This window comes from Streptomyces microflavus, assembly GCF_014650075.1.
GTDB classification, from domain to species: Bacteria; Actinomycetota; Actinomycetes; order Streptomycetales; family Streptomycetaceae; genus Streptomyces; species Streptomyces microflavus.
Genome location: NZ_BMUG01000008.1, coordinates 455,513 through 505,606 on the forward strand (window position 1 = coordinate 455,513; position 50,094 = coordinate 505,606).

At 68.9% G+C, this 50,094-nt stretch carries 47 protein-coding genes and 2 pseudogenes; 19 read left to right on the top strand and 30 right to left on the bottom strand.

All coding sequences use genetic code 11. The annotated features are described in order from the left end of the window. Nucleotides 1-188: 188 nt before the first annotated feature. The 7 genes from IE264_RS24945 (at nt 189) to IE264_RS24975 (ending at nt 9,396) form a co-directional block, all read left to right on the top strand. The gene (locus tag IE264_RS24945; protein WP_078657379.1) at nt 189-944 is read left to right on the top strand and encodes a glycosyltransferase family 2 protein; all 756 of its coding nucleotides are present in this window, start codon (nt 189-191) and stop codon (nt 942-944) included. 150 nt (nt 945-1,094) lie between these two features. Beyond that, nucleotides 1,095-1,799 (top strand): TnsA-like heteromeric transposase endonuclease subunit, encoded by a 705-nt coding sequence (locus tag IE264_RS24950; RefSeq protein WP_106973080.1) that lies wholly within the window; start codon nt 1,095-1,097, stop codon nt 1,797-1,799. Continuing rightward, nucleotides 1,796-3,976 (top strand): DDE-type integrase/transposase/recombinase, encoded by a 2,181-nt coding sequence (locus IE264_RS24955; protein ID WP_032755078.1) that lies wholly within the window; start codon nt 1,796-1,798, stop codon nt 3,974-3,976. The genes IE264_RS24950 and IE264_RS24955 overlap by 4 nt, the downstream gene beginning before the upstream one ends. Further along, nucleotides 3,973-5,118: an AAA family ATPase gene (locus tag IE264_RS24960; RefSeq protein ID WP_032755076.1), complete on the top strand. Its 1,146-nt coding sequence runs from the start codon at nt 3,973-3,975 to the stop codon at nt 5,116-5,118. The genes IE264_RS24955 and IE264_RS24960 overlap by 4 nt, the downstream gene beginning before the upstream one ends. Then, a complete protein-coding gene (locus tag IE264_RS24965; protein WP_032755074.1) occupies nt 5,115-7,700 on the top strand; it encodes a TniQ family protein in 2,586 nt (861 codons plus the stop codon). Before IE264_RS24960 ends, IE264_RS24965 begins: the two co-directional genes overlap by 4 nt. Before the next feature lie 437 nt (nt 7,701-8,137). Further along, nucleotides 8,138-8,500 carry a BlaI/MecI/CopY family transcriptional regulator gene (locus IE264_RS24970; RefSeq protein WP_032755071.1) on the top strand — a complete coding sequence of 121 codons (363 nt, stop codon included), beginning with the start codon at nt 8,138-8,140 and terminating at the stop codon, nt 8,498-8,500. Next, entirely contained in the window at nt 8,497-9,396 is a 900-nt protein-coding gene (locus IE264_RS24975) for a M56 family metallopeptidase (protein WP_032755069.1), read from the top strand. Before IE264_RS24970 ends, IE264_RS24975 begins: the two co-directional genes overlap by 4 nt. Nucleotides 9,397-9,556: 160 nt before the next feature. Here the strand turns inward: IE264_RS24975 and IE264_RS24980 are convergent, their stop codons facing one another. The 6 genes from IE264_RS24980 to IE264_RS25005 form a co-directional block, all read right to left on the bottom strand. Beyond that, complete coding sequence (locus IE264_RS24980; protein WP_032755067.1) at nt 9,557-10,594, bottom strand: C40 family peptidase; 1,038 nt, start codon at nt 10,592-10,594, stop codon at nt 9,557-9,559. A gap of 325 nt (nt 10,595-10,919) precedes the next feature. Beyond that, nucleotides 10,920-13,181 carry a heavy metal translocating P-type ATPase gene (locus IE264_RS24985; RefSeq protein WP_078657378.1) on the bottom strand — a complete coding sequence of 754 codons (2,262 nt, stop codon included), beginning with the start codon at nt 13,179-13,181 and terminating at the stop codon, nt 10,920-10,922. Continuing rightward, nucleotides 13,174-13,587: an ArsR/SmtB family transcription factor gene (locus tag IE264_RS24990; RefSeq protein ID WP_051821737.1), complete on the bottom strand. Its 414-nt coding sequence runs from the start codon at nt 13,585-13,587 to the stop codon at nt 13,174-13,176. Before IE264_RS24990 ends, IE264_RS24985 begins: the two co-directional genes overlap by 8 nt. A gap of 81 nt (nt 13,588-13,668) precedes the next feature. Then, on the bottom strand, nt 13,669-14,928 hold the full coding sequence (locus tag IE264_RS24995; RefSeq protein ID WP_032755065.1) for an MFS transporter: 1,260 nt from the start codon (nt 14,926-14,928) through the stop codon (nt 13,669-13,671). Then, nucleotides 14,925-16,061 (bottom strand): PLP-dependent cysteine synthase family protein, encoded by a 1,137-nt coding sequence (locus tag IE264_RS25000; RefSeq protein WP_032755064.1) that lies wholly within the window; start codon nt 16,059-16,061, stop codon nt 14,925-14,927. The genes IE264_RS24995 and IE264_RS25000 overlap by 4 nt, the downstream gene beginning before the upstream one ends. Before the next feature lie 119 nt (nt 16,062-16,180). Continuing rightward, nucleotides 16,181-16,618 carry a hypothetical protein gene (locus IE264_RS25005; RefSeq protein WP_158706506.1) on the bottom strand — a complete coding sequence of 146 codons (438 nt, stop codon included), beginning with the start codon at nt 16,616-16,618 and terminating at the stop codon, nt 16,181-16,183. A 780-nt stretch (nt 16,619-17,398) separates the two neighbouring features. On the opposite strand from IE264_RS25005, the gene IE264_RS25010 reads away from it, so the two are divergent. From IE264_RS25010 to IE264_RS25025, 4 genes are all read left to right on the top strand, one after another. Further along, nucleotides 17,399-17,806: a DUF6153 family protein gene (locus IE264_RS25010; protein WP_032755061.1), complete on the top strand. Its 408-nt coding sequence runs from the start codon at nt 17,399-17,401 to the stop codon at nt 17,804-17,806. A 123-nt stretch (nt 17,807-17,929) separates the two neighbouring features. Beyond that, nucleotides 17,930-18,541, top strand: coding sequence for a DUF305 domain-containing protein (locus IE264_RS25015; protein ID WP_032755060.1), 612 nt, complete (start codon nt 17,930-17,932; stop codon nt 18,539-18,541). A gap of 154 nt (nt 18,542-18,695) precedes the next feature. Continuing rightward, entirely contained in the window at nt 18,696-19,217 is a 522-nt protein-coding gene (locus tag IE264_RS25020) for a DUF4396 domain-containing protein (protein WP_032755665.1), read from the top strand. Between the two features lie 143 nt (nt 19,218-19,360). Next, nucleotides 19,361-19,771: a four-helix bundle copper-binding protein gene (locus IE264_RS25025; RefSeq protein WP_032755058.1), complete on the top strand. Its 411-nt coding sequence runs from the start codon at nt 19,361-19,363 to the stop codon at nt 19,769-19,771. A 53-nt stretch (nt 19,772-19,824) separates the two neighbouring features. Here the strand turns inward: IE264_RS25025 and IE264_RS25030 are convergent, their stop codons facing one another. The 19 genes from IE264_RS25030 to IE264_RS25120 all read right to left on the bottom strand — a co-directional run bounded on the left by IE264_RS25030 (nt 19,825) and on the right by IE264_RS25120 (nt 39,316). Continuing rightward, nucleotides 19,825-19,968 (bottom strand): hypothetical protein, encoded by a 144-nt coding sequence (locus tag IE264_RS25030; RefSeq protein ID WP_158706505.1) that lies wholly within the window; start codon nt 19,966-19,968, stop codon nt 19,825-19,827. A gap of 103 nt (nt 19,969-20,071) precedes the next feature. Beyond that, on the bottom strand, nt 20,072-20,863 hold the full coding sequence (locus IE264_RS25035; RefSeq protein ID WP_229887738.1) for a DUF1775 domain-containing protein: 792 nt from the start codon (nt 20,861-20,863) through the stop codon (nt 20,072-20,074). A gap of 172 nt (nt 20,864-21,035) precedes the next feature. Then, a complete protein-coding gene (locus IE264_RS25040) occupies nt 21,036-21,512 on the bottom strand; it encodes a DUF3093 domain-containing protein (RefSeq protein WP_032755055.1) in 477 nt (158 codons plus the stop codon). 41 nt (nt 21,513-21,553) lie between these two features. After that, nucleotides 21,554-22,078, bottom strand: a complete 525-nt coding sequence (locus IE264_RS25045; protein WP_032755661.1) for a carbonic anhydrase — start codon at nt 22,076-22,078, stop codon at nt 21,554-21,556. Between the two features lie 13 nt (nt 22,079-22,091). After that, complete coding sequence (locus IE264_RS25050; protein WP_032755053.1) at nt 22,092-22,760, bottom strand: DsbA family protein; 669 nt, start codon at nt 22,758-22,760, stop codon at nt 22,092-22,094. Continuing rightward, nucleotides 22,757-24,802, bottom strand: a complete 2,046-nt coding sequence (locus IE264_RS25055; RefSeq protein ID WP_051821735.1) for a bifunctional copper resistance protein CopD/cytochrome c oxidase assembly protein — start codon at nt 24,800-24,802, stop codon at nt 22,757-22,759. Before IE264_RS25055 ends, IE264_RS25050 begins: the two co-directional genes overlap by 4 nt. Then, entirely contained in the window at nt 24,792-25,394 is a 603-nt protein-coding gene (locus IE264_RS25060; RefSeq protein ID WP_051821734.1) for a copper resistance CopC family protein, read from the bottom strand. Before IE264_RS25060 ends, IE264_RS25055 begins: the two co-directional genes overlap by 11 nt. Before the next feature lie 94 nt (nt 25,395-25,488). Then, the gene (locus IE264_RS25065; protein WP_229887740.1) at nt 25,489-26,223 is read right to left on the bottom strand and encodes a hypothetical protein; all 735 of its coding nucleotides are present in this window, start codon (nt 26,221-26,223) and stop codon (nt 25,489-25,491) included. Nucleotides 26,224-26,776: 553 nt separating this feature from the next. Next, on the bottom strand, nt 26,777-28,000 hold the full coding sequence (locus IE264_RS25070; protein ID WP_051821733.1) for a nitric oxide synthase oxygenase: 1,224 nt from the start codon (nt 27,998-28,000) through the stop codon (nt 26,777-26,779). 192 nt (nt 28,001-28,192) lie between these two features. Continuing rightward, nucleotides 28,193-28,867, bottom strand: coding sequence for a sterol desaturase family protein (locus tag IE264_RS25075; RefSeq protein ID WP_051821732.1), 675 nt, complete (start codon nt 28,865-28,867; stop codon nt 28,193-28,195). Next, entirely contained in the window at nt 28,864-29,706 is an 843-nt protein-coding gene (locus IE264_RS25080) for an SDR family oxidoreductase (RefSeq protein ID WP_032755051.1), read from the bottom strand. The genes IE264_RS25075 and IE264_RS25080 overlap by 4 nt, the downstream gene beginning before the upstream one ends. 42 nt (nt 29,707-29,748) lie before the next feature. Next, a complete protein-coding gene (locus IE264_RS25085; RefSeq protein ID WP_032755652.1) occupies nt 29,749-30,225 on the bottom strand; it encodes a flavin reductase family protein in 477 nt (158 codons plus the stop codon). Nucleotides 30,226-30,278: 53 nt separating this feature from the next. Continuing rightward, complete coding sequence (locus IE264_RS25090; protein ID WP_051821731.1) at nt 30,279-30,761, bottom strand: type II toxin-antitoxin system RatA family toxin; 483 nt, start codon at nt 30,759-30,761, stop codon at nt 30,279-30,281. Nucleotide 30,762: 1 nt separating this feature from the next. After that, complete coding sequence (locus tag IE264_RS25095) at nt 30,763-32,049, bottom strand: aspartate aminotransferase family protein (RefSeq protein ID WP_051821730.1); 1,287 nt, start codon at nt 32,047-32,049, stop codon at nt 30,763-30,765. Continuing rightward, entirely contained in the window at nt 32,046-33,119 is a 1,074-nt protein-coding gene (locus tag IE264_RS25100; RefSeq protein WP_051821729.1) for an SDR family oxidoreductase, read from the bottom strand. Before IE264_RS25100 ends, IE264_RS25095 begins: the two co-directional genes overlap by 4 nt. Before the next feature lie 170 nt (nt 33,120-33,289). Next, nucleotides 33,290-34,420, bottom strand: coding sequence for an acyl-CoA dehydrogenase family protein (locus IE264_RS25105; protein WP_032755049.1), 1,131 nt, complete (start codon nt 34,418-34,420; stop codon nt 33,290-33,292). Between the two features lie 305 nt (nt 34,421-34,725). Then, nucleotides 34,726-36,909: an MMPL family transporter gene (locus tag IE264_RS25110; protein WP_051821728.1), complete on the bottom strand. Its 2,184-nt coding sequence runs from the start codon at nt 36,907-36,909 to the stop codon at nt 34,726-34,728. Between the two features lie 267 nt (nt 36,910-37,176). Further along, nucleotides 37,177-38,628 carry a sensor histidine kinase gene (locus IE264_RS25115; protein WP_078657377.1) on the bottom strand — a complete coding sequence of 484 codons (1,452 nt, stop codon included), beginning with the start codon at nt 38,626-38,628 and terminating at the stop codon, nt 37,177-37,179. A 19-nt stretch (nt 38,629-38,647) separates the two neighbouring features. After that, nucleotides 38,648-39,316: a response regulator transcription factor gene (locus IE264_RS25120; protein ID WP_308428526.1), complete on the bottom strand. Its 669-nt coding sequence runs from the start codon at nt 39,314-39,316 to the stop codon at nt 38,648-38,650. A gap of 256 nt (nt 39,317-39,572) precedes the next feature. Here IE264_RS25120 and IE264_RS25125 point away from each other — a divergent pair, with 256 nt between their 5' ends. Genes IE264_RS25125 through IE264_RS25135 form a run of 3 tightly spaced genes read left to right on the top strand, consistent with a single transcriptional unit; the run spans nt 39,573 to nt 41,157 of the window. Beyond that, complete coding sequence (locus IE264_RS25125; RefSeq protein ID WP_032755047.1) at nt 39,573-39,950, top strand: ArsR/SmtB family transcription factor; 378 nt, start codon at nt 39,573-39,575, stop codon at nt 39,948-39,950. Beyond that, nucleotides 39,947-40,639: a cation diffusion facilitator family transporter gene (locus IE264_RS25130; RefSeq protein ID WP_032755045.1), complete on the top strand. Its 693-nt coding sequence runs from the start codon at nt 39,947-39,949 to the stop codon at nt 40,637-40,639. Before IE264_RS25125 ends, IE264_RS25130 begins: the two co-directional genes overlap by 4 nt. Beyond that, entirely contained in the window at nt 40,636-41,157 is a 522-nt protein-coding gene (locus IE264_RS25135; protein WP_051821726.1) for a signal peptidase II, read from the top strand. The genes IE264_RS25130 and IE264_RS25135 overlap by 4 nt, the downstream gene beginning before the upstream one ends. Nucleotides 41,158-41,327: 170 nt before the next feature. On the opposite strand, the pseudogene IE264_RS38565 reads toward IE264_RS25135, so the two are convergent. Continuing rightward, nucleotides 41,328-41,423, bottom strand: a pseudogene (locus tag IE264_RS38565) (rhodanese-like domain-containing protein); the annotation flags it as partial. Nucleotides 41,424-41,565: 142 nt separating this feature from the next. Then, nucleotides 41,566-41,946, bottom strand: coding sequence for an SRPBCC family protein (locus IE264_RS38730; RefSeq protein WP_352396404.1), 381 nt, complete (start codon nt 41,944-41,946; stop codon nt 41,566-41,568). 1,187 nt (nt 41,947-43,133) lie between these two features. Here IE264_RS38730 and IE264_RS25145 point away from each other — a divergent pair. Then, a complete protein-coding gene (locus IE264_RS25145; protein WP_032755043.1) occupies nt 43,134-44,408 on the top strand; it encodes an APC family permease in 1,275 nt (424 codons plus the stop codon). A 105-nt stretch (nt 44,409-44,513) separates the two neighbouring features. Next, entirely contained in the window at nt 44,514-45,023 is a 510-nt protein-coding gene (locus IE264_RS25150; protein ID WP_051821725.1) for a DoxX family protein, read from the top strand. 10 nt (nt 45,024-45,033) lie between these two features. Here the strand turns inward: IE264_RS25150 and IE264_RS25155 are convergent, their stop codons facing one another. After that, a complete protein-coding gene (locus IE264_RS25155) occupies nt 45,034-45,339 on the bottom strand; it encodes an Rv3488 family transcriptional regulator (RefSeq protein WP_032755634.1) in 306 nt (101 codons plus the stop codon). 122 nt (nt 45,340-45,461) lie between these two features. Between IE264_RS25155 and IE264_RS25160 the strand changes: the two genes are divergently transcribed. Beyond that, a complete protein-coding gene (locus tag IE264_RS25160; RefSeq protein ID WP_190167701.1) occupies nt 45,462-46,265 on the top strand; it encodes a phosphatase PAP2 family protein in 804 nt (267 codons plus the stop codon). 168 nt (nt 46,266-46,433) lie between these two features. Here the strand turns inward: IE264_RS25160 and IE264_RS25165 are convergent, their stop codons facing one another. Beyond that, nucleotides 46,434-47,084: a sortase domain-containing protein gene (locus tag IE264_RS25165; RefSeq protein WP_051821723.1), complete on the bottom strand. Its 651-nt coding sequence runs from the start codon at nt 47,082-47,084 to the stop codon at nt 46,434-46,436. A gap of 9 nt (nt 47,085-47,093) precedes the next feature. Further along, the gene (locus IE264_RS25170) at nt 47,094-47,858 is read right to left on the bottom strand and encodes a hypothetical protein (RefSeq protein ID WP_032755040.1); all 765 of its coding nucleotides are present in this window, start codon (nt 47,856-47,858) and stop codon (nt 47,094-47,096) included. Between the two features lie 1,293 nt (nt 47,859-49,151). Between IE264_RS25170 and IE264_RS25175 the strand changes: the two are divergent. Then, nucleotides 49,152-49,637, top strand: a pseudogene (locus IE264_RS25175) (glycosyltransferase); the annotation flags it as partial. Next, the coding region (locus IE264_RS25180; protein ID WP_051821722.1) for a hypothetical protein at nt 49,634-50,094 on the top strand (461 nt) is incomplete at its 3' end. The pseudogene IE264_RS25175 and the gene IE264_RS25180, both read left to right, overlap by 4 nt.

Genomic DNA, 50,094 nt, shown 5'->3' on the forward strand with positions numbered 1-50,094 from the left:
ATTCTTCCGGGCGGACCGGATCAGGACCGTTCGGACCGCTTGATGCTGAATTCCCCCGCCAGGTGTCCGGATTCGTTGGCACCCTGGAAACCGGCCCAGGCACCCATAGCAGGGAATCCCCGGTTTCCGAAACCGGGGACCCTCCGGACTATTGACGCTATCCCCGACCAACAAGGAAGTCGCCACCCGTGACCGTCTCTGACCACGCCGAAGTCGCCGTCATAACCCCGACCCGGCTGCGCACGGACCGCATCCCGTACCTGCTGGAGCTGCACGCCAGCCTGCACCAGCAGGACGTGGAATGGCAGTGGATTCTCGCGCTCGACGGCGTGCCGATCTCGCAGTTGCCCGCCCGCCTGCGCAACGATGCCCGCGTCCAGACGGTCCTTCTGCCCCGAGCCGTCGGAGCAGGCGCAGCCCGGAACTTCGCCATGAATGAGGTCTCGGCGGACTGGTGCACCACAGCCGATGACGACGACCTCCTGCCAGAAGGATCCTTGTCCGCGCGACTCCGCCACGCCCGCGAGCACGGTCTCGGCTGGTGCGCCGGTTGGTCCGCAGACCTTCACGAGGACGGCGCCGTATCGACATGGCGCTGTCCGACACCTCCCGGATTCCATGAGGCCGGAGACGTGTGGGGCTACTGGCCAAACCCCGAGGCAACCATCCCGATCGGGCCCACCACCCTCCTGGCCCGCACCGACCTTATCCGCGCAAGCGGCGGATACGCGGCCCTGCCGCAGGGTGAGGATTACGCCTACCTGGTCGGCATTACGGGCACAGCTTCCGGGGCTCTTCTGCCCACCGTTGTCTACCACTACAGAAAGCATCCGGAACAGATGACCGCCCAGCCCTCATATCCGGCGATGGAATCCCGCGCCCGCCAATTCGCGTGGCGCCATGGCAAACACCTGGCGTCCCTCCGCGCAGAAATTACGCTGTAGGTTCCGCGAACCGGTGCGCACTGTACCCGTGAGATGCGCACAGGATGCGCAATTCCGAGGATCTGTGCGCACTGACTCCGGACGGTAACTAGTTTCCGGTCTATGGTCATCCGGAGTCCAGCACGGGTTCGCACGAAGTACGAACAGCCGATGGCGTCAGTGCGCTACGACGACGCCTCGGTCCGCAAGGTTCTGTTCAAGGCCCTGCGGTTGGCGGATTTCACGTGGTCGGTTCCATGGCGGAAGTTTCGCTCCGTTCACGGCCAGGCTCACTACTCAGGGCGGTACTCGTCGGCAACGATGGCCGGGCCCGTGGTCTATGAGAGCCGCTTGGAGCTGGCTCGGCTTCTCCTGGCTGACATGGATCCTGCTGTGCGTGGGATCTATGCCCAGCCGTGCCACATGACCGCCCGGGTAGGCGGTCGGGTACGTCGTCACGTGCCGGACTTCCTCCTGATCATGGAGTCAGGAACGGTGCGGGTGGTGAACGTCAAGCCTGCGGATCGGCTCACGGATCCGAAGATCGCGGAGGCGTTGGCCTGGCCGGGTGAACTAATCGAACGGCACGGTTGGGAGTATGAGATCTGGTCTGGGGCGGACCGGGTAGTCCTGGAGAACGTCCGGTTCCTCGCGGCCTACCGCCGCCCGGGCGTGGTCCCAGAGGCCGAGATCGAACGCGCTTGGGAAAGCGTGCAGGACGGTGACCGACTCGGTGTCGCCGAGCGACGGCTGGCAGCTGGGCGCCCCGACCACGAGGCGCGGCCACCGCTTTTGGCGCTGGTGTGGTCTGGCCGGCTGACCACTGATCTATCCCGCCCGCTGAGTAGCAACTGGGTTCTGCGGAGGTCAGTGTGAACGCCTGGACAACGACTCTTCGGACAGGACTGCCACTCACCTATGACGGTGAGCAGTTCACGATCGCGGAGATCGAGGGCCGCCGCATCCTCCTTCAACAGATGTCGGCACAGGGCCGCCCCACGTGGCGGCAGGTCGACCTGTCAGTGCTGCTGGCCCACCCCTCCACCAAGTTCCTGGTGGATACCCTGGCCGCGGAGCCCGCGGCCGCGACGTTGTTGGGCGATATCAGTAGTGCGGAGGACGACGCGCTCACCCTTCGGTTCCGGCATGTGCAGGAGGTTCGCTCCGGCTTTCAACTGGGTTCTTCCGAGTTGGCTCTGGAGGGTGAGCCGCGGCCGGACTATGCGCCAGGGATGCCTTTGATGCACCGGTATCGAGCAAAGGCCGCCGAGCTCGGAGTCGATCCAGCGACGGTGCGCCGATGGGTCTCCAAGGTTGAGCGGGACGGGCCGGCCGGGCTGGTGAGCAAGCGCCAGGCGACGAGTGTGCTGGATCGGGCGGATCCGCGCTGGTTGGAGATGGCACGCACGGTGATCGGGAGCCTGGAGAAGTCCAGCCGCCCGGTTCGTGGCCTGGTGCTCGCGGAGATCGAAGAACGGGTGGCCAAGAAGTACGGCCGTGGTGTGGTGAGCATTCCGAAGCAGACCACAGGCTATGCACTGCTGAAGGAACTCGGCCGGGGGACCAACGCGTTCGACGGCAGTACGAAGGGGAAGCGGTCCATCGCGAACCGCCCGCAGGGTGTCTTCGGCAAGCTGCGGGCGACGCGGCCGGGTGAGTACATCGTGCTGGACACCAACAGCCTGGATGTTTTCGCGATGGAGCCGGTGACCTGCCAGTGGGTGCAGTGCGAACTCACCGTGGCCATGGACCTCTACAGCAAGGTGATCACCGGGTTGCGTCTGACGCCGGTGTCGACGAAGTCGACCGATGTGGCCGGCGTGCTGTTCGAGACGATCCGACCGCGGGAGGTGTCGCCTGCCGGAACGGGCGAGCCGCTTCCGTACTGCGGGGTTCCTTCCACAGTGGTGTTCGATGCGGAGAAGCTGGTGGACGCGCACGGGCATCCGCTGCTGCCGACGGTTGCGGCGGAGACGATCGTCTACGACCACGGCAAGATCTACGTCTCGAACCACATCGCGAGCGTCAGCGCGAAGCTCGACATCTCCCTGCAGCCGGCTCGGCCCTACACGCCGACCGACAAGCCGGTGGAACGGTGGTTCAAGACGTTGAACCAGGGGCTTCTGGCGGCACTTCCCGGCTACAAGGGGCCAGACGTGCACAGCCGGGGCGAGAAGGTGGAGGACGAGGCGTACTTCTTCCTGGACGAGCTTGAGATGATCATCCGCGAGTGGATCACTTTGGTCTATCACCGGCGGCACCACCGAGGACTGACGGTCCCGGAGGTCCCGGGTCTGAAGCTGAGCCCGCTGGAGATGTTCGAGCACGGCGTGAACCGGGCAGGGCCCTTGCGCATCCCGTCGCGGCCGGGCCTCGCGTTCGAGTTCCTGGAAGAGGAGTGGCGCCCTATCCACCACTACGGGGTGGAGATCAACGGCCTCCGCTACAACGGTGACGGGCTCAACGACTACCGCAATCGGATCAGCCCGCACCGCGGTGAGCACGCCGGAAAGTGGCCCGTCGCTGTGGATCGCGCCGACGTCAGGAGAATCTACTTCCAGGATCCGAAACAGCTTCACCTGTGGCACACGCTGGACTGGGAGCACGCCCCGGCCCTGAACGGGCCGGCCAGCCTTGAAGCGTTGAAGTACGCACGCCGGATCGCGGCCAAGACGCACCGCTTCCCGGACACCAAGCGCGCCCTGATCGAGTTGCTGGAACGCTGGGGGGCCGGGTTGACCATGGACCGGACCGAGCGGCGCATGGCGGTGCGTTTGTCGCAGGACCGTCGGCACCTGATCGGCGAAGGCGACCCCGAAGTTGACGCAATCGCCGAACTCCCCTCCGTGCGCCGTCTGGCAGCGCTCAGCTCACCGGACAGGGCAACAGGCCAAGGGCCGGTACCGGAGTTGCAGGCAATCGCACCTGCGGATGAGGACTTGGGCGGGGACGACGACGAGGACGAGGAATGCGAGGCGGCCCCGGCGGACGAGGAGACCGCAGGGCTGGTCGATGAGGATGAGTACTACGCAGACGTCTGGGAGAGCCGTTGAGTACGGCGGGCGGTGCCGCGGACGCCGGGCCGTTCGAGGGCGATGACCGCCAGTACAGCCCGACCCGACTGCCCGGATGGCTGCAGGAGGTCTACGGCCCCGACCGCAGCCGACCCAAGCAACTGAGCCGGGCCCAGCTCGCCGACCTTCCACCGCGGGCGCTCTCGGTGCACAACGACAACCGGGAGGTCTGGCACGCCAACATCGGCCCCATCGACACTCCGCAGCTGCTCGCGCTCCATGCGGACTTGCGCGAGATCGTCGAGGCGAACCGGCAGGACGGCAACAAGACCAAACCGGCGGCCCTGGTGGACGCCCACCCAGGACTCGGCAAGAGCACGGCGGTGCGCGCGTACGGCTGCGACCTGTTCAAACGGCAGGTCAACCTGCGCGGAGACACCACACCGGATGGAGCCCGGCGAGTGCCGGTCATCTACATCGCGCTCAGCGGCAACACACAGATCCGCGGCCTGAACGCGGCGATCTGCCGGTTCTACGGCCTGCCAGTCAAGGGAGATGCGGACACGCTGGCCGAGCGGGCCGTGGACGCGGTCCTGTCGATGAAGACCGTCGCCATGGTCATCGACGACATCCACTTCCTGGCCGGCTCGACGTCGAACTCGGTCCGCATGGCCAACCAGCTCAAGTACCTCTCCAACGTCTTCCCCGTCACCCTCATCTACGTGGGCGTCGGCGTCCAGGAACGCGGCATCCTCCATGAGGGCTTCTCGCCGAGGGAGAGCCCGCTCGCGCAGTTCGGGCGCCGCACCACCGCACTGACGTTGCTACCCTTCCAGGTCGATGACGACGAGGGCCGCCTGCAGTGGCGCCAGCTACTCAAGACGATCGAGCAGAAGCTCGTCCTGGCCGAGAAGTACCCCGGCATGCTCGCCGAGGACCTCTCGGACTACCTCTTCGCCCGCTCCACCGGGCACTTCGCCTCCCTTATGTCGCTGATCAACCGCGGCTGCCTGCGCGCAATCCGAGGTGGGAACGAGCGCCTGGACATGGAGCTGATGAACCAGGTGAAGAACGACGCCGCGGCCGAGGAGGCCCGCAAGGAACTGGAGGCAGAGATCAAGGCCGGCCTCAAGACCACGCGGCCGACCCAGGACCCACGACGCCGCAGGAAGTCGGCATGACGGGCTGGACCGACGAGCGCATCCCCATCGGGGTACTGCCCTCCCCGGGGGAGGCCCTGGACAGCTGGTGCGAGCGCTACGCACACCGCCTGCGAACGCACACCGTTGACTTCGCCGACTACCTGGGGCTGCCGCACACGTCCCTGCGCAGAATGGTCCGCCGCCTCACCGAAGGCGAGCTGGAGCTGCTGGAGCGACGCACCGGCATCGGAGCCGCACAGCTGCGGGCGATAACACTGGAGGCGTTCGACGGGTCCCTCGTGCGGATCACCGGGCAGACCCGCCGACTGACAGCACCCGCCCACTGGCGGTTCTACGGCACCACCTCGCGCTACTGCCCCGCCTGCCTGGCCGACAACGGGGGCCGGTGGCAGCTGCACTGGCGCCTGGGCTGGACCTTCGCCTGCACCCGCCACCGGCTCCTGCTCCTCGAACGGTGCCCCCGCTGCGGCAAGCACCCGCCCGTACTCAGCGGTGGCAACCACCGCATGCTGCCCCGGCCACAAGCCTGCCGTTCCTTGACCGAGCGCGATGGCCGTGGCACCCGCTGCGGCTACCCCCTGACCGAAGCCCCTGCCGTCTCCCTGCCCGAAGGCGGTGCAGTCCTGCTGTCCCAGGCCGGCGTCAACGCGCAGGTCATCGCGGAGCATCGCAGTGCTGCGGCGCGGGAACGGGCCGGCGAACTGTCGCACCTGGGGCGACGAGCGCTACGCAGCATCGGCACCCGCCCCGAAATCGTGCCGCCCATCGCACGGGACATCATCACGGCCTGCCGCGGCGAGCTCCTCGCCGGTGCCGCGGCGATGGAGATCCACGACGCGCGCAACGTTGCCATCGGGACCACCTTGGCCGCCATCGCCACCGACCCCGAGCATCCGATGCGCGAAGACGTGTTCGCGTGGATGTGCCTCGCGCCGGACCGCGAAGTGGGTGAGCTGCGCGAACACCCCACGCGGTACCTGCGCAACTGGAGCCCCGCAGGCCCCCGCGTGATCAAGCGCATCCTCGCCGCGTCCGACATCCAGCTCACGCTCAAGGCCCGTCTTCGCTACGGCACAGCGACCACCGAGCCCGCCGTGCCCTACCTGAGCGAAGCCGACATCATCCTGAGGGCGTCCAAGACGCCCGGAATGCTCTGGCCGTCCTGGACTCTGCGGCTGCTGCCGCCCACGCGCCCGCACCAGCCGCGGATCGCGGGCATGAGGCGGGCCTGCGCGAGCCTCATGCTCGTTCCCGGCGGACCGGCCGGACATCGACAAGCCGCCCGGATCATGGGCAACCCGCAGTTCCGCAGCAACCTGGAGTCCCTGCTGGCGCTCGTCGACGCCGACCACATCTGCAGCACGCTGACGCACTTCGCACGCGTCCTCGACGCGCACGAGATACCGATCGACTACGCACGCCGCCGAGCCCTGTTCGCCGACGAGGCGAGTCCGCTGCTGCTCGACGAGAACGCCCACTGGCTCCTCTGCAAGAGCCTGGGCACCCGGCAGTTCCAACAAGTCCACCTGGAGCGGCTGCGCTGGCAGCTGCGTCGGATACTCCTCGGGGCCGACCCGCAGCCCGGCAACCACGCACCCGCCTGGACACACCGCTTCGCCTACCGGACCCACCCGGAGATCCACGCCTTCCTCGACGAACAAGCGCGCCGCAACCTCGCCGCCCACCACATCACCGACGAGCCGGTGACGTGGGAGCCACCCGCACACTGGCTCGACACCATCGCTCTGCCCCAGCCGCCCGTCGACATCCCCACCGAACGCCTTCGCGCCCTGCTGACCCCCGACTCCACCGCCCGCGACGTCGCTCAGACCCTCGGTCTCACGGTTCACCAGCTGCGCCTGGTGATGGAGAGCCGCCGCCTGAGCGCGCAGACCCGCCCGCACAACAAGGGCCACTACCCCCGCCCACCGCGCCCGGGCTACTTGGTCCCCGACAAGCTGCGCGACCTCTACCAACAGCAGGGACTGCAACAGCTGCAGATCGCCGAACTCGCCGGATGCACCACCGCCGTCGTCAAGACCGCGCTGAAGCAGGCGAACATCCCGCTGCGACCGCGCCGAACACCGGGCGAACTGAAACAGTCCGTCGATCCGGCATGGCTACGCACCGAGTACCACGACAAAGGCAGAACGGTGGCCGACATCGCCCGCGAACTGGCCGCCCCGGCCACGAACGTCTCCCCCCTCCTCGACGCGTGGCGCATCCCCCACCACCCGCCCGGCCACAGAGCACCTCCGGCCTGGCAACCGAGCCCCTTCGCGAACCTCGGCATCCCCCTGTCAGCACCGATGAAACACATCAGCACCCGCCAGGGCGGAACCGAATGGCTGCGCACCGCCCTCCTGATCCCCGGACACCGCACGCGCCGCTCGGCCGCACTCACCCTGGGAATCCCTCGTACGTCACTCAACGGCCGGCTGAAGATGCTGGAGAGCGCCGCCGGATTCGAGATCTTCAACCACCGCACACGCCCCGTCGTCGCGACGCCGCGCGGCCAAGCGCTCCTCGAAGAAGCACAGCACCTATTCGACCTACTCGGCCAGCAACCGCCAGCCGACTTCGTGCCCACGCTGGCCTGACGGTGTCCGCTGCGGACAGGCGAGAACCGCTCGCGCATTCTCCTCGTGATCGTCGGCTGTAGCAGCTTCGACGGTGAGCAGTTCACCGTCGTGGAGACCGAAAGCTAGCGGGCTCTCCTGCCCCGGTCCGCAGTTGCCGGACGATGGCCGGACCGCAAAAGCTTCGGCAGGTGGATCTCTGCGGACGGCTCGTCATCCATGACCACTACCGCGGCTCCGTCCCCGGCGAAGTCGACAGATACTGTGCGGGTCGTGCTCTCGCAGACGGATCTGGCGGGACGAAAAGGGTTGATGAGGGCGACTTCGAGTCGGCCCATTCCACCGAGATGCTGAGGGGGGCGAGGTGGCGCTCTCGGGATGCGGTCTGCCTGGGGTCGCCGCGACCTGTGCGGATCTATTATTTGGTCTCGGGTGCGCGAGCGGAAAGAGGCCGGGGAATGCGACGGCTCGGGGAGCTTGAAGCCGAGATCATGGACTGCCTGTGGAAATGGGGCAGGCCCGCGACGGTTCGGGAGGTGGTTGACGACATCAACGCCCATCGTCCAGCTGCATATACGACCGTGATGACGGTGGCCACCATCCTCTACAACAAGGGGTGGCTGACCCGGGAGAAACAGGGGCAAGCATGGCTCTACACCCCGGTGCGCAGTCGTGAGGCGTATTCGGCTGCTCTCATGGAGGATGCGCTGGCGGCGAGCGAGGACCGCTCTGCCGCGCTTGTTCACTTCGTCGAGGGGATGACGGACGATGAGGTGAGTGCGTTGCGCGAGGCGCTGCGGTCCACGGGTCGTGGCTTGTGAACGCCGCCCCTGCTCTGATCGGCTACGCGGCTGTGGTGGGCACGCTCGCGCCGAAGGTGATGCTCGGCAGCCTCTGGCCGCAGCGGTCGCCCGTCCTGGCGATCGGGGTCTGGTTCGCCCTCGCGGTGACCTTCTCGCTCAGCCTTTCGCTGGCCGCACTGAACGTCGCCAATCCTGACGCGCACTTGCACGGACTTCTCTACTCGTGCCGGGCTGTACTGGGACTCGGGTCGTCCGCGGACAGTGCACTGGCCCAGGCAGGCGTTGCGTTGTGTGTAGTCCTTGTCACAGCTCACCTGGCCGGCTTCGCTTTCCATGCTGTACGGGCGCGGGTCGCCCGGGGTGGGCATCGTGATGTGCTGGAGAAGGTTGGCCGCCGCTCGGTCCATCTCGATGCGACCGTGGTGGAGCATGCCGTGCCTGCCGCCTACTGCCTTCCGGGCCGTCGGCCCCGGATCGTGGTCAGCACCGGTGCCGTAGACCTCTTGTCCGGTACGGAGCTCGGTGCCGTTATCGAGCACGAGCGGGCACATATCCTCGGCCGCCACCATCTGATCCTCTCCGGATCGCATGCCTTTGCCTGGGTCTTTCCGGGCGTGCCCTTGGCACGGCATGTGCGGGAGCAGGTTCCGCTGCTGCTCGAAATGGCCGCCGACGACCGTGCGCTGCGCCGTTTTCCGCGCGGCACGCTGGCTGCAGCGATGTTCGCCATGGCGTCGGGCGAAGCGCCGCAGGGGGCTCTGGCGGCAGGGGGGCGAACGGTACTGGTCCGCCTGAAAAGGATTCTGGGGCCGGCGCGCGGCGCGCACCCGGCGCTGCGCTGCGCTGTCGGGGCGGGCGCCGTTATCGCGCCGCTCCTGCCCGTACTGCTGGTGTGCCCTGTCGGTCTCGGATAGCCCGACCGAGCTGTGCCCGGGACCGCTCGCGCAAGATCCGGGCGGGACCGGCCACTGCGCCGTCCCGCCGTCCGGAGTCACTGATGTTCCGGGCCGGGCCCCTCGGCGTATCCGCGTTCGCCCGGCCGGAACGCTGGGCTTCCTGCACGGACCGGGTTCCTCAGATACGTACGCCCCACATGAAGGGCATGCCGCTGCGGGCGATCGACTCGTAACGCACCTGGGCTCCGGGCTTGGGTGAGTGGAGGATCTGTCCGTTTCCGGCGTAGAACCCGACGTGGCTGAGGTCGGTGCGCATGATGATGAGGTCACCGGGCTTCAGCGCGCTGAGGGAGTTGATCCGGGTGCCCGCGTTGGCCTGGGCCTGGGAGGTACGCGGCAGGGACACGCCGGCCTGGCGGAAGGCCCAGGAGGTCAGGCCGGAGCAGTCGAAGGAGCCGGGGCCGGTCGCTCCCCAGACGTACGGCATGCCGACCCTGCTCTTGGCGGCGTTGAAGGCTGCGGCTGTGATTCCGGACGCGCTGGTCTCGTTGCCCAGGTCGACCCGTTCGCTGGAGCGGTTGGCCCGCTCCTCCTTCTCTGCGATCGTGGCCCGCTCCTTCGCGGTCAGCGTGTTGAGGAGCTTCTGCGCCTGCGCCAGCTTTCCCTGGATCTCCTTCTTTTTGCTTCCCAGTTCCTTCCGTGTGTCCTGAAGGCTGTTGAGCTTCTCGCCGGCCTGAGTGCGCTGCTGTTGCAGGGCGCGCTGCTGGGAGAGGAAGCGCTGGAGGGTGTCGGACTGCCGTGCGCTGAGGCGGTCGAGGCCGGACGCCTTGTCCAGGTAGGCGTCGGGATCGGCCGAGAGGAGCAGCTGGAGTGAGGGATCGAGGCCGCCGCTGCGGTACTGGGCGGTGGCCACGGAGCCGAGCTGCTGACGGAGTTCGTTAAGCGCGCTCTGTTTGCGGGCGACTGCTTCTTGCAGGTTGTCGGCCTCTTCCTGGAGCTTGTCGGCCGACTCCTTGGCTCCGTTGTATTTCTCCGTGGCCTGGGTGGCCTCCTCGTACAGGCGGTCGATCTGGGCCTGCACGCCCTTCTTGTTCGGGTCCGGCAGCGGGTCCGCCGATGCTGACTGGGCGGACATCACGACCGTGACCGCGGCGGTCGCGGTCAGGACGGAGGTATACGCGTGATTCGGCTGCTTAGGACGACGGTGGGACGCCACTGAGGCGAGCTCCTTCTTCCTCGGCCGCTGCTCGACGGTGAAGTCATCCCGGCAAGTTCCGGAGGAAGCTCACGGGTTCAGCGACACCTCCACCGACACCCCGGGCGGGTGATCGACCGTGCGGAGACTGGATACGCATACTAATCAGCTTAGTGAGTTAAGACCAAGCCTAGGCCGGCAATGTGGACCGGCCACGCGGGAGCCGGTCTCCTGCGCCTGCGAGAGGGCCTGTCCCCCGGCCCTGTTGGGAGCAGCGCCGGGCTGTGGACGGATACTCGGGGCGGGGCGCTCCTTGCTGGCGCGCCCCGCCCCGGGCTGTGTTCGTTCAGTGCGAGCAACAGTCGCAGGAGGGGGCGGATGCCGCGTCGGTGGAGCCTGTCACGGGTTCCCGGTGTGGTGCCGTCGGGGAGGACCCGTCCTTCTGGGCGGGGGCCGTGCGCGTGGCGGGTGTGCTCGTGGCCATGGGCAGCAGCGTGGGCCGGTCCGCGGGCGCGGTAAGGCTGGTGTCCGTGGGCTCCTTGCGTGAGGGAGCCGCGAGGAGCAGGGCCTTCCTGTCGTCGGCGCGTGCGGGTGCGCCGGCTGATATGTCGCAGCATCCGTCGGCGCACCCGTCAGCGGTCGGCAGCAGCAATGGGGTGGCCGCCGCGGGGCGGGCCGGGGCGGGGTCGCGGACGGACTGGTGGTGGGGCAGGCGGGTCTTGCGTCCGGCGCGGATGCCGTTGGCGATGACGAGGACTTCGGCGAGTTCGTGGGTGGCGACCACGGCTGCCAGGCCCAGGACGCCGAGGCCGGCGAGGGGGACGAGGGTGATGAGTATGGCGCCGGAGAGGATGAGGTTCTGGGTGAAGACGGCGCGGGCGGCGCGGGTGTGGGCGATGGCGTCGGGCAGGCGGCGCAGGTCTTCGCCCATGAGGGCGATGTCGGCGGCTTCGATCGCGACGTCGCTGCCCATGGCGCCCATGGCGATGCCGGCATGGGCGGTGGCGAGGGCGGGGGCGTCGTTGATGCCGTCGCCGACCATGGCGACCGGGCCGCGTGCGGAGAGTTCGGTGACGATACGGGCCTTGTCCTCGGGGAGGAGTTCGGCGCGTACGTCGGTGATGCCCGCGTCGGCGGCGATGGCCTGGGCGGTGCGGGTGTTGTCGCCGGTGAGCATGACGACCTGAATGCCCTGCCGCTTGAGGCGGGCGACGGCTTCGGATGCTTCGGGGCGGATCTCGTCGCGTACGGCGACGGCGCCGAGGACGGCGTTGTCGTGTTCGACGACGACGACGGTGGCTCCCGCGCTCTGGAGACGGGCCACCTCTGTGCCGAGGGCGCCGGGGTCGATGAAGCCGGGCTTGCCCAAGCGTGCCGGGGCGCCTTCGACGGCGCCGGTCAGACCGTTGCCGGGGACGGCCTCGACGTCCTGAGCCCGCGGGAAGGGGAGCTCGTCGGCGGCGGTGAGGATCGCTGCCGCCAGGGGGTGTTCGCTCCGCGCTTCGAGAGCGGCGGCGATGCCCAAGACGCGGTCGCGTTCGATGCCGGGGGCGGTGACCACATCGACGACGGCGGGGTTGTTACGGGTGAGGGTGCCGGTCTTGTCGAGGGCGACGACCCGTACGGCGCCGAGCGCCTCGACGGCGGCGCCGCCCTTGATGAGCACTCCGGCCTTGGAGGCTGCGCCGACGGCGGCGACCACGGCGATGGGGACGGACAGGGCGAAGGCGCACGGTGCGGCGGCGACCAGAACAACCAGGGCGCGTTCGATCCAGATGCCGGGGTCGCCGAACAGGCTGCCCACGGCGGCGATCAGCGCGGCCAGGATCAGGACGCCGGGGACCAGGGGGCGGGCGAAGCGGGCGGCCAGGCGCTGGCTGTTGCCCTTGCGTTCCTGGGCGTCCTGGACGATGTGGACCAGACGGGCCAGGGAGTTGTCCTCGGCGGTCGCGGTGACGGTTACTTCCAGGACACCGGCGCCGTTGATGGTTCCGGCGAAGACTTCGCTGCCTGGGCCGACTTCGCTGGGGACGGACTCCCCGGTCACGACGGAGGTGTCCAGGGCGCTGCGCCCGGCGCGCACGGTGCCGTCGGTGGCGATCTTCTCGCCGGGCCGGACCACCAGGATGTCGCCGACGACGAGTTCTGCGGGCTCCACCTGTTGCTCGGCGTTGCCGCGCAGGACGACGGCGTTGGGGGGTACGAGGTCGAGGAGGGCGCGCAGTCCGTGGCGGGTGCGGGCCAAGGCGTAGCCTTCGAGTCCCTCGGCGATGGAGAACAGGAAGGCCAGTGTCGCGGCTTCCCCGTACTCTCCCAGGGCGACGGCCCCGGCGGCGGCGATGGTCATCAGCAGTCCGACGCCGAGACCGCCGCGCAGCAGGGCCCGGACGGCGCCGGGGGCGAAGGTGGCCGCGCCGACGGCGAGTGCGGCGAGCATCAGGGGCGTCGAGAAGGCGCTGGGAGCCAGGAACGATGCGCCCAGCAGCACACCGGACGCGGCGGCGGCCTGCAGTTCGCGTACCTGCCAGACGCGGGAGGGCGGCTCCGGTGCCGCCGCACCCCAGAGGGTGGAGGTGGTGGGGCCGGTGCCGCAGCATTCATCAGCCACGGCTGGCCTCCGCGTTCTTTATGTGCCCGGGGGCGGTGCCGCCTGCGCAGCAGGCGCCGTCCGGGTCGCATGCCTGGTCGGGCTGTCCCTGGTGGTCGACGAGAAGGACGAGTTCGGCCAGTTCGGCCAGGGCATGGGCGAGCTTGGGGTCCGCCAGTTCGTAGCGCACCCGGCGGCCGACGGGGACGGTCTTGACCAGTCCGCAGCCGCGCAGGCAGGACAGGTGGTTCGAGACGTTGCCGCGGGTCAGACCCAGGCGTTCGGCGAGGTCCGAGGGGTAGGCGGGGGCTTCGAGCAGGGCCAGCAGCAGCCTGCGCCGTGACTCGTCCGCCAGCGCTGTGCCCACCCGGGCGAGCGCGCCGGCGTCCACAGCCACGGCCGGGCTCCTGTCGTATCGCGTCTCCATGGATCGAGGTTACAGCCATCACTGAATTAAGCAAAGACTGAACCCTTGAGTGTCTGCTCTCTGCTCAGGCGTGCGCAGTCTTCAGCCGACGGCCTCGACGGCACGCCGGGGAGCGAGTCGTCCACTGCGGGCCAGTGCGGTGACCGATACCGCGCACGCGAAGCCTGTCGCGATGAGAGCCCCCCACGTCAGCCAGGCCATCCGGTGGCTCTGCGCGAAGTCCCACAGGGCCCCGATGGCCAGGTTGCCCAGCGTGATGCCCAGACCGGAGACGGTGTTGTACAGGCCGTAGTGGGTGGCGACCAGCCGGTTGTCGCACAGGGCGACCACGGTGTCCATCTCGAACGGATAGACGATCGCGCCGCCGACGGCGAGGAGTACCACCGCACCCACCAGCGCGATGAGGACCATGGCGGGGAAATCCCTCGGGGTGAGTGCGAGCGGGACGAAGGCCAGGCCCATGCAGGACAGGCCCACGGTCAGGGACTGGTGCGGGCTCCACCGGGCCTTCGCCCAGGCCGTCAGCCGCAGTTGCCCGGCGACCGCCACCGCGGCGGAGACGACGAACAGACCGCTGGTGACCTTCGTGGCGTGCGCCCCCAGGGCGTCTCCCGCCGCCAGCGGGAGGGCGAGATAGACCTGGAAGGTCAGTACGTAGGAGCCGATCATCGCGCCGGAGAACAGCAGGAACGGCCGGTTCGCGAGGACAGATCGCCATTGCGCGAGGACGCTCTCGGCCGGGCCGGAGGTGCCGTCGGCGCTCGTGCCGCGCCGGTCGGGAAGAGCGCGCCACTGCAGAGCCGTGAGTAGGGCGAAGATGGCGGCGGCGACCGCGCACACGGCCTGGAAGTCGGCAGCGAGCAGGGCGAGACCGACAAGGGGGCCCAGGAACATGCCCGCCTGGTAGTAGACATTGAAGGTAGCGAAGGCGTCGACCCTGCGCTCACCCGCCTCGGCGGCCAGGTAGGCGCGGACGGCGGGGTTGAACAGCGCGCCGGCGAACCCGGTGGCGGCGGAGGCGGCGATCAGCGCGGGCAGGCTGTCCACCCAGCCGAGCAGGCCGAACCCGGCGGTGCGCAGCAGGCAGCCGGCCATGATGGGCGCCTTGTAGCCGAACCGGTCGGCGATGGTCCCGCCGACGAGGAACATCCCCTGCTGGGAGAAGTTGCGCACCCCCAGGACCAGTCCGACGGCCCAGGCGGCCAGCCCGAGCGGGCCGGCGAGGTGCGCGGCGAGGTAGGGCATGAGCATGTAGAAGGCGAGGTTGATGGCGAACTGGTTGGCCATCAGCAGCCGGGTCGGGGCGGAGAAGGAGCGCGTCTGCTCCCACACGGCCTTCATCGGGCGGCCTCGGCGAGGAGCAGCGCGTCGAGCGCGAGGGGGTCGGTGACGTGGGTACAGCGGGTCCACCGGGAGACGACCCGGTCGCCGGAGTGGGCGATCTCGTCGGGCTCGTCGGCGGGCAGGTGGCCCAGCAGGTTGTGCTCCCGGCAGTAGGCGTCGTCGAAGACGGTTCCGATGTAGCGCTGCGGGCCGTCGGGGAACACGGTCAGGATCCGGTTCTCGGCCGGCAGGGTTTGGGCCAGCCAGCGGGAGACGAGGGCGACTGCGCCGACGCTCCAGCCGCCGGTGGCGTAGTGGTCGCGGGCCAGGCGCCGCGCCGCCCAGACCGCTTCGGGGGCTGCTACCCAGTGGACCTCGTCGAAGAGGTCGTAGGCGACGTTGCGGGGGTGGATGCTGCTGCCCAGGCCGCGCATCAGGCGCGTGGCGGCGGGCTGTCCGAAGATCGTCGATCCGGTGGTGTCCACGCCCACCACCCGCAGGTGCGGGAAGTAGCCGCGCAGGACGGAGGCGATGCCGGCTGAGTGCCCGCCGGTGCCGACGGAGACTACCAGGGTGTCGATCCGGCCGAGCTGGGCGACGAGTTCATGGGCGAGGGGGGCGTAGGCGGCGACGTTGTCGGGGTTGTTGTACTGGTCGGGGCACCAGGCGTCGGGCTGTGCGGCGAGGAGCGCTTCGACGCGTCGGCGGCGGGCCTCCTGCCAGCCGCCGACCGGGTGCGGCGTCTCAACGAGTTCCACTTCGGCGCCGAAAGCCGTGAGCAGGCCCGTCATGAGGGGCTCCATCCCGGGGTCCGTGACGACGGTGACCGGGTGCCCGTACACGGCTCCGGCGAGGGCCAGTCCCAGGCCCAGGGTGCCGGAGGTGGACTCGATGATCCGTGCTCCGGGCAGCAGTTCCTTCCGCTGCCGGGCGGCCAGCACCATGTGCAGGGCGGTGCGGTCCTTGATGCCCCCGGGGTTGTGGCCCTCCAGTTTGGCCCAGAAACCGCGGCCGGGTGCAGTGAAGGGGTCCCCGATCCACAGGACGGGGGTGTCGCCGACCAGCCCGGCCGGGGTGTGCAGTGGGCGCTTGGCGCCGGCCAGGAGTCCGGCGGGCGAGGCGGAAGTGAACGTGCGGGTGCTCTGGTTCATGGCGTGCTTCTCCTGCGGCCGACACCAGGGGGCGTTCGGCCGCTGTACAGGAAGGTCAGGACGGGTGGTCGTGGCGCCGAGGCGGGCGACAGCCCACATCACGACGGCTCACAGTCCGGTCACGTCCGCCATACACCCAGGCAGGCACGCTTCTGCTGGGCGGGCAGCGCTGCAGAGCAGGAAGGTGGTGGTGGCCGCTGCCACGCGCAGTCGGCGCTCATGCCGGAGGGCATACCGGGCAGTTCGTCGCACATGGCCGTGTCGGCCTGATGCGTTCCGCGCGGCGCCTGAACGCTCGGCTCGTCCCCGCCCACACACTGACGGTCCCCGCCCCCGCTGGGCTGCGGCACTTGTCCGGCGGGATACGTCAGCGGTGGCGCAGGCTGGTCGCAGGACGGGGTGGAGACTGCGGCGATACTGTCGGCCCGCTCCCCGCCGGTGAGGACGGGGCCGTGGGCGCAGGCCAGCAGGTGGACCAGGACGGCGAGCAGCACAGCGAGCACCGCCTCGGACCACATGCCGAGGCAGCTGACGCGGCGTCCAGCCCCTATCCCCATGAGCACGGAATGTAGTCGATCAGCCACATAAAGTGCGTGTAGGGAATGGGGGACACCTCGCCTATCCAGCCACCGAGAACACCCAGGGGCCCTCTCCCCAGAGTTGCGTGGCGAGAACATATCCACGGCAGCTTCCCCCGATCGAGTGAAGCAGGGGAGATGCCGCCCTTGTAATGTGCCTCGTCCCCCAGCGGGTTTTCATACGGCGGAGTAGCCCGAGGAGTTCGCGATGCGGTGGATACCACGACCTTCACCTTCGGCCCGCGCAGCTGGCGTAGCTCGGGGCGGATGACTGACGTCAACGCAGCGGCGCCGCACAGGAGCGGATGTGCGCGGTCACACCCGTGATGCGGGCAGTCCATGAGGTAGACCAACACCACCAGGACCGCGACGGGCCGCAGTCCCGCGAGGCTCCGGGCTACGCGATCACCACGCCCGCGAACATGTTGGTCACCGGGATCGCGGCAGCGGTGACGACCAGCACCACGGCTTTTCGCGGTGGTCGCGCCACCTGTGCACCAGTTCCTTGACCCGGCAGGATCGGTCTGCTGCTGGCGGTGGCGAAGACGGCGTGGGACACCTCGCACATCCACATCGAGGTCAACGACCAGAACGAAGGTCAGATCCGCGCCCGGATTACCGGCAACGCGACCTCCTGCGGCTGCCCCGCATTCTCGGCCATGGGGACCATCGGTCATCGTCGCGTGGCGTCACGCGGTTTCGGTGGGATCTCGGGTAGCCGGGGAGGCCGGGCCGCGGGACGGGTCGTACGATGACCGCATGACCAGCACGATGCAGCCGAGCCGTCGCCCTGCCGGGCGTGGCTTCGTGCTGCTGGTGCTCGCGGTGCTGGCCGGTGTGCTGGCGATGCACGGCCTGGGGCCCGGACCGGCGTCCGTGAAACCGCCGGCAGCGGTCAGTGGTCATGCGGTGGCGATGGCTTACGAAGAGGCCGGCCGACAGGTGGCCGGTGACTGCATGCGGTCCGACGGCGGAATGAGCCACGCGGACCACGCGGATGCCACCTGTGCGGCGGCCGGCGTTAGCGCCGCGTACGCGGCTCCCGCCCTGGCCGAAGCTCTCGGTGCCGGGCCGGTGCCCATGGCGTTGTCCGGCAGTGCCGCTGGCAGCCCGGAGAGCGGGCGTGCGCCGCCCGATCTCGCCGAGCTGCAACTCCTGCGGATATAGGACCGCCCGCACGGCACCTCCTCGCCCCGGCTTCGCCGACGGGGATGCCGTTGCTCCGGCATGTCTTCGTTTTCCGTATCGGCGTCTGCCCGCCCGGGCGGCGCATCAGGGAGTCGCACCACCATGAACAAGAACCTCATCCGCCGGAGCGCCCTCGTCGCTGTCGCGGGCGCCGCCTCGCTCGTGCTCGCCGCGTGCGGGTCGAGCGACGAAACGTCCACCGGCTCGTCGCCCTCGGGGGCCTCGTCCGCTTCGGCGTCGCAGAGCGGGCACAGCGCGGCCGATGTCGCATTCGCCAAGGGGATGATCCCCCACCACCGTCAGGCCGTGAAGATGGCCGATCTCGCGCCCAGCAGGGCCGGGTCCGCCGAGGTCAAGAAGCTCGCCGATGAGATCAAGAAGGCCCAGGACCCGGAGATCAAGACCCTCTCGGGCTGGCTGACTACCTGGGGCGAGCAGGTCCCCGCCGAGGGCGCCATGGACCATTCCGTGCACGGCGCCGGCAGCGGAATGATGACGCCCGAGGAGATGGACAAGCTGAAGGCGTCCTCCGGGAAGGCGTTCGACACCGCCTTCATGAAGATGATGATCAAGCACCACGAGGGGGCCGTGGCCATGGCGAAGACGGAGAAGGCCGACGGCTCCTTCCCCGAGGCCAAGACGATGGCGGACGCCATCATCACCTCGCAGACCGCCGAGATCGCCAGGATGAACGACCTGCTCGGCAAGAACTGACCTGATCCTGCGCCAGGGGGTGCCGGGCCTCAGTGGCCCGGCACCCCAGCCTTTCGCTGTGCTCAGACCTCACGAAATACCCCTGGGGGGTATATCGTTCATGGTGTGGGTTCGCGGCAGCGGGCCGCACTGGACGGGATTGGAGATCACGATCATGGACCACAGCGCACACGACACAGCTGCCGCTCACGACCACGCCGCGCACCAGACGCACGCGGGTCACGCCGGGCATCAGGGGGGCGGAGTTACCTGGGGGGCCGCCGCGAAGGCGACGCTGCACTGCCTGACCGGATGTGCCATCGGCGAAATTCTCGGCATGGTCATCGGTACCGCCCTGGTGTGGGGCAACGTCCAGACGATGGTCCTGGCGGTCACGCTGGCGTTCGTCTTCGGCTACTCCTTCACCCTGTTCGCGGTCCGAAAGGCCGGCCTGGACTGGAAGAGCGCCATCAAGGTCGCGCTGGCCGCCGACACCGTCTCGATCGCGGTGATGGAGCTCGTCGACAACGGCATCATCGCCCTGACGCCGGGGGCGATGGACGCCCACCTGTCGGACGCGCTGTTCTGGACGGCACTGCTGGGCGGCTTCGCTGTCGCCTTCGTGATCACGACGCCGGTGAACAAGTGGATGATCGGCCGGGGCAAGGGCCACGCCGTGGTCCACGCCTACCACTGACCCCGGCCGTACGGCACCGCGCCCGGTCGCACCTCGCGATGCGGCCGGGCGCCTTCGCGCGCCGAGGCGTTAACTGGAGGTACCGGGGGCTTGACGGCGGCGGCCGGATCCGCCGGCCCCGCGGGGATATGGAGGGACCGACGATGTCCAGCACCGTCAAGGACATGCTCGCCACCTACCCGGCAGACCTCGGCGACATCGACCAGGCCAAGCTCACCGCCTGCATCGAGCAGTGCATCGCCTGCGCCCAAGCGTGTACGGCATGCGCGGACGCCTGCCTGTCGGAGGGGAAGGTCGGTGACCTGGCCAAGTGCATCCGCACCGACATGGACTGCGCCGACATCTGCACCGCCACCGCCGCGGTCCTCTCCCGCCACACGGGCTACGACGCCAACATCACCACTGCGGTCCTTAAGGCGTGCGCCATGGTCTGCAAGGCGTGCGCCGACGAATGCGGACGGCACGCGGACATGCACGAGCACTGCCGCCTGTGCGCCGAAGCCTGCCGTTCCTGTGAAACGGCGTGCACCGCACTCCTCGGCGCCCTCGGCTGACGGGGCGGTGGGAGAACCTGTCTGCGAGGAGGCGGGGCCCGCAGCGGGTCACCTCAGCGGCTGAACACCGACAGCGCGGTCGCGCTCATCTTCCGGCCGCCATGACCCGCCTGGTCGCCGTCCCCCTCGGCGGCCTGCGCCCGGTTCGCTACTGGACCGATCAGCACACCGCCTTCCGCACCGTGCGGTCGGGTCATCTGGGCACAACAGCGGGGAACGGGACCTTGCGGAGGTGGCCTCGATGCCGCTCCCGCAGGGGTTGTCCGTTCATGCTGTCCGGTTCCCGGTGGGGCCCGGAGTTCAACTTTGCGAGGTACCCGACCGGCGCTTGAGCAGCCACCACACGCCTCCCGCAGCGGCGAGGACGGCGATGGCCACTGCGGCGACGAGCAGCCCCGTCCTCCCCTCACCCTCATCGTCCTTGGCGGCGGCCTCGGGGGCTGGCACCGCCGGAGACGCCGAGGTGGGGGACGGAGCGGGAGCGTCGCTGGCACTCGGGCTGGTGGCGATGGGGCTGGCTCCCGGAGCAGCAGCCTTCAACTCCAGCACCGGCGCCGGCTGTTGCGGCCTGGCGTCTCCCTTCGGGATTTCGATCCATCGGGAGATCTTGCCGTCGCTGTACGTCTCTATCGTCTTGAAGGCCAGTTCATCGGCGTCGGGAAGTTGGCGCACCTTCACGGTGAAGACCGCATTGGTACCGACGGCGACCGGCGGTCCGCCGACGGTGAAGCCGTCGGTATCGGCTGTCAGTTTCCACCCCTTGGGCTGCCCCAGCAGGACGACGTCGGTGGGGGCGATGCCGTCGGGAAGGACGACGCGCATCTCAGTGATGCCGGCGCTGTCCGACTCTGCCTCAGCCTCGAAGGTGAGACTCACGTTCTGGACGAGCGCCTGCGGCGTCTCGGACTGCACCTCAACGTGTGCGAGAGCGGGCGCCGCCGAAACGAACAGCGCCGCCAGAACGAGAGCGCCCGCGGCACTGATCCGCCGAGCGACAAACGGGGACGAGAACATGATGGGCTCCTCGGTGAGGGAGAAGAAGCGATGACAGCGAACGGTGCCGTAGAACCACCTGGGCGGGATCTGAAGCATCCCTTCGGGGGCCTCTGCGTCCCGAAAGATGGGTCAGCAACTCCGACTGCGAGAGGTTCGAGGGTAAGAATGCTGGCCGTGCGACGCGGGTATGCGGGAGCTGGGAAGCAACGCGGGCGCTCAGGTAGGGAGGTGCTGCGGCCCGCACCGGCTTCGACGTCAGGTACCTCCGTCACTCCTCGCTCCCCGCCGTCCGGGCGGAACCCCGGATTGCTGCGGCGAGCTGTTCGGGTGCGCGGGTGGAGATGTAGAGGTAGGGAGTGGGGTCGTCCGGGTCGAGGACCTCCACCCGGACTGCGCCGCTGATGTAGCTGCGCATGACGAAGAAGGCCCGGGTATCTGCCTTGTAGGTGCGCCAGGCGCGGGCCTCGTCCCCGAACAGGGCGTGGGGTTCGCCCAGGGCGTTCAGCGGCAGGCGGGCGTCACCGACGACGAGGAGCTTCGGGGTGACCCGGATGCGCATCGATCCCTGGGACGTGGCGAAGCTCGTGGCCAGGCCGCCTCCGGCGGCGAAGGCGATGAGGGCGGCGATGGGCCCGTAGGGGAAGAAGACCAGGGCCGTGGCCAAACCGAAGGCAAAGACGATGACCCACCAGGTGCGGGGGACGGTGAGGCGTTCGTCGTAAGCGAGTGCGTTGTCCGCAGCCACGGGTTTCACCTTGTCGTATACGGCGGGGGCATGGGGAGAGTTCACAGCGGGAGGAAGGCGCTGGCGCGCGGGTCGTAGCGGACCGTGGTGCCCGCGTCGATGTCGTAGTACCAGGCGTGCAGGCGCAGGGTCCGGTCGATCAGGCGGGCTTGGACGCACGGGTACTCGCTGAGGGCGTCGAACTGCATGAGGGTGTGCCACTGCCCTGCGGCCACCTGGAAGGGGGCTGCTTCGGAGTCGGGGTGGAGGGCGTCGATCGCCCCGCACCGGGAGTGTCCGCACACGATGATGTCGGTGACGCACAGGACGTCGACCGCGTGCTCGATGGTCCGGGCTTCACTGGTCGGCTCGTGTTCGGCGTAGTGGGGAAGCGTCCCGCCGTAGGTGCGCAGTTCGTACAGGTCGCCCGGACGGCTGCTGGTCAGCAGTGCGGGCACCACATGGGCGTCGGAGCAGGCGATGAACATGGCCTGCGGTGTGGCGCTGGTGGTGTGCGGGCCGAGGTTGACACCATGCGCGGCGGCCCGTGCGGGAAAGGTGCGCGCCTCGTCTATGAGAAGTTGCATGCCGGCCTCCCGGTCAGTCCGTGAGGCGGTCATCGATGAGCTTCTTGAACTCGTCGAAGGTGGCCGGGTTCTGGATCTTGGTGCCGTCGACGATGAAAGTCGGGGTGCCCTGGACGCCGAGGCCGAGGCCGTCGCGCTGGTCGGCCTTGACGCGTTCGGCGGTGGCCGGGGCGGCGAGGTCCGTGTCGAACTTCTTCAGGTCGAGTCCGAGGTCCTTCGCGTAGCCGCGGAAGACGCTCTCCTTGCTCTCCTGCGCCTCTCCCCATTCCTTCTGGGTGGCGAAGAGCTTGCTGTACATCTCCTCGAACTTGCCCTGCTGTGCGGCGGCTTCGGCGGTGCGGGCGGCGAGTTCGCCGTTGCGGTGGCCGGGCATGGGGAAGTACCGGGCGACGAACGTGACCCGGTCGCCGTACTGCTCGCGGAGCTTCTCCACGGCCGGGTAGTACGCGCCGCAGGCTTCGCACTCGAAGTCGAGGAACTCGACGATGGTCAGCTCGCTGCGCCCGGGTGTGCTGAGGCGGTGGCTGGTGTCCCGTACGGGCAGGGCCTGGGCGGCGGGCTGCACGTCCGTGGCGCTGTCGGAGGGCGTGTCGGGGCGCAGCAGGAGGTAGGAGCCGAGGGCGGCTGCGAAACAGGCCACGATGACGGCGGCGACGATCAGGTTCTTGGTCAGTTTCTTCATGATTGCCTCTTGGGGGTTTCGCGGGGAATCGGGCGTCGGTCGCGGGCGTGGAGGCCGGCGAGGTAGGCGTTGTACGCGGCCAGCGGGTCGCCGGCGTCGCCGCGGTCGATCTGCCGGTCGACGCGCCGGGCTTCTCGCCGGTCGGAGCGCACCCACTGGATCGCCAGGATGATTGTGGTGATCAGGACAGGGATGTCGCCGGTGGCCCAGGCGATGGCACCGGCGTCGTACTGGTCCTCCAGCGCCTCCTCGACCCAGGGACGGTCGAGCCGGGACCACCAGCCCGCGCCGATCAGCGTGGTCGAGCTCATCAGGGAGATGCTGAACCATGAATGGAACGGCATGGTCAGGATGAGCGTGAACAGGCGTCCCAGGTGCGGCGGGCGGCGTGGGCCGGGGTCTATCCCGATGATCACCCAGAAGAACAGCAGCCCCACCACGAGGAAGTGCACCAGCATCACCATGTGCCCGAGATGGCTGCTCATCAGCGTCTCGAAGAGCGAGGTGTAGTAGACGGCGAACGCGCTGCCGATGAACAGCACGCTCGCCACCACCGGGTGGGAGATGACGCGTACGTAGCGGCTGTGCAGCAGGGCGATCAGCATCTCGCGCGGCCCGGTCGCAGAGCCCTTGGGGGCGGTGGGCAGCGCGCGCAGCGCGAGGGTGGCGGGGGCGCCCAGCACGAGCAGGATCGGCACGCTCATCGCGAGGATCATGTGCTGGCCCATATGGACGCTGAACAGCACCTTGCCGTACACCGCCAGCCCGCTCATCGTCGCGAACACGGTCACCACCAGGCCCGCGAACCACGCGATGGTCCGCCCGATGGGCCACCGGTCGCCCCGTACGTGCAGCTTGCGGACACCGGCCAGGTACAGCAGTGCGGCAGCCGCTGTGCCGAAGGCGAACAGCGGGTCGAAGTGCCACTGGGTGAACAGCGGCGTCCAGGGGAAGTCGCCCAGCGCCGGAGGCATGGCGAAGCCCAGCAGCTCCTCCGCCGGAGAGAGGGCCGCGTCCTGCACACCGGGAGCGGGGGTACGGGACAGGCCGACCGCGAGTCCCATCGCCGCTGTCATGATCAGCAGTTCAACGGCGGCGAGGCGGACGAAGCCCCGCCGGCTCCCTTCTGCCAGCGATGGCATGGTGCGCTTACGGTGCCACCACCCGGCCACTCCCAGGAGCAGCAGTGCCGCGGTCTTGGCCAGGAGGAGCAGCCCGTACCGGCTGGTGAGCACCTCGCTGGGCGAGGGCAGCCGTACGGCGGCGTTGACCAGGCCACTGGCCCCGACCGCGAGCAGCGACCACCCGGCCAGCGGGCTGAACCGCCGCACGGCGTCCTTCGTCTGCTCCTCCCGTCGGAAGGCCGCCACCAAAACGAAGAGCAGGCCGCCGACCCAGACGGCGACGCCGACCAGGTGCAGGGCCAAGCTGATCACGGCGGCGTCGTGGTTGCTCGCGGCCGAGGAGTGGCCGGTGAACGCGGGCGGAAGCAACCCGGCGACGGTGAGCAGGAGCGCGGCACGCGCCCAGCGAGCGGTACCAAGCCCCAGGCACACCGTCGCAACCGCTGCGGCGGCCACTGCGGACAGCGCGAAGGAACGGCCCTGCGGGTCGGTGACGACATAGTCCGCCACGACGTCGGGGCTGAGGACCGCTCCCAGCGGCTGTGCGAAGAGGTCGGAGAGGGTGAAGACCAAGGTGGCAACGGACGTCATCGTCCACACCGCGGCCGATACAGCAGCCCAGTTCAAAAAGCGCAGCTGGTCCTCCCCCAGCCGCCGGCCCCCCGGAATCAGTACGACGACCATGAGGAGGGCTCCGATGGTGGCGACCGCAGAGACGTCCGCGAGCGTGCGCAGCACCGGCAACCCCCAGGTGGTCACCGCCCCCGGCCCCTCGATCCCCGGCACAGACGAATCGGTGCCGCCGCCCGCCCACACGGCGGCCACTGCAGCGATCACCGCACCTGCCGCAGCGACGACCAGGAGGAGTGGCAGCCGGAAGAAGACCTTCGGCCTGGTCACCGCGCCGTCAGTCGCCACGGCTGACCCTCTTGCGCCGGAGCATGAGGTAGCCGGCCGCCCCGACAGCCATCAGCACCCCGGCGGCGGTGACAGCGGCAGTGCTCATACCGGCCGAGCCAGCGCTGTCAGAAGCCGCCTGGGCGCCCGAGGCCGAGGCCGGGGTCGGCGTCGGGGCGGTCGGCATCGCAGACACCGACGCAGTCGGGTCCGGGGACGCCTTTCGAGTCTGAACGGTGAAGGTGTAGGAGCCGGAGACGGGGTGGCCATCGGCGGACACGACCCGGTAGCCGACGCTGTACTCGCCTGCGGATGCCTGTGGATCGAGAGCGATTGTGACGCGCTTGCCATCGACCCGAGGGGTGCCCTGCCCGGCGGGCTTCTTGTCCGGGCCGGTGACGGCGACCTTGGCGTACTTCTGGTGCATCGGATCGCTGAAAGTCAGCGTGACGCTCTCAGGCACTTCGGCGAGCGACGCTTCGGCCACGGGGGCGCTGCTGTCGAGATCCGTGTGTGCCGCAGCAAGGGGAGCGCCCGCGACGAGGATGCCCAGGGCGGCGGGTGCGACTAGTGCGCGTGCCGCAAAGCGGACACGCCCATAGGTGTAATGCATGGGTGAAGGGGACCTTCTGTGCAGCCTGCGGCCTCAGCCGCAGGGATACGCGCGGACCGGCGCACGCCGGTCGTCCCCCGCACGCGTATGTCTGTCAGGACACGGCAGGATGGCCGACCGGCATCAGCCGGGAACGGACGAGGAGACCACCGGAGCGCGGAGGCGCCCGGCCGGAGCGCAGCCGTACCAGAACGGCTGGCTTCAACAGCATCTCGGTCGTCCGGAGCCGGTCCTGCGGGCCATTGCCGCGCACGACCAGGAGCGGCCGCACGAAAGCCAGCAGGCACAGCATCACGTCCAGCAGCGGCTTGCTCCGCCACAGCATCTGCTCGGTGACGCCCAGCACCCGGGCGGCCACCATCAGGGTGATCACATGACCGGAGATCAAGGAGCCCGCAGGCAGTTGCAGGGTTGCGCCGTGCTCCACCCATGAGGGAAGCACCGAGGTGGCGTCCGCTCCAGCAGCTGCCCGGCACATCCCGGGCAACGCATACGTGGCGTGATGGGCGACCTGGGCCGCGACCAGCACCCCAAGCAGCTGTCCGTCGGTAAGCCTGCGCCGGGTCAAGAACACCGCTCCTGGCAGGGCTACGAGACCAACCGCCGCCACGATGACCCACTGCGGAGCGTGTCCCAATGCCAGCACATGTCCAACCATCGGCAGCAGGACGCACAGCATGGCGAGAACCGCCGCACGGGTACCACGCAGCACGCCCGAGGCCGGCGAGGCGGTACGGGGCAGCAGCAACGGTCCCATGGGCGGATTTCCGAACGTCGCAGTGAGAAAGGCGGCTCTGGTGAGAAGAAGGCTACCCGTAGCGGAGCGCATGCCCGCCTCCTGGGTGTTCCCCTCTGGATGTGTCCGGTTCCCGACGATCGCGGCGTCGAGACCAGAGCCCAAGCCTCCTGCAGCCCGTCCCCCGAATACCGAAGGCGCCTCGCGCACGCACGATGCAGCCGAATGGCATGATGACCGTCCTTGGGCCGCCCCCGTATGTCGCCCTCAAGCGGTCTGATCATTCGGCACCCGGACGTCGTCACAGGCGGGCGGGCCAGCTATGTCTTAGTTCTTGTTCCACCACCGAGCAGCACTGCCGAGGCGTTGCCCGTGCGGTGTCGGGATAAGGATCGGTCAGGGGATTGTGAGGTTTCGCCGTCTACGGCGCCCGACCTGAGGCGTAGCGCGTGCTTCCGCGTGTCGGAGGGACGAAACCCGACCACGGTGCGCGCTCATCGTTCAGGGAGGTCGGGCAGGCGTATGCCGGGCAGTGGGCCACTGTGGCGGGCTTGGTTGCGCGCATACTTCGAGGTTGGGTTGTCTGGGTCTTGCGCCGAGGGCGCGCGGCAAGGGGTTTTGGGGACCATCCTGGAAGCGTGAGCGGTCAGCCGTGGCCGAGCGGGCATCCGCTTTTGCCGCGGGCCTTGGCGTCGTTGTCGAGGTAAAAGTTGGGGCGTTGGTCGGACTCCTGGTAGTAGCGATGGAACACGGGGGTGATGCCTCCGGAGATGGGCGGCACGATCCAGCTCCAGTCGGCGGGCACGGTCCGGCCGTGCCCTTCTTCCTTGGCCAGGTGGGTCAGGAAGCGCCTCGACTCGGTGTGGTGGTCACTGATCTTCACGTCGGCTGCGTTGAAGGAGTGCAGTACCGCGACGTTCAGCTCGACCAGGGCGCGGTCACGCCACAGGGTGGCTTCGTTGCTGGTGTCGAGTCCGAGGTGTTCGGCGATGGTGGGCAGCAGGTTGTACCGGTCGACGTCGACGAGGTTGCGGGCGCCGATCTCTGAGCCCATGTACCAGCCGTTGAACGGCGCAAGGGGGTAGTCGATGCCGCCGATACGCAGCCGCATATTGGAGATGGCCGGGACGGCGTGCCAGCGCAGGTTGAGGTCGGCGAAGTCGGGACGGTCGGGGTGGGTGAGGTGGACCTCGAGCACGGCGCTGGTGGGGACGTCGAACAGTTCGGGTTTGCCCTGGTCGGTCTCGATGACCCAGGGCAGCACGTCCCAGGCGCCGCCGGGAGGCTGCCAGCCGAGCCGTCGCACGGTGTCGGTGAAATCCGTGTAGGCGGGGTCGCCGGTGATGGAACCGTTGTTCTGGTGGTAGCCGGCGTAGCGGATGAGCTGGTCGTTCCACACTCGCGGTGATGGGCTGTCGGGTGTGTCCGGGGCGAAGATGGAGATGACGGGACGGATGCGGCCGCTGTTGGTGGCTTGGTGCAGGTGCTCGACGAGGTGCTGATTTATCTCGTCGGCGCTGGCGGCTGTGCGCCGGTCCAGGACGCGCAGGCTCTTCCAGTACAGGCGGCCGATGCAGCGGCTGGAGTTGCGCCAGGCGACGCGGGCCCCGAAGGTCAGCTCGTCTTCGGAGTGGGTGTAGGTGCCCGTTTCGTTGATCTGCACGCGGATCTGCTGGAGGCGTGCTGGCAGCGGGATCGGCTGGTCGGGGTGCTCGGCGTGATGGAGACGGATGAACTCCTCCGCCTCGCCTGCGTCGGCTGCGCGGCTGCGTGCGGGTTCGGCTTCCTGGGGGCTTGGCGGTGCGGTGCCGGAGTCGGCCTGGTCAGGGTCGAGGGTGAGGATGCGGGCCAGAAGCGTTTCGGAGTTCATGGGTTCCTCGCGGGTGGCGTTCGGCTCCGGCGGTCGGCGTGGTGGGCCTTGGTGGCCGGACGTGCATGGGCGCGGGGTAAGGCACGGGCACCCTGGCGGTGGGCATCGACGACTTGGGGGCAAGTCGTGGTCCGCTGGGGTGCCCGTGCCCGTCATGGGGTGCCGGTCGTGTGTCGGACCGGCGGGTGGAATTCAAGCGCCCGGGCTGCCCGTTCCTGCTGTGCCCGCGGTTGTTCGCCGGGCGATGGAGGTTCCGAACAGTTCGTCCCAGTAGGGGGCGGAGATACCGAAACCCCTGGTGTCGTCGCGGAAGTGGTGGCGCATGTGCAGCGAGCGCAGATGCCGCATCAGGCGGCTCTTGGGAGTGGCGAGGTGCAGGTAGAGGTGGAAGAGGTCGTAGGTGAGGTAGCCGAAGGTGTAGCCGGCGCCGAAGATCAGCGGCAGTGAGCCCAGCCCGGAGGCAAGGTAGATCGTTCCGCCGACCATAGGGATGCTGAGCAGCGGACTGAGGATGGAGCGCCGCGGGTCGGTGGGGTAGTCGTGGTGGATGCCGTGCAGGATGTAGTGCAGGCGCGCCCCGAAGCCCTTCTCGGGTTCGTAGTGCAGCACGATGCGGTGGCCCCAGTACTCCGACAGCGTCCAGGTGAGGTAGCCGGCCGCTGCCCACCCCGTGAGAGCCCAGCCGCCTGCGTCGCCGAGGGAGAGCCACACGCACACGGCGATCACCGGGGTGAACATGGCGATGGTGGTGGCGGGGTGGACGTGGATGAGGTGGTCCAGCCAGCGTCGGCGGACGACCGCAGGTGCCTTGCCGCGTTGGTTCGCGCCCTTGTAGTTGCTCCGTTGTACGGGCGTCTGGGAGGTCACGCCCCGGCTCCTTCCGCCGTGGGGATCTTCACCCGCGTCTCGTAGGCGGCGCGGGCCTGGTAGTCGGTGGTGCGCAGCAGTTGGTCGGCCTTGAGGAAGCGGCCCATACCGTCGCGCCAGGGCTGGGGCAGCAGGAACAGGGAGCGGGTGACCGGGTTGGTCCAGCCGGGCACGTACCGGTTGTAGACGGGGCGGCGGGCGGTGCGCAGTACGGACGTGGCGATGTCCTTGGGGGTGAGCAGGGGCACGAAGCGGCCCTTGCCGACGCCGGAGGTCAGCTCGGTCTGGGCGGGGATGGGCAGAATGATGGAGAGGTCCACCCCGGAGCCGCGCAGTTCGGCCCGTACGCCTTCGGACAGTCCGACGACGCCGTGTTTGGCGGCGGAGTAGGTGGCGCAGCCGGGGAGGCCGATCATGCCGACGGCGGAGACCATGTTGATGATGTGGCCGCGGCCGCGGGCACGCATGGGGCCGATGGCGGTCTTCATGCCGTTGAGGGTGCCGAGGAGGTTGACGCCGAGCTGGTGGGTGGTGTCTTCGGCGGACTCGTTCTCGAACCGTCCGACGATCATCTCGCCGGCGTTGTTGACGAAGATGTCGATCTCGCCGAGGTCGGCTTCGACCGCTTTCCAGAATGTCTGGACGCTGTCGGGGTCGGTGACGTCGAGCGGGTAGGCGTGGGCACCGATGTCGGCGGCCACCTTGGTCGCGACGTCGTGGTTGCGGGCACCGATGGCGACTTTCGCGCCTTGGGCGATGAACAGTTCGGCGGTGGCGCGGCCGATGCCGCGGCTGCCGCCGGTGATGGCGACGACCTTGTTGTTGATGTCCCTGGGCACGGGGTCCTCCTGATGTCACGTGTGGTCGGTGAGGCGGGGCGGTCAGGCGAGGATGCGGAAGGCGCGGTTGTGCCAGATCAGCGGATGACCGCCGCGGTGGCCGAGCTGGCGCACCCGGGCGGTGAGGATGGTGTGGTCGCCGCCCGGGAAGGTGTCTTGGACGTCGCACGTCAGCCATGCCAATGCCTCATCCAGTACCGGCAGCCGGTCGATGAGGTGGTGGGGGGTGCCGGCGAACCGGTCGGCCTGGCGCACGCTGCCGTCGGCGAAGCGCTTGGCGAGGTGTGCCTGTTCTTCGCGCAGTACGTTGACCGCGAAGGCTCCGGTGGTGCGGATACGGGCCAGGGTGCGGCTGTGGTTGTCCGCGCAGGCCAGGATCAGTGGCGGGTCCAGGGACAGGGAGCACACGGCGCTGGCTGTCATACCCGCTGCCCCGCTTCCGTCGCTCTCGCACGTCGTCAGCACGGTCACGGGGGTGGGCAGATGGGCGAGCAGGTCTTTGAAACGCTGTGCAGTCACCGTTTTTCCCGCACCGTTCACCTCGGGCGGCTGGGTGGTGGTGAGGGAGCCGGTCACGGTGTGTCCGCGGGGACGGGTACGGGTTCGGGGGCGGTGAGGGTGATGTGGTCCCCGAGCAGGCCCAGGAGAATGAGGCTGATGGCTTCGGTGAGGGCCTGGCAGGCTATGGGGTCGATGATCGCGGCCAGGCTGGGCATGCCGAGGTCGAAGGTGGCGGTGAAGCGTACGGTGACCGCGCCGTCCGGGTGGCTGTAGACCTTCCAGCTGCCGTCGAAGGTGTCGAAGTCGCCGTCGGTCTGGGTGAAGTCGATGGACAGGGTGTCGGCGTTGATGCGGTCGCGTTCGGACCAGCACAGGATGCCGTTGCGGAAGTTTACCGACCAGTCCGAGTCCAAGGTGTCGCCGCCGGTGTCGGTGACGGACACTTCGCGGACGGCGTCGGTGTACTTGGGGTAGGCGGCGAAGTCCCGCAGCCGGTCGAAGACGTCTGCGGCGGAGGCTTGGGGTATGAGGGCGTCGAGGGTCACCTCGGGCATGTCAGCGTGTCTCCTTCGTCGAAGTGGTCGTACGGGCGAGTGCAGTGGCCGCGGAGGTGAACGCGCGGCTGATCCAGTCCAGATCGGAGGGCGTGAGCACCGCAGGAGGGGTCAGGCGTACGACCCTGTGTGCATTGAGGGAGTGATTGACGAGGAGCCCGGCTTCCAGCAGGTTCAGGACAAGTTCTCCGGCGGCGCCTTCGTCGCGCATCTCGATGCCGATGAGCAGGCCGCGTCCGCGGATGTCGGCTACCGCGTTGCCGAGTAGCGGTGTGAGCGCGTCATGGAGGCGGGTCATCAGCTCTTCGCCGAGCGTGCGGGCGCGCTCCACCAGATTCTCGTCGTGGATCGCGGTGACAGCGGCTGCGGCAGCGGCCATGGCGACCGGTGAGGCGGCGAAGGTGGAGGTGTGGAGGTAGGGGTCCTTGTCGAACGGGGCGTACGCCTGCGGTGTGGCGATGGCCGCGGCGACGGGAATGACGCCGCCGCTGAGGTTCTTCCCGACCAGCATCACGTCCGGGCGCAGCCCTTCCGCGTCCGCGCCCCACCAGGTGCCGAGACGGCCGAGTCCGGTCTGGATCTCGTCCAGGACGAACATGGCGTCGTGCTCGGCGCACAGCTGCTGTACCTGTGTCAGGTAGCCGGGCGGTGGCAGGACTGCGCCGCCCTCGCCCTGCATGGGTTCGAGGATCACGCAGGCCGGGTCGCCGCCGGCGAGGGTCTGCTTCAGGGCATCGGCGTCGCCGTAGGGGACGTGTTCGGCCGGCAGCAGGGGTCTGAACGGGTCTTGGTAGAGGGGCTTGGCCGTGACAGCGAGGGCGCCGGTGGTCTTGCCGTGGTAGCCGCCGATGGCGGAGATCAGCCGGTGCTTGCCGTGCGCGCGTGCCAGCTTGATCGCCGTCTCGGTCGCTTCGGCACCGGAGTTGACGAAGTGCACCCTTTCCAGCCCGGGCGGGGCCACGGCGGCGAGCGCCGCCGCCGCGATTGCCGCGGTTGGTTCCAGCAGCAGCCGGGTGGCCATGGGATGGCGCTGTATCTGTTCGATCACCGCCTTGACCACACGCGGGTGTCGGTGACCGAGGAGGAAGACCCCGTACCCGCCGCAGTCCAGGTATTCGTTGGCGTCCGCGTCCCAGACGCGGCTGCCTTCCGAGGCGACCTCCATGGCCGCGCCGGTCAGTGATGCGAGACGGGCCCGGCCTTTGCTCAGGTGGCGCCGGTAGATGCCCAGTATTTCAGCTGCCGACAGCTCGGAGGCGTGCGGGACGGGCAGGGTCAGTTCCCTCATGCCACGACCTGCGCAGTCTGGAGGTCAGCCGTCGGGGCGGTGCGGACCATGCCCTTGGCCCGGGCCATGTAGGTGACCGAAGTTCGCAGTGCGGATTCGAGTCCACTGCTGCTGAGCGCGGCAGGGAGCCCTTTCTGGCCGAGGCTGTTGGGGAAGACGTGTCCGTGGGCGAACAGGGCGGTCATGGCGAGCATGTCGTCGAAGCGGCGCCTGGCCCGGGGGTGCAGGTTGGCGATGAAGACCGGCCGGATCAGGCGGTCGACCATTTCGGGGCCCACGATGCGCGGCCGCGCGGCGTCCAGACCCAGCCGGTCCGCGGTCTCCTGGATGACTTCCAGGGCCCGGTCGGTTCTCAGGGCGTCGGTGCCGGCGGTGACCCACACCTCGCCATCGCGGGTGCCCTGCCGGATGAGACGGGCGATGGTGGCCGCGACCACGTCCTGAGGTACGAAGTCCACGGGCGAGTGCGCCGGTACGGGAACCAGGGGCAGGAGGCCGCGCAGCAGCCCGTGGATGACGCCGTGCATACCCTGGAACGCGGAGATCGCCCCGGTGGCTGCGTCTCCGATCACCACCGACGGGCGGACGATGACCGCCGGGATGCCGGAGGACCTCACGATGTCCTCACCGGCCCGCTTGGAGTCGAGGTAGTCCTCCGGGCGGGCGGTCGCATCCCCGTGGTCCTGGCCCATCTGGGCGCGGGTCAGGTCGGTGCGGTCCACGAATGCGGTCGACACGTGATACATCACGGCGTCGGCGTCAGTGGTGAGCTCCACCATCTGCCGGGTGCCGGCTGCATTGAGGGCGTGGGTGGCCTCGGGCCCGCTGGAGAAGCCGGTGATGGCCGCGCAGTGCACCACGGCATCGACACGGGAGCAGAGGCGTTGGTAGGCGTCCTGGTCGAGACCTAGGAGCGGCGCGGTCAAGTCTCCGACGAGCTGCTCGTCAGCGCCGGGCGCAGGGGTGCGGTGGATCAGGGCGATGACATGGCAGTCGGACAGCTGGGGCAGCAGGGCGCTGCCCACGACACCGGACGCACCGGTGAGCAGAACTGTGGGACCAAGGGGCACGATCGAGCACCTCACGAAGAAGTTCAACGGACGTACAGGGCAGAGATGGTCGCGGCGACGCCCCGTCGGCGGGTGCCAGGGCTTCGTGGCACGGTGATGTCCTGCCCGGGAGGGGGCGCGAAGAGACGTGGGAGCGAAGCGACGGGTTCGGGATCGGACCAGTCGTGGGATCAGGGGATGCGCAGGTGTGCGTGGCCGGCGAAGTACTCAGCCAGCGGGGCGGCCATACGGGCGCGGGAGGGGGGGTGGAAGGCCAGCGCTCGGCAGGCGGAGTTGAGGTAGGCGACGTCCGGGGAACCGATGAATGCCATCCCTCCCAATGCTTCCAGCGTCACCGACAGCACGCGTCCGATCGTGTCCTGCGCGGCATAGCGGCACATCAGCGACCGTGCCAGGGTGTCCTGGCTGATTCCGCTGGCCGTGTCGGCGGCGAGCCCCTCCAGGGCGAGCACGGCGGCTTCGACAGCGGCGACCGCGTCGGCTTGCACTGCCGGGTCCACCCGCTGGTTGAGCAGGATGCGTTCGACGAGAGCGGAGACTGCGCCCAGGTAGCTGGCGGTCATGAGGGTTTCGAACCAGACGAATCCGACGGTCTGCAGCTGGTCGAGTCGGCCGTCCGCGGTGACGTCGGTGCGCACCAGCAGCTCGGGCGGTACTTCGACGTCGTCGAGGACGACTTCGTCGCTCTCGGCGCCGGCCAGGATCGGACTGCCCCAGAACGGCTTGACGGAGACCCCTGGTGAGTCTGCGGGGATGAGAGCAATGGCGAGTTGCTCGGTGCCGTCCGGGCCGGGAAGGGGCAGGGATGCGGTGAGCAGATTCATGGAGCGGGCCAGGCTGCAGGGCTTTTTCGACCCGCTGAGGAACACCTTGTCGCCGTCGGTGCGGGCGGTCAGGGCCGGGTTGAGAATGCCCTGGCCGGTCCGGCCTTCGGCGAAACCGGAGGCGAGCAGCAGGTTGTCCTTCGCGATCGCCGCGAGCAGCATCCATTCCAGGCCGCTGCTGGTGGCTGCCGCCTCCACCAAGGACGCCACGGAGAAGTGGTGCATCGTGGTGGCCACAGCAAGCGACGGCGAGCGGGATCCGAGCGCGCGCTGGACGCGCACGGCGGTGAGCAGGTCCGCGCCCTTGCCACCGTGCTCGCTGGGCACCAGAAGGCCCGGTCCGCCGGCTTCGGTGAACAGCTTCACCCCGGGGCCGCCGGCTGCCTCCAGCTCCGTCAACGACGACGCGGCGAGGAGTCCGTCCAGGCCGGGCAACAGTGTTTCGACGATGGTGCGTTCACGCTGCAGATAGCGCATTGGACCGGGTCCCCCACCTGGTTGGTTTGACATGTATCAGCCAGTTCGGCAGTCCCGCATGCGGAGTGCGGGTCAGGTGCCGTCAGCGGCGTCGCCAACGCTACGAGGCGCATTTGCAGCAGTCCTGCAGCGGAAATGCAGGTTCCGCTCATGAGTTCGACAGGGTGGGGTGAGAGCTGAGCTGTATCGGAAGCCGGCCATCCGTGCACGCGCCCGGCCGTCGAGGCAGGAGGCACGCGTTCACAGGGTGGGGTCCTGGGCTGATGCCCGGCCCCCACCCTGTGCGGTCGTGGGAGAGATGCTGTCTAGTCGTCGAGGCCGATCTTCTGGTGCAGGCGTGCCAGGGGGCGGGGGGCCCACCAGTTGGCGCGTCCGGCCAGGCGCATGAAGGCCGGTACGAGGATGCCGCGCACGAGGGTGGCGTCGACGATCACGGCGAGCGCGAGGCCCACTCCCAGGAGTTTGAGCGGGGTGAGCCCGGAGGTGGCGAAGGCGAGCAGGACGGTGGCGACCAGCGCGGCGGCAGCGGTCACCAGTCGGCCGGTGCGCTCAAGGCCCCAGGCGACGGCCGAGATGTTATCTCCAGTGCGGTGGTACTCCTCCTTGATGCGTGAGAGAAGGAAGACCTCGTAGTCCATGGACAGGCCGAAGGCGACGCAGAACATGAGGATGGGAGTGTCGATGTCGAGCATGCCGGTGACGGTGAAGTCACCGACGAGCCAGCGAAGATGACCGTCCTGGAAGATGTAGACCATCGCCCCGAAGGTGGCTGTGAGGCTGAGCAGGTTCAGCGCGATGGCCTTCAAGGGGATGAGCAGGCTGCCGGTGAACAGGAACAGCAGCACCATCGTCGAGACGGCGATGATGCCGAGCGCCCAGGGCAGCTTGTCTGCGAGGGTGTCTTTGGAGTCGACGAGCAGGGCGGCCTGGCCGCCTACGAGGGCGGTGCCGGGCGCGGGCTGGGCTCGGATGGTGTCGACCAGGTCCATGCCGCGCTCGGAGTACGGCTCGGTGTCGGAGACCACCGACAGCCAGGTGCCCCGGTCCGCCTTGAACCGGGCGGAGGCCGGTCCCGGCGGGGCGACCTGCCGTCCTTCGCTGTAGGAGCCGGTGAGGGCGTCGACGCGGGTGATACCGGGCACGGTCGACAACTGCTCGGCGTACCCGGCCAGTTCGGTGGACTGGGCCTGGGCGCTGAGGTCGGGCAGGACGACGTTCAGGGGCGATCCCTCCCGGTTGTCGAACTCCTCGCGCAGGACTTGGGCGCCTTGGTGGGCCGGCGAGCTGGCGGGCAGGACCCGGTCGTCGCTGTCGCCGAACTCGGCGCGCAGGAACGGCAGGCCGAGGGCGACCAGGATTGCGGTGACGGTGAGGGCGAAGGGAAGCGGGCGGCGCATGACCGCCATGGCCAGCTTGTGCCAGAACCCTTCCCGGTCGGTGTGCGCGGTGGCGGCTTTGGCGTTGCGGCGGAAGAGGCGGCGCACGTTGAGGGAGTCGATGCGGTGGCCGAGGACGGCAAGCAGGGCGGGCAGGATGATGACGGACCCGAGGGCGGCCAGGATCACCACGGCGATGCCGGAGTAGGCGAAGGAGCGCAGGTGGTACATGGGGAAGACCAGCATCGCCGAGAGAGATACGGCGACGGTGAGGGCGGAGAAGAGCACCGTGCGGCCGGCGGTGCGTACGGACTGGGCGATCGCCTCGTGCACGGTGCGGCCGCGGGCCAGTTCTTCCCGGTAGCGGGTGACGATGAAGAGGCTGTAGTCGATGGCCAGGCCCAGGCCGAGGGCGGTGGTGATGTTGACGGAGAACACCGACACCTGGACGACCATGTCGAGCAGGCGCAGGATGACGAAGGACCCGATGACGGCGAGGATGCCGACCGCGAGGGGAGTGCTGGCCGCCACGACGCTGCCGAAGACGAGCAGCAGGATGATCAGCACGAGAGGTCCGGAGAGCAGCTCTGCCTTGGTGAGGTCTTCCTCGCTGCGCTTTTCGATCTCCATGCGTACGGCGGTCACGCCGGTGGCGGTGACCTTGAGGGGACCGCGGTCGCCGACCACTTCGGGGACGATCCGGGCGGCGGTCTTGCGGACCTGGTCCTCGTCGCCGGCCAGCCGCACCATGATCAGGCCGGTCGTGCCGTCCTTCGAGCGGAGTGTGGGCGCCTTGCCGAGAGTCCAGTAGGAAGCGGCCTGAACGACGCCCGGCTCATCGGCGAGCTGCTTTGTCAGCGCTGTTCCTTCGCTGCTGACCGGGGCGGCGTTGATGTCCTTGTCGGCAGCTGCGATGAACACCAGGTGCGGGGACCCGCCTTCGAAGCGGGTGTTAAGCAGTTCATCCGCGAGGGCGGACTCCGAGGCGGGAACGGTAATGCCGCCTTCGGACAGTCGGCTTTCGACGTCGGATCCGAACGGTACGGCCACGACCAGAGCCGCCAGGGTGACCAGCAGGACCAGCAGTCTGCGGCGGGCCAGCCATCGGCCCATGCGAGCCAGTCCACGGGCTGGTACCGGTGGCACGGTGTCGGGAGCGGTCTCACTACGGACGGTGGATGCGGAACCCACGGCTTCTCCTTGAGGATTGACTAGGGCGCGCCAGCCCGGGGGAGGACGCGCGCGAAAGGGCAGGATGAGGGCCCGGCACGCCGGACCGGGGCCGGGGCCGGGCTTGTTAGATCGGGCGTCAGCATAGGAAGGCGTCGGTCAGCGGCCGGACAGCTCACGTGCAGGAGAGATGCAGGACACGGCCCGGGGTCACCTCCTGCTCCTCTTCAGCAGCATGCCGGTCTGTGGTTCGCCGCTTGGGGGCCAGGCCATCAGGCGTGCCTCGGCGTGAAGTCCTCCTCCTGCGGCTTCTTGCAGGAGGATGCTGCCGTTGTTGGCGCGGGCGAGACTGGCGGCGATCGCGAGCCCCAGGCCGGACCCCTCGCCCGCGAGAGCGCCGGGGCCGCGCCAGAACCGGTCGCAGGCACGGGCCCGCTCCGCGTCGCTCATCCCCGGGCCTTCGTCGATGCACTGCACGGCAACGGTCTCGGCGTCCTGGACGAGCCGCAGCCATACAGTGCTGCCAGGGGGTGCTACCCGCACCGCGTTGTCGAGGAAGATGTCGATGATCTGGTCCACCGTGCCCGAGACCGCTGCGGCCAGTACCTCGGCGTCACGGTCGATCGCGAGCGTCACGCGCCGCGGCTCGGTCAACAGACGCCAGGACGCGACGCGCTCCTCCAGGACGGCGAGTACGTCCACGGGTTCGGTGCTCTGGGCACCGGACTCCGCCCGTGCCAGCAGCAGCAGGGCGTTGAGGATGCCGGTCATCCGGTCGACTTCACCGATGGCCTGCTCGAGGCTGCGCGTCCCGTCCGTTCTCATGTGCGGTTCCATGTTCTCCAGCCGCAGCCGCAGAGCCACCAGAGGAGAACGCATCTGGTGTGAGGCGTCGGAGACGAAAGCCTTCTGCACCCTCACCCGCTGCTGCACCTGCTCAGCCAGGTGATTGAAGGTTTCGGCCAGCACCCGCAGGTCGGGCGGCCCGAGATGGACAGGCACGCGCGCGCCGTGGTCACCTGCCGCGAACCGGCGCGCGGCGCTCTCCAGGTAGTGCACGGGGCGCAGGATCCAGCGGGCGAGGGGTTCGGCCAGGAATCCGCTCGCGGCCAGTGCGAGAGCGCCTATCACGGCGACGACCGCCCAGATCGTCCATTGTTTCAGTTCCAGATCGTCCAGTGCGGAGCACACCACCACGACGCCGACCAGCAGCCCTTGGTGGAGCACCGGTATGGCGACGATCAGCTCGTCCGGGCGTTCGGAAACCTCGCGGTCGGCCGAGTCGGTGAACTGGCCCCTCAGAGCTGCCTGCACCACCCTCTGGTCCGCGAGCTCGGCGGGCGTCAGCAGGCACAGGGCTCCTTCCACAGAGCGCCCTCGGGCGTCGTAGACGTGGGCGCGGCCACCGGTGCGGTCCTGGTAGGCGGCGATCGTTTCCGCGAGAGTTTCCTGTCCCCGGCCGGTCAGCGCCCGTTCGGCGGCGGATGACAGCTGCCGCGCCTCGACGGCGCGTGCGTGGGCGAGCTCCCGTAATGCTTTGTCGCTGCGTTCCATGGCCAGTGGCAGTCCGAGCACGGCAACGACCGCGACGGGTAAGGCCACCAGGGCACCGATCAGATGACGCCGCATTGTCTTTCCCCTCTTGTTCCGGCAGAGCGGCATGCAGTGTGGTCCGGCCTGGTCACGGTCGGTCGGGCAGGACGAGGCGGAACCCCACGCCTCGCACGGACTCCACCCAGTTCCTGCTGCCGAGTTTGGAGCGCAGCGAGCCGATGTGGACGTCGAGCGTGCGCGTGGAACCGTGCCAGTTCGGGTCCCAGACCTCGTTGATCAGATCTTCTCGATGGCGTACGGCCCCCGGGTCGGTGAGCAGTGCTGCCAACAGGTCGAACTCACGTCGTGTGAGGCGAAGGAGCTGACCGTGCAGAGCAACCTGTCGAGTGCGCAGATCCACGGTGAGCGGACCGAACACGCATCCCTCTTCCTCCTCGCCTGCGCCCGGGGGCGGCGAGGACCTGGTTCTCCGGCACACCGCCTCCATACGCGCCATCAGCTCTCGCATGCTGTACGGCTTGACCATGTAGTCGTCGGCTCCCGCCTGCAGCACCAGAATCCGGTCCAGTTCCTCCGACCGGGCGGTGACGGCGATGATCGGCACGGCCGATGTCTCCCGGACCCGGCGGCACACCTCCTGACCGTCCAGGTCCGGCAACCCCAGGTCCAGCAGAACGAACTGTGCATCCGGTACGGCGCGAAGTGCTTCCGCCCCACTGGCGACCCAATCGACCTCGTGCCCGAATCGCTGCAGCGCTTCTGTGAGCGCCTCCGCGATCCGGGCGTCGTCCTCCACCACAAGAACCTGCATCTCCGCACCCCCGATGAGCGGATTCGTCCCCCTGACGAACCGCTGCAACATCGGATGCTAGCGATGTAATCGGAACAGATGGATGAAACCGATGAGTAACCGGAGAGTCGATTTCCCCGGTACCCTCATCGCCATGCGACGCTATCATCGTCAAAGGACGATGAATAGTTGGAATGGAACCCTGCCCACGGCTGCGAGCCGTGATAACCCTGATGACCAGGCCTCACAGCGGAGAGTGACGATGAAACCCACCGAACCAGTCAGCACAGCCGATCCGTGCTCGGCCCCCACGGCGGCCGTCGCACTCTTCCGGTCGCTCGGCGACCCCGCACGGCTGGCGATCCTGCGCCGTCTGGCGGAAGGCGAAGCCCGCGTGACTGACCTGGTCGTCTGCATCGGACTGGCGCAGTCCACGGTCTCGGCCCACCTGTCCTGCCTGCGCGACTGCGGTCTGATCACCTCCCGGCCGCAGGGCCGGGCTTCCCTGTACTCGCTGGCCCGCCCGGAGCTGCTGGACCTGCTGGCATCCGCCGAGCATCTGCTCGCCGCGACGGGTGAGGCCGTCGATCTGTGTCCCGCCTACGGAACCGTTTCTGCCGCCGAGGAGTCCGTCCGATGAGTGCCGGCCCCACCACTGTTCCCGACGTCACCGGTCCTGCCGCGCACCGCGCGGTGCGGTACGCGAAGTTCACCATCGGCTACAACGTGATCGAGGGGATCATCGCCATCGCGGCCGGCACGGTCGCCGGGGCGGTCTCCCTGATCGGCTTCGGCATCGACTCCGGCATCGAGGTCGCCGCAGCCGTGGTGGTCCTGGTGCGGCTGCTGGCGGAGATCAAGGGCGGCGAGCCGGACGAGGCCAAGGAACGCCGGGCGCTGAAGTTCATCGCGATCACCTTCTTCGCGCTCGCCGCGTACGTCACCGTCGAAGGCATCCGCGACCTGTTCGGCGGCGAGAAGCCCGACACCTCGATCGTCGGTATCGTCCTGACCGGCCTGTCCATCGTGATCATGCCGTGGCTGGCCCGCGCCAAGCGCAGGGCGGGACTGGAGATGAATTCCCGCCTGGTCGTCGCGGACGCCGCCGAGACCAAGCTCTGCGCCTGGCTGTCGGTCTCCACCTTCGTCGGCCTGCTCGCGTTCGCCGCGTTCGGCTGGACCTGGCTCGACCCGGTCGCCGGCTTCGTCATCGCCGCCTTCGCCATCATGGAAGGCAAGGAAGCCTGGGAAGGCGAACTCGTCTGCGACGACGACGACAAGCCCGCCACCACGACCGGCGACTCGTCCTGCTCGGACGGCTGCAAGTGACCGCCCCCACCACAGCCGTGGCCCCGTCCGGCGCCCTCAAGCGCCGGACGGGGCTGCTGGCCCTGGCCGCCGTCCTGGCCGGCACGGACCTGGCCATCAAGGCATGGGCGGAGCGCGCCCTGCCGGGCTCTCCTGTGGAGGGCGGCCCGCTCGACCTGGAGCTCGCATTCAACTCCGGCGTCGCGTTCTCCTTCGCTGCCGATGCCCCTGCCTGGACCGTCGTCGCGGTCACCGCTCTGATCACGACCGCCGTCGCCGTCGTGCTGTGGCGGACCGCTGCAACGTCCCGCCGACCGTGGGGCATCGTGCTCGCCGCCGTTCTCGGCGGCGCCCTCGCCAACCTCATCGACCGCGCGCCGGACGGGCGGGTCACCGACTACCTGCACACCGGCTGGTGGCCCACCTTCAACCTCGCCGACGTCTTCATCGTCGTCGGCGGTCTGCTGCTGCTGGCCCTGTCCTGGCGCGAGAACCCGCCCGGAGGAAGGACGGAACGGATCAGCCCAGCACAGCAGTAGCCGGGCTCCAGCTGCGGCACGCCGGACCGGGGGGCACCGGGGCGAGTCAGGCGGCCACGCGCAGCAGGGTCTCCTGGAAGGAGACCCTGCTCTTGGGCGGCCGGTTGTGGCAGGGCTGCGGCCATGCCGCAGGTGTTGGTCACGCCGGAGAAGACGAGTCTGGCGCCGATGGCCCCGGACAGCCAGTGCACGGGCGGCCAGATGAGACCGGCCACAAAGCTGGTGAGGGCCAGGGTGCCAGCGGCGAGGCGGACCTGGCGATCCATGGGCGGCGTCGGCGAGGACAACCCCAGCCCGGCCACTCGCCGGAGAACCGCACAGACGCCTGGGCCACAGTTTTCACCGGCGCCAACTGTGAAGGTGAGTCCTTCACCCTCCGCCCCCACACCGGCGGAGCCTCGGAACGCCTCAAGGTACGCTCCGTCGTCTACAACTGACCGGCCAGCAAGCCCTGGAGGCCATAAAGTCCCGTCTGTCAACAGAAGCAGCGTTGGGCTCCTCCGAGTCAGGGCGCAGGCGGGAACTCTTGCCGTCCGCGTCGCTCCGCCGCCCGCCCCGGAACGAGCCGAAGTCACCCACTACCTGCTCGAAGGCGATTCCCTGGCGTTCGGGCGTGAGGATGGTGCGCTGCTGCCACATCATGAGGCCGTTACGGAAATCGATCGACCAGTCGGACGGTTGCGACCCGTCGGAGGACAAGGGGCTGACGCGGACTTCCCGGAACGTCTCGGACAGCTCCGGGTAGCGCGAAGTCGCTGATCTGTCGGTACGCCTCGGCGGGCCCGACAGATGGAGCGACGACCTGAAAGGTCATCTGGGACACGTGCTTCTTCTCCTTCTCGGACCGGTTTGCCCGCCACCGTGGCGGCAGGGCGGACCGACCGCGCAGTACAGTGATCATGGTCTTCAACGAGCCGGACAGCGTCCGGAAACAGAATGAAGCCCGCGGATATCACTCGCCGAAGACCTGCCTCGACTGCTCCGGCCCGTCCGGAAGCACCTCGAATTGACCGAGGGGCAGCGCGCTCGCGGAGTAGCACTCCGTCCGCTCCCGACAGCTATACGCCCGGCCCGGCGTCGATTCGATCGCCCGGCACGGGCGACCCCTCACGCCCAGTCCCGACGACTCCTGGCCTCTCGACCCTAGGGCCTGTCGCCGCAACATAGACCACGATCGCCGGTTACCCAAACCGGCGATCCTCGCGACACTTGAAGCTCCCCCTTTCCCCAGAACTCCAGCAGTCCGCCATGCGCGCGACCTGCTGGCCGCAACGTCGGAGGAGCCATCCCCCAGCCCCACTCACACCAGCGCGCCCGGGCGCGTAGTACAGCGAGCACTACCCAGCGTTACGGCGCAAACACGCCCACAGAGGGCTTTTGCTCATGATCAAACGACGGCGTCCACAGCCGGGAGTGCTCACCGACACCAACACACCAGGTCGGAGGGCCGCGAGTGTCCACGGAGTCGCGGAACCTACATACGCATCGAGATTCCGCGTTTCCGCGAGCAGTTCCGCGTGATCATGAGCACCAATTCGAGCATTTCCGCGTGACCATGGGCAGCCATAACACGCAGTAGCTGTCGACTGCTAGTGATCTTCCGGCGGTGCGTCTCGTGACCGATAGCGATGAACAGGCCCGTCACGTCCAGGTCGCGGGTGGCACCGGTGAAGACGTCGCGCAGGACAACGCCTCCGAGCCGGAAATACCTACCCGGACGCCGGGCACGGGGTGAACGACCTCGCCGAGCACGTCGAGCTGGCTCGGGAGTTCCTGCTGGGCGGTATTGCACCTCGTGTACGGATACCTCACAGGCCCCACGGGAGCACTGTTCGACGACAGCGGCCGGTTCGGCGCGCTCTGGCATGCGAACACGAAGCCGGCAGCCTGCGTGCGGCCGTCGGTCCGGCCTCACGTATCGTCTCCCGATATCGGAGTTCGTTAAGTGCGCGGCTGCGCCGCCGAAGGAGTGAGTCATGAGCAGACCATCGACCGCCGCTGGAGTGCCGGACGAGCTGCACCGCCGGCTCGGGGTGTCCGACGCTGTGGTGATCGGGCTGGGGTCGATGATCGGCGCGGGGATCTTCGCCGCCCTCGCCCCGGCCGCGCAGGCCGCCGGGTCCGGGCTGCTGATCGGTTTGGCGCTGGCGGCCGTGGTCGCGTACTGCAACGCCACCTCCTCCGCGCGGCTGGCGGCCCGGTATCCGGCGTCGGGCGGTACCTACGTCTACGGCCGTGAGCGCCTCGGTGACTTCTGGGGTTACCTCGCCGGGTGGGGGTTCGTGGTCGGCAAGACCGCTTCCTGCGCGGCCATGGCGCTCACCGTCGGCTCGTACGTGTGGCCCGGTCAGGCGCACGCGGTGGCGGTCGCTGCGGTGGTGGCGCTAACGGCCCTCAACTATGCCGGGGTGCACAAGTCCGCGCTTGTGACCCGGGTCATCGTGGCGGTGGTCCTGGCGGTGCTCGCCGCGGTGGTGGTCGCCGCCCTCACCTCGTCCGCGTCGGACGGGGCCCGGCTGCACGTCGGTTCGGACGCGACCGTCGGCGGGGTGCTCCAGGCGGCGGGCCTGCTGTTCTTCGCCTTCGCCGGGTACGCGCGGATCGCCACGCTCGGCGAGGAGGTCCGCGACCCTGAGCGCACCATCCCCCGGGCCATCCCGATCGCGCTCGGCATCACCCTGGTCGCCTACGCCGTCGTCGCCGTCGCGGTTTTGACGGTCCTGGGCCCGAAGGGGCTGGCGGAGGCCGCCGCGCCGCTGTCGGATGCGGCCCGTGCGGCCGGCGCCGACTGGCTGGGCCCGGTCGTGCGCGTCGGCGCGGCGGTGGCCGCGCTCGGCTCGCTGCTCGCGCTGGTCCTGGGCGTCTCCCGCACCACGCTGGCCATGGCCCGCGACCGGCACCTGCCGCACGCCCTGGCCGCCGTTCACCCGAAGTTCAAGGTGCCCCACCGTGCCGAACTGGCCGTGGGGGCGGTGGTGGCGGTCGTGGCCGCGACCGCCGACGTGCGCGGGGCGATCGGCTTCTCATCCTTCGGAGTGCTGGCGTACTACGCGATCGCCAACGCCTCCGCCTGGACCCTCACGCCGGGCGAGGGCCGCCCGGCCAGGGTCATCCCCGCCGTCGGGCTGGCGGGCTGCATCGTTCTGGCCTTCGCGCTGCCGGTCTCCTCGGTGATCTGGGGCGCCGCGGTACTGGCCGCCGGCGCCGCCGCGTACGGGGTACGCCGCACCGTGGCCGCCCGCAGCTCCTAGCTGCGACGCGCCCACCCGAGGCGGCGGAAAACCGCCGATGCCCCTCTTCCTCGCGGGACGATATCGAGAGCCGATACGTTTCCGCGACGACCGAGGGTTATCTCCATGTCTCAGCCCGGCAGCACCTGGCAGGCGAAGCTGACCGCCACCGACGCGCCCACAGCGACGGTCCTGATCCGCCTGTACGTCGGGGCGGTCTTCGTCTCCGAGGGCATGTTGAAGTTTCTCCGCCCCGACGCGCAGGGCACCGGCCGGTTCGACAAGGCCGGCATCCCCGCCCCCGGCTTCTTCGCGCCGATGGACGGGGCCTTCGAGATCGCCTGCGGCCTGCTGATCCTGGCCGGCCTCGCCATCCGCCTCGCCGCGATCCCGATGATCGTGAACATGCTCGGCGCGCTGCTGATCACCAAGCTGCCGATCCTGTGGGGCAACGCCCCGCTGTTCGCCGGCAAGTCCGGCTGGTGGGACTTCGCCCACGAATCGCGTACCGACCTGGCCCAGTTGTGCGGCAGCCTCTTCCTGCTCCTCGTCGGCGCCGGCGCCCTCTCACTCGACGCCCGCCTCACCCGCCGGGCCGCCGGCCCGGCCACGGCGGCCCCGTCCACGAGCCGCTGACGCACCGGACCTACGAAGCGTCGTTGCCGAGGACCTCTCGCGCCAGCTCCTTGAGCGCCTGCCGGTCCTCGGCGAGCGCCTTCTTCCCGGCCGCCGTCGCCTTGTAGACGCGCCGGGTACGGCCATCGACGACCCGCTGCTCGGAGACCAGCAGCCCGTCCGCCTCCAGGCGGTGCAGCGTCGGATACAGGGTGCCGGGGCTGATCTGGTAACCGTGAGAGGCCAGCTCCTCAGTCATCCACGCGCCGTGGATCTCCTCCTCGGCCGCATGATGCAGGATGTGCAACCGCACCGCGCCCCGCTGGAACTCCCGCACCCTGTACCCCACCTCCCCGCCCTCCAGGGCAGTGACGAAACCGATATCGGGTACCGAGTCTACGACGAGATGCCGCCCCTCACTCCGGCTCCATGACCCAATCCATCGAGGAGACAACAGCGATGACCGACATCGACAGGCCCAGCAGGCAGCCGGGACCAACCAGAAGGGCAGTGACCGCCTGGCTCGCCGAGCCGGCCGGGAAAGCCGCCCTACTGCTCGCCACCGGCGCAATCCTGACCATCACCCTGGTCGTCGCCGGTGTGCATCCGGTTCTGCGCATGGACCAAGCCGTGGCCCAGCGTCTGCACGCGGCGGCACTCCAGTACCCCGGCCTCACCCACACCAGCCGGATCGTCACCGACTGGGTCGTCGATCCGTGGACCATGCGCCTGCTGCTCGCCGCGGCCGTGGTGTGGCTGTGGCACCGGCGCCAGCGGCTCCTCGCCTTGTGGGTGGCCTGCGCCTCCGCCGCAGAATGGGCCCTGCGATCAGTGCTGCGCTGGGCCATCGGCCGCGACCGGCCCGAGTGGGACCGCCCCGTCGACTCCGCCGACTTCGCCGCCATGCCCTCGGGCCACGCCATGACCGCAGCCGCCACCTGCGTACTGCTGCTGTGGCTCGCACGCATCGCCCAACTGCCCACCGCCCTGGTGCGCATCGGCGTAACAACCGCCGCTGTCATCATCGTCGCCGCCTGTTTCACGCGGGCCTTCCTCGGTGTGCACTGGCTCACCGACACCCTCGCCGGAGCCCTGCTCGGTGCCGCGATGGCCGCAGGCGCCACCGCCACCTGGCGCACAGCAGGACCGAACAGCCACGCCGCCCGTGCGAGCTCCTCGCTCCTCTCCGACGACCCCAGCCGGAGCCTGCCGCAGCAACCCTCGGGCAGACGTCGCAAGTCGACATCGCAGACCGACGTCTGAGGACGAGCCCCGTCACGGACGGCCAGCACCCCCTCGGCCGCGTCGGGGTGAAGCCGCCCCCGGTCTTGCTGGCAGTTCTGCCCCCTGGTACGCCAGCAGCGCTTTCTGAGGTCTGCTCCAACACACGGGTGCTGGGCGACTGGAATGGGCGACGCTCAAGAGTCGCGGTCAGCTCTGCTGAGGAGATGGCGTGGCGGGTTCTGCGGTCAGCACGAGGTTGGAACGGTAGGTGTCGCGTTCGTCGTCCCACCCGGCGCAGGTGATCAACGTCAGTGTGGGGGTCATGGTCGGGCCGTAGACGCGGCTGGAGGGGAAGTCGTCCTTGGCCCAGGTTTTCATCGCGGTGACGCTGAAGTGGGCGGTGCTCCCGTCGCGGCGGGTGATCATGATCCTGGACCCCTTGCGCAGGGCGCCCAAGCCGTAGAAGGCGGCGGGGCCGGAGCGGGAGTCCAGGTGGCCGACCACGATGGCGTTGCCGTTCTCGCCCGGGGTAGCTGAGCCGGTGTACCAGCCGGCGTGGTCCGGGTCCGGGGGCATGCCGACGGAGCCGTCGGTCGCCCTGGTGACCTTGTCGATCGGTGTTCGCATGCCGATGGCGGGGATGCGGATGCCGGTGGGTTCCGAGCGGTGCAGGGGCGCGCTGCGCGGTGCCGGAGTTTCGGTCGTGCCGGGGGGTGCGGCGCGGGCGGTGTCTGGTGGGGTCGGCGGTGGTTGGGGGCCGGTGACGGTGGTGGCAAGGAGGGCGAGTGCGCTGGCGGTGAAGGCGGTGGCCGCCGCGGAATATGCACCGCGGCGGCCACGGGACCAAAAGCCGGTCATGCGTGCCGGTCAGTTCTGGCGGCTGCTGCGGCGGCGCAGGTAGAGCGTGCCCGCGGCGGCGGTGAGCAGGCCGGCGGCGGCGGTCAGTGCCACCGTGTCACTGTCCTGTGTGCCGCCCATTCCGCCGGCGACCGCTCCTGCGGGGGCCATCCTGAGCGGGCCGCACAGGGCGGGGTTGGTGGCCTCGGAGGGCAGGCTGGGGTCGAGGTCGCTGGCGCCGAGGACGTTGTCGTACTTGCCGTTGCCGTTGAAGTCGATGCCGTGGACGACGACGACGGCGTTCTCCGCGCGGAGGCTCTTGGCGGTTTCGTCGTTGACGGTGATGGTGCGGTGGTAGGTGTACGAGGCGCCCTTGGGGAAGCGGTCCACCGCGAGGGCCGAGTGGTCGGCCCCCGTGTCGCCTGTGGTGGTGAGCGAGGCGCCGATCTTGCCGTAGAACGGCAGACCGTCTGTGGTGTTCAGGCTGAGCTGGCCGTTGTGCTGCTTGGCCGCGGAGGCCGGCGGGCACTGGCCCTTGGCCCCGATGTGGAAGTGCTGGGCGTGCGGTGCGTCCGCGAGCAGTCCCTGCGTCTTGATCGTCACGGTGGCCTGGTTCCCCTTGAGGTGCACCATGGCCGTACCCGAGCCGGTCACCTTGCTCGTGGGGATCGGCGAGAGCGCCGCGTGCAGTTCTCCGTTGCGCGAAGCGTCACCCGCGAACGCCACAGGAGCCAGAACCACCCCGGAAGCTATCGCTACCAGGGCGGTCACAGAGGTGGCCGTCTTCTTCTTCATGCGTACTCCAGCTGAGAGTCGAGACCGGCCGCCCGGAAGCGGGGCGCTCGCGAATAAGCGCATACCGGTGCTTTACACGACATCCTGTGCCTCTCGTAGTGCTGCGACCACCCAAGCCAGGCATTCGGGGGACCGGCAGGAACCACCCACCGGTCACATGTCAGCGGGCTTAGGCTTCCTCGTCCAGCTGTCGGTGCGAGGGTCTTTGCGGGTGAGGCGTCTAATCATCACGGTGACGAGTGCCCAATTCGGTGGCGGCTTCCGCCTCTACACCGACGTCGCCAGCCTCATGGACATCCGGCGAATGAAGCCGCTCGACTTCACCCTGGACCAGATGCGCGACCTGCTGGACGCCACAGAACCGCCTCGGCGCCGGGCCGAACTCGCCCCGGACGAGCACGAGGCGCTCCTTCGGCGCGCGCGGGTACGAGCAGAGCGCGGCGGAGCAGGTGGACAAGTTGCGCGTCCAGCTCTCCCGCCGAGGACTTCGCCACCATGCTGCGCGCCCGACTGCCCGAGCACACGTCCGCCTGACCCGGGCGTCGGCGCGTGCCGGCTGGACTGCTACGCCTCTTCACTTGATCGGCTTGGCCCCTCTGAAAGAGCCGCGCACCACGAGTGCTGTCAGCGGTTTCACGCAGGGCCACCTGTGCCAAGCGACCGCAACATAGACGACGATCGCCGGTTTGGGTAACCGGCGATCGTAGCGACTATTGAAGCTCAACCAACCCCCGAGCTTCCTGCGGAGAACGTTGAGTCCCCCCTTCTTGCGGCAGCGGAGCCCGAGCCCGCTACCAGTAGTGACTGCCGCTCCGAGCCTGGCAGGTGATTCTGCCCATGATCACGGAACACACGCGCCGCTCATCAGACGCGTATTCCGGCGCTTCCCTAAGAACCCGTGCTCACGAAGTCGCGCGCTCTCATATGTCGGGGTAACTACGCACTGCACAAAGCTACTTGACGGGCGCGCCGTCCGCGATGGCCAACGTGCCCGTACGCCGACACTCGCACCAACTCCCACCGCCCCTCCGAATGGAGACCCGCATCCCCGCACGCATACGCCACCCCGGCAAACCTCCCAGATCGAGCGCTGTCCGTCCGCAGACCACGATCTCGCACCGGCGCACCCCTCTCCGACGTAAGGGCAATGCCCGTCCTTGGGTGACGTCTGCCACAATTCCAGGAGCAGTTGGCCTCCAGAAAGCGACACCATGGTCCACCTGGCATCCGAGCCGAAACGAGCGACCGGCCCGTCGTAAAGCGACACGACCTGTGTGGGACACAAGGTCTGCCGCAACTAACGACGACATCTTCCCCGACCACGCCATGTCCACACGGCTCAACGTCCTCCAGACGACCGATGCGGGGTGGTGTGCGGGGTGGAGCGAGGACCTTCATCCGGACGGCTCGACAACGCTCTGGCGCTGCTCGACGCCGCCCGGACAACATGCGGCCGGGGACGTCTGGACGTACTGGCGGAAGCCCTCCGACACGATTCCGATCGGACCGACCACCATCCTCGCCCGCACCGACCTGGCCCGCGCCGCTCCCATGGGCGGTCTCGTCCAGGGCGAGGACTACTGCGCGTCACTCGGCATCACCACCCTCGCCCCCGGGGTCCTGCTGCCGGTATCCGTCTACCGCTACCGCAAGCACGCCGGGCAGCTCACGAAGAGCGCCTCGTACGACGAACTGGAGGCTGCGGCGCGGGAGCACGCCTGGCAGTACGGCCGCCACTTGCGTGAAGTCCTGCGTACCGGCGCAGGAGCAGCCTCGTGACGGCCGCCGGCTTCACCACCTCCGCCTGCGCCGGGCTGGCCAGGCAGATCGACGCGCTCGTCGCCGGGTTCCCCGCCGTTGCCGCCGAGGTGTCCGTACCCGATCTTCTCGACGACATGGGCATGCTGAATCACCACCTCAACCACATCGCGGAGCGCATGCGGGAGAGTTTCAACGAGCCGGACAAAGTCGGGCTGGCCGAGCGTACGGTGCTCGCCGGCGTCGCCGAAGCCGCGGAGCAGATCGCCGACGCACAAAGGCACCTGACGTCCGCACTGGCACATGTGACTTCGGGTTTCCGAAAAGAGCTGATGCTCCACACCCACCCGCACCTGTTGAACGACCCCGCGCTGGCCCGCACTATAGCCGCCGAGAAATACGCGGAAGCAGGAGAGCGTCTAAGAGGTCATCTCATTTGGATAGCTCGGTATTCTGTGGGTCATGGTGGGGATCGTTG

Coding starts and splice junctions, on each gene's coding strand:
- IE264_RS24950 (WP_106973080.1), top strand. CDS start 1,095: ATGGCGTCAGTGCGCTACGACGACGCCTCGGTCCGCAAGGTTCTGTTC.
- IE264_RS24965 (WP_032755074.1), top strand. CDS start 5,115: ATGACGGGCTGGACCGACGAGCGCATCCCCATCGGGGTACTGCCCTCC.
- IE264_RS24970 (WP_032755071.1), top strand. CDS start 8,138: ATGCGACGGCTCGGGGAGCTTGAAGCCGAGATCATGGACTGCCTGTGG.
- IE264_RS24990 (WP_051821737.1), bottom strand. CDS start 13,587: ATGGAGACGCGATACGACAGGAGCCCGGCCGTGGCTGTGGACGCCGGC.
- IE264_RS24995 (WP_032755065.1), bottom strand. CDS start 14,928: ATGAAGGCCGTGTGGGAGCAGACGCGCTCCTTCTCCGCCCCGACCCGG.
- IE264_RS25000 (WP_032755064.1), bottom strand. CDS start 16,061: ATGAACCAGAGCACCCGCACGTTCACTTCCGCCTCGCCCGCCGGACTC.
- IE264_RS25005 (WP_158706506.1), bottom strand. CDS start 16,618: ATGGGGATAGGGGCTGGACGCCGCGTCAGCTGCCTCGGCATGTGGTCC.
- IE264_RS25010 (WP_032755061.1), top strand. CDS start 17,399: ATGACCAGCACGATGCAGCCGAGCCGTCGCCCTGCCGGGCGTGGCTTC.
- IE264_RS25015 (WP_032755060.1), top strand. CDS start 17,930: ATGAACAAGAACCTCATCCGCCGGAGCGCCCTCGTCGCTGTCGCGGGC.
- IE264_RS25020 (WP_032755665.1), top strand. CDS start 18,696: ATGGACCACAGCGCACACGACACAGCTGCCGCTCACGACCACGCCGCG.
- IE264_RS25025 (WP_032755058.1), top strand. CDS start 19,361: ATGTCCAGCACCGTCAAGGACATGCTCGCCACCTACCCGGCAGACCTC.
- IE264_RS25030 (WP_158706505.1), bottom strand. CDS start 19,968: ATGACCCGACCGCACGGTGCGGAAGGCGGTGTGCTGATCGGTCCAGTA.
- IE264_RS25035 (WP_229887738.1), bottom strand. CDS start 20,863: ATGCTTCAGATCCCGCCCAGGTGGTTCTACGGCACCGTTCGCTGTCAT.
- IE264_RS25045 (WP_032755661.1), bottom strand. CDS start 22,078: ATGCAACTTCTCATAGACGAGGCGCGCACCTTTCCCGCACGGGCCGCC.
- IE264_RS25050 (WP_032755053.1), bottom strand. CDS start 22,760: ATGAAGAAACTGACCAAGAACCTGATCGTCGCCGCCGTCATCGTGGCC.
- IE264_RS25060 (WP_051821734.1), bottom strand. CDS start 25,394: ATGCATTACACCTATGGGCGTGTCCGCTTTGCGGCACGCGCACTAGTC.
- IE264_RS25065 (WP_229887740.1), bottom strand. CDS start 26,223: ATGCGCTCCGCTACGGGTAGCCTTCTTCTCACCAGAGCCGCCTTTCTC.
- IE264_RS25070 (WP_051821733.1), bottom strand. CDS start 28,000: ATGAACTCCGAAACGCTTCTGGCCCGCATCCTCACCCTCGACCCTGAC.
- IE264_RS25090 (WP_051821731.1), bottom strand. CDS start 30,761: ATGCCCGAGGTGACCCTCGACGCCCTCATACCCCAAGCCTCCGCCGCA.
- IE264_RS25095 (WP_051821730.1), bottom strand. CDS start 32,049: ATGAGGGAACTGACCCTGCCCGTCCCGCACGCCTCCGAGCTGTCGGCA.
- IE264_RS25105 (WP_032755049.1), bottom strand. CDS start 34,420: ATGCGCTATCTGCAGCGTGAACGCACCATCGTCGAAACACTGTTGCCC.
- IE264_RS25110 (WP_051821728.1), bottom strand. CDS start 36,909: ATGGGCCGATGGCTGGCCCGCCGCAGACTGCTGGTCCTGCTGGTCACC.
- IE264_RS25115 (WP_078657377.1), bottom strand. CDS start 38,628: ATGCCGCTCTGCCGGAACAAGAGGGGAAAGACAATGCGGCGTCATCTG.
- IE264_RS25125 (WP_032755047.1), top strand. CDS start 39,573: ATGAAACCCACCGAACCAGTCAGCACAGCCGATCCGTGCTCGGCCCCC.
- IE264_RS25130 (WP_032755045.1), top strand. CDS start 39,947: ATGAGTGCCGGCCCCACCACTGTTCCCGACGTCACCGGTCCTGCCGCG.
- IE264_RS25145 (WP_032755043.1), top strand. CDS start 43,134: ATGAGCAGACCATCGACCGCCGCTGGAGTGCCGGACGAGCTGCACCGC.
- IE264_RS25150 (WP_051821725.1), top strand. CDS start 44,514: ATGTCTCAGCCCGGCAGCACCTGGCAGGCGAAGCTGACCGCCACCGAC.
- IE264_RS25160 (WP_190167701.1), top strand. CDS start 45,462: ATGACCGACATCGACAGGCCCAGCAGGCAGCCGGGACCAACCAGAAGG.
- IE264_RS25165 (WP_051821723.1), bottom strand. CDS start 47,084: ATGACCGGCTTTTGGTCCCGTGGCCGCCGCGGTGCATATTCCGCGGCG.
- IE264_RS25170 (WP_032755040.1), bottom strand. CDS start 47,858: ATGAAGAAGAAGACGGCCACCTCTGTGACCGCCCTGGTAGCGATAGCT.